Consider the following 56676-nt stretch of genomic DNA (forward strand, 5'->3'; position numbering starts at 1 on the left):
CGATGACGGCGGCCAGAATGACGATCTCGATCATGGTTGCTGCAATCGGTCCAGGTCGATGGTGACGTTGCGGCCGACACCCTCGACGACGATCTGGCCGCCGAGCGCCGACACCTCGGTCGGTGCGACACCGAACGGCAACTCCTTGGTATCGATGGTACGGCTGAATCGATCGAGCACCGCCGCGCGATCGGCCTCGGGGATCTCGGACTTGGTGGTGGTCGTCGCATCGGAGGGGCCGCTGTCGCTGTCGCGATAGAAGCCGGTGGCCTGGATGCGGACCTTGTCGCCGTCGAGCAACAGGTCGGCTTGCACCTGCACGGGCACCCGGGTGCTGCTGCCGGTGGGGACAACGCCCGCGCCGAGGACGCGGCCGTTCGGCGCGGTTGCCAGGGTGCCGGTGAGCACGAGCGCGCCCGCGGTGGTCATCCCGGAGCCGCCCGAACCGCCGGTGCCGTCGGACTTGTCGGCGGGCCGGGTGTGCACCTGCAGGTCGGGGATGCCGAAGAGTTTGCCGAGCTCGGTGGGTTCGATGCGCATCCTGGCGTCGATCCGTTCGACCTGCACATTGCGGGCCGCGCCGTCGAGCAATTGGCTGGCTGGGGCGTGCAGGCCCTCGAGGGTGGCCTCGATACCGATCTCGCCCGGAATATCGGGGCGCATGCCGCGGGCCCGGATGGTCACCTCGTCGTAGCGGCCGCTCATCGCCTGGGCGGTGAACGGGAATCCGTGGAACGTCACTTCCGGGTCGGCCGACAGATCCGCGCCCGCCCGCAGTTGGCGGGAGACGTGGTATTCCGAATAGGCGGCGGCGCCGAAATCGATGACCACCGCCAAACCGGCCAGGCAGAGAAGCCCGATGATCAGCTTGCGCATAGTTGTGACACTAGCGGCTGGTGTCGCGGGTCGCGGGCCCGCGGTCCGACCAGGACGGGTGCCAACGACACAAAACGGACGCCGTGTTGCGAGGTCGTGGCGGTAGAGGCGCTAATGTTGCACACGACTTAACCTGTGTTTCGGCGACGTAGCTACGCGGCTGCTGTCGTCCGCGGAGCAACGAGATAGGAGGAGAGCCCCATGGAGCTGCTCCTACTGACCTCCGACCCCAACCCCGATGCGGTCCTGCCGTCGTTGACGCTACTGGCGCACAACGTCCGGCCCGCGCCGACCGAGGTGTCGTCCCTGCTGGAGGCGAGTAGCGCCGATGTGGCGCTGGTCGACGCCAGAACAGACCTGGCCGCGGCGCGTGGTCTGTGCCGGCTGCTCGGCAGCACCGGGTCCTCGGTGCCGGTGGTCGCGGTACTGACCGAGGGCGGCCTGGTGGCCGTCAACGCGGACTGGGGCCTGGACGACATCCTGCTGCCCGGGACCGGCCCCGCCGAGCTCGACGCGCGCTTGCGGCTGCTGGTCGGACGTAACGGTGGGGTCGCCAGCCCGGAGAACACCGGCAAGATCACCCTGGGTGAGCTGGTGATCGACGAGGGCACCTACACCGCGCGCCTGCGCGGTCGCCCGCTCGACCTCACCTACAAGGAATTCGAGCTGCTCAAGTACCTCGCGCAGCACGCTGGCCGGGTGTTCACCCGGGCCCAGCTGCTGCAAGAGGTCTGGGGCTACGACTTCTTCGGCGGCACCCGCACCGTCGACGTGCACGTGCGGCGCCTGCGCGCCAAGCTCGGCACCGAGTACGAGTCGCTGATCGGCACCGTGCGCAACGTCGGCTACAAGGCCGTGCGCCCGGCCCGGACAGCCGCCGCCAAGGGCGAGGTGGTGAGCTTCGTCGACGAGGACGTCGACGGCGACGACTCCTTCGCCCCACTCAACGGCAGCGCGCAGTAGCCCCTGTCACGCTTCGAGGAGAACGCGATGCCGGATACAGCAACCCTGACCTGGACCGATCAGGTCGAGCCCGGCACCGTGCACCGGGTGCGCGCGCTGCTCGAACGCGCGGCTGACGCCGACGGCGTCGCCCCGGTCTCCGAGCAGGCGGTGCTCTCCCTCGCCGAAGTCGACCCGTCGACAAGGCACCTGCTCGCGATGCGCGCCGGTGAGGTGGTCGGCTACGCGAATCTCGTTGCGGCACATGACGAACACCCCGCGATGGCCGAGGTCGCCGTCGACCCCGCCGCGCGTGGTGCCGGCATCGGCGCGGATCTGGTCCGCGCCGCGCTGGCCGAGGGTGGCGCGGGTGCCAGGGTGTGGGCGCACGGTGACCTGCCCGCGGCCAAGGCGCTGGCGAGCGGGCTCGGACTGAGCACCGCCCGCGAGCTGTGGCAGATGCGCCGCTCACTGGCAATCCCGGAGCTACCGGAACTCGAGCTTCCGGACGATCTCATCTTGCGCACGTACGCGGGCCCCGTCGACGACCTCGAAATCCTGCGGGTGAACAACGCGGCTTTCGCCTGGCATCCCGAACAGGGCGGCTGGACCGAGCGCGATATCGCCGCTCGGCGCGCGGAATCCTGGTTCGAACCGGCCGGTCTTTTCCTGGCCTTCGACGCCGCCGACCCGAGCCGCCTGCTCGGTTTCCACTGGACCAAACAGCATCCCGACGCCGCCCCCGCCGGTGAGGTGTACGTGGTCGGGGTCGACCCGTCCGCGCAGGGGCGTGGCCTCGGCCGACTGCTGACCCTGGCCGGTCTGCGGCACCTGCTCGCGGCCGGATCCACGGAGGTCCTGCTCTACACCGAGGCCGACAACACCGCCGCCGTGCACACCTACACCAAGCTCGGATTCGCCCCCGCCCACATCGACGTCGCGTACGCGCTGCCCTGATGCGAGCTACCTCACATCCGAGGTGAATTCTGGTGTGCGAGGAGAATATTGCGCGGATGACCGGGTACGTGCGAGTAAAACTGGGGCTAACGTCACATTCGCGGCATTGATCGCGCCGGGCTGTTCATTCTCCGTTAACCCACGTCGGGCCAACTGTCAACCGGGCGACCCTAGGTTACTTCTGGGCGGCACAGTCGTCGCCTGGTGCGCGCATTCCTTCGGGACAGCGAGCGTCAGCCAGCCTCACTCGGGCCGGTGAGGGACCGAGTGAGACACCCAGCATTGTCGGAGGAAAAGTGAACTTCAAGCGCACCAGTGCCCTGGTCGGCGTCTTCGCCGTGGGCGCCATGACCCTGGCCGCCTGTGGCAGTGACGAGAACACCACCGGTGGCGAGGCCGGCAACGCCGCCAACACCAGCGTTGCCTGTGGTGGCAAGAAGGCGCTCAAGGCGTCCGGTGCCTCCTCGCAGAAGAACGCCATGGAGCGTTTCGTCGCGGCCTACGAGAACAACTGCGACGGCTTCACCCTGAACTACACCTCGAGTGGCTCGGGCGCCGGCGTCAACGAGTTCATCGGCGGCCAGACCGATTTCGGTGGCTCCGACTCGGCGCTGAGCTCCAAGAAGGAAGAGCCGGCCAAGGCCGCGGAGCGTTGTGGCGCCCCCGCGTGGAACCTGCCGACCGTCTTCGGCCCGATCGCCGTGACCTACAACGTCGACGGCGTCACCGACCTGGTGCTCGACGGCCCGACCGCCGCCAAGGTGTTCAACGGCTCCGTCGCCACCTGGGATGCCCCGGAGATCAAGGCGCTCAACCCGAACGCCAAGCTCCCCGCCGAGAAGATCGCCGTGATCTTCCGCTCCGACGAGTCGGGCACCACCGACAACTTCCAGCTCTACCTCGACGCGGCCTCGGACGGCGCGTGGGGCAAGGGCGGCGGCAAGACCTTCAACGGTGGCGTCGGTGAAGGTGCCAAGGGCAACGAGGGCACCTCGGCCGCCATCAAGAGCACCAAGAACTCGATCACCTACAACGAGTGGTCCTTCGCCAAGGCACAGAACCTGTCCATCTCGCAGATCATCACCTCCGCGAGCAAGGACCCGGTCAAGCTGTCGGCCGAGACCGCCGCCAAGGCCATCGACGGCGTGAAGGTCAAGGGCGAGGGCAACGACCTGGTGCTCGACACCAGCTCGTTCTACAAGCCGACCGTCGCAGGCTCGTACCCGATCGTCATGGCCACCTACGAGGTCGTGTGCTCCAAGTACGCCGACGCCGACACCAGCAAGGCCGTCAAGGCCTTCCTGACCTCGGCCGTCACCAACGGCCAGTCCGGTCTGACCGAGGCGGGCTACGTGCCGCTGCCCGACGCGTTCAAGACCAAGCTGACCACCGCGATCAACGCCATTTCCTGATCGCTTTCTGGCCATGACAATGCACCCTGAGGTGACCGCGGTGGGCTCGTCGGATTCGACGGGCCCACGGGCGGCCGGAGATACTGCGAATATGCCGACCGAACCGAAAATCGACAAGGCCCCTGACGGGGGTCGTACCGGCCGCCTGAACGCCGAGACGATCTTCCGGTGGATGGCCACCGCTGCCGGCGCGACAATCGTCGCCGCTATCGCGTTGATCGCGCTGTTCCTGCTGATCCGCGCGGTCCCCTCGCTCATGGCCGACAATGCCAACTTCTTCACCAGCACCGAGTTCTCGACCGGTGATGCCAACAATCTCCGCTTCGGTATCCGCGACCTGTTCATGGTCACGGTCCTGAGCTCGGTGTTCGCGCTCGTCGTCGCGGTGCCGATCGGTGTCGGTATCGCGCTGTTCCTGACGCACTACGCGCCGTCGCGGCTGGGCAGGCCGTTCACGATGCTGATCGACCTGCTCGCCGCGGTGCCGTCCATCGTGTTCGGTCTGTGGGGTTTCCTGGTGCTGGCGCCGCAGATCGCGCCGGTGCAGGAATTCCTCAACGAGAACCTGGGCTGGTTCTTCCTCTTCTCCGACGGCAACGTCTCGATCGGCGGTGGCGGCACCATCTTCACCGCCGGTGTCGTGCTCGCGGTGATGATCCTGCCGATCATCACCTCGGTCGCCCGCGAAGTGTTCGCGCTCACCCCGCGCGCGCACATCGAGGCCGCGCAGGCCCTCGGCGCCACCAAGTGGGAAGTCGTGCGGATGACGGTGCTGCCCTACGGGCGCAGTGGTGTGATCGCCGGTTCCATGCTCGGCCTCGGCCGCGCGCTCGGTGAGACGATCGCGGTGCTCGTCGTGCTGCGCACCGCCACCGTGCCCGGTGAGTGGTCGCTGTTCGACGGCGGCTACACCTTCGCCTCCAAGATCGCCTCCGCGGCCTCGGAGTTCAGTTCACCGCTGCCTACCGGCGCCTATATCGCCGCCGGCTTCGTTCTCTTCGCGCTGACCTTCATCGTCAACGCGCTGGCCCGCCTGGCCTCCGGCGGAAAGGTGAACGGCTGATGCCTCCGACAACTGTCCTCGACAAACCGGTCAAGGCGCCGACGTTCCGGCACGTCAGCACCGGCAGGCGGATCAAGAACAACATCGCCACCGGCCTGGTCACGCTGTGCTTCGTCATCGCGCTGATCCCGCTGGTGTGGGTGCTCGGCCTGGTGATCACCAAGGGCTTCAGCACCATCATCTCGTCGGACTGGTGGTTCAACTCCCAGAAGGGCATCCTGCCGGATCAGACCGGCGGCGGTGTGTACCACGCGATCTACGGCACCATCGTGCAGTCGGCGGTGGCCTCGATCATCGCGGTACCGCTCGGCATCATGGCCGCGGTCTACCTGGTCGAATACGGTCGCGGCCGGCTCGCCAAGGTCACCACCTTCATGGTCGACATCCTCGCCGGTGTGCCCTCGATCGTGGCCGCGCTGTTCATCTTCGCGCTGTGGATCGCCACCTTCGGTATGCCGCAGAGCTCCTTCGCCGTCTCGCTGGCGCTGGTGCTGCTGATGCTGCCGGTGGTCGTGCGAAGCACCGAGGAAATGCTGAAGCTGGTGCCCGACGAGCTGCGTGAGGCGTCCTACGCGCTCGGTGTGCCGAAGTGGAAGACCATCCTGCGGATCGTCATCCCCACCGCCGCACCCGGCATGATCTCGGGCATCCTGCTCGCGCTCGCTCGTGTGATGGGTGAGACCGCGCCGGTGCTGGTCCTGGTCGGTTACTCGAAGTCGATCAACCAGAACATCTTCGACGGCAACATGGCCTCGCTGCCGCTGTTGATCTACCAAGAGCTGGCGAACCCGGAGCCCGCGGGCCGCGCACGTGTGTGGGGTGCGGCGCTCACGCTGATCCTGCTCATCGCAGTGCTGTACCTGGCGGCCGCCGGCGTCAACAAGCTGCTCACCCGGAACCGATAGAAGCGAACGGAATACTCAGATGGCCAAGCGGATCGACGTCAAAGATCTCAACATCTATTACGGCAGCTTCCACGCCGTGGCGAATGTGGAACTGACCGTGCTGCCGCGCAGCGTCACCGCCTTCATCGGTCCCTCCGGCTGTGGCAAGTCCACCGTGCTGCGCTCGCTCAACCGCATGCACGAGGTGACCCCGAACGCCCGCGTCGAAGGTGCCGTGCTGCTCGACGGCGAGGACATCTACAGCTCGGCGATCGACCCGGTCGGCGTGCGTCGCACCATCGGCATGGTGTTCCAGCGCCCGAACCCGTTCCCCACCATGTCGATTCGCGACAATGTGGTGGCCGGGCTGAAGCTGCAGGGTGTGCGCAACAAGAAGGAACTCGACGAGGTCGCCGAGCGCTCGCTCAAGGGCGCCAACCTCTGGAACGAGGTCAAGGACCGCCTCGACAAGCCCGGTGGCAGCCTCTCCGGTGGTCAGCAGCAGCGTCTGTGCATCGCCCGCGCCATCGCGGTCTCGCCCGACGTCCTGCTGATGGACGAGCCGTGTTCGGCGCTCGACCCGATCTCCACCCTGGCGATCGAGGACCTGATCACCGAGCTCAAGAAAGAGTTCACGATCGTCATCGTCACCCACAACATGCAGCAGGCCGCGCGGGTGAGTGACCAGACCGGTTTCTTCAACCTCGAGGCCCAGGGCAAGCCCGGCCGCCTGATCGAGATCGACGACACCGAGAAGATCTTCTCCAACCCCACCCAGCGCGCCACCGAGGACTACATCTCCGGCCGCTTCGGCTGACGCCGATTATCCCGCCTCCCCGCGACTTCAGGCCAGACCTGGGTGCGGGGAGGTTTGCGTTGGCGGCCAGACGATGGTGGTGGCTGGTGCAGCCCGTACCCGGTGAGTTACCCATGTTCGTGCGAGATCAGTGAGTGGGTTAGCAAAAGGCCCGTGCAATGTGCACGGGCCTTTTTGCGTTCTCTCTCAGCTTGTTTCGATTTCCTCGTCGCCCGGGAGGACGCCCGTGACCAGGAAGATGACGCGGCGGCCGATCTCCACTGCGTGGTCGGCGAAGCGCTCGTAGTAGCGGCCCAGGAGGGTGACGTCGACGGCGGCGGCTACGCCGTACTTCCAGTCACGGTCCATCAGGAGGGTGAACAGGTGGCGGTGGAGGTCGTCCATCGCCTCGTCGTCCTGGTTGAGCTGGGCGGCGCGCTCGGGGTCGCGGGACTCGAGCACCTCTTTGGCGCCCGCGCCCATGTTGACCGCGATGCGGCCCATCTCGGCGAAGTAGCCGTTGACCGACTCCGGGAGGGCGTGGGCCGGGTGGCGGCGGCGGGTCACCTTGGCGACGTGCAGCGCGAGCGCGCCCATCCGGTTGACGTCGCCGACGATCTGGATCGCGCTGACGACCTGGCGCAGGTCGCCCGCGACGGGTGCCTGCAGTGCGAGCAGCGCGAAGGCCTTCTCCTCGGCTTCGGTGATCATCACCGAGATCCGATCCTGCTCGCCGATGACCTGCTCGGCCAGACCCAGGTCGGCCTGCAGCAGCGATTGGGTGGCCTGTTCCATGGCCTGGCCAGCGAGACCGGCCATCTCGCCGAGGAGGTTGGCGAGGTCGGCCATTTGCTCGTTGTAGATGACACGCATGATTGCTGACCCTAGTGGGTACCCGCACCGCTGTCACCCAACACCGGGTTAATGCCGCATGGCAGTGTCGTGGCAGGTCAGCGCGGTCAGTCGCAGCTGGTGTCGGCCGCGTTCATGTGTTCGAGGTCGGACGGCAGGGTTACGGGGGCCGCGGTGATCGGCTTGCCGGTGCCCGCGTCGGGGATTTCGGTGCCGACCGAGACCGGGGTACGGACCTGTCCGGCGAAGTTCGAACCCAGGATGACCTCGATGATTCCGTCGAGATCGTCATCGCGTTCGAGCACCGCGCCGGGAATCGCACTCGCGACGGTGGCGGCCGCGGCCTCGTTGCCGGTCGAGAAGCGGACCACGGTCGAATCGCTGCCCTGGGGGTAGTTGCCGACGTTGTAGATCCCGAAACCCATGTTCGAGAGCTTGTTCGCGGCCTGTTGCGCCACGCCGGTGCGGCCGGTTCCGTTGGATATCCGCAGCGAGACCGAGCCGGGACTCACGGCGAAGACCTTGGGTGCCTGGGTCGGCGGAGCCTCGCTCGAACTCGTCACCGGCGGCGCGGTTTCCTCGCCGGGCAGCGGCTGATCGTCGATGATCGAGCGGAAGATCGCCTTGATGTCGGACTCGCGGGGAATCTCGTTGCCATAGGCGGTGGTACCGGCGGTGGGCGCGGTGATGAAGGTGACAGCACCCGCGTTGACCTTCTGCAGCGACCGGCCGAGCAGCATCAGATCTTGCGTGCCGACACCGTCGACGAAGGTGTGCTGACGGAATGCCTCGACGAAGCCCTGCAACTTCGCCGGGTCGAGCAGCACTTTGCTCGACAACGCGCCGCGCAGCAGTGCTGCCAGGAACTGCTGCTGACGGTGAATACGGTCGTAGTCGCTGCGTTCTTCGCCGACCACATGCCGCGCGCGGACATAGTTGAGCGCGGTCTCACCGTTGATGCGCTGCTTACCCGAGGTCTCGAGCACCGTGCCGAGCACTCCGTCGATGATCGGCTTGGTGGAGCACACCTCGACACCATCGACTTGGTCGACCATGGCTTGGAAGCCGGCGAAGTCGATGCCGATGAAGTGACCGATGGTCAGGCCCGACATCTTGCGGATCACGTCGACCAGACAGCGCGGCCCACCGAGGGCGTACACCGCGTTGAGCTTGCCGCCGAGGGCCGAGGGGAATTTCTCGTCGGTGTAGGTGGCCTTCTCGTTGTCCCAACCGGCGCACTGCGGCCTGGTGACGTCGAGGTCACGCGGGAACGACACGACCACTACCCGCGAGCGGTTCTTCGGGATGTGCACCAGCATCGCCGTGTCGGCGCGGGCGCCTTCGGTGTCCTCGGCCGAGCCCGCGCCCATGTCGGCGTTGACGCCCGCTCTGGTGTCGGTGCCGACGATGAGGTAGTTCTCGTCGCCGAGCTGCATATCGCCGTCGAGCACGTCGCCGGAGGCACCGCCGCCGAGCGCGTCGACCTGGGTGAAGCTGCTGTTGGTGGCCTGCAGGTAGCTCCAGCCGCCGCCGGTGATGACGAGGGCGAGCACCGCGACGAACGTCAGCGTGACCCGGCCCGCCATCCGCGCCTGCTTGCTACGCCGACTGTCGCTGCCCGGACGACGCGGCGGTGCGGCGGCCGCGGTTTTGACCGGCCTGGCGCGCTTGGGCTCGGCGGTGGTGACCGTGGGCAGGATGTCGGTGGGCGGATCGATCGGATCGGCCACGCGCCGCGCGGGGGCGGCTGTGCGTACCGATTCCTTCGCCTGGGCGGGCAGCGCGGTGGTCGCGGTGCGGTCGGCGGGGGATTCGGCGCGATGCGGTGGGGTGCCCGCGATGTCGTCGACGACGGGGGAGCCGTCGGTGCGGGGTGCGATGTCGGGACGTGGGGTGGGACGCGGTGCCTGTTCGCGGGCGCGGCGGCCCGCACGCGAGGCGGGGTCGCCGCTCTCGGCGGGGGGCACCCGTCGGTCGCGCCTGGTGCGTTCGCTGTCGACCCGGTTGACGAGGTCGGCCACCGTCAGCGGCGCGGCGTCCTGCGTCGAGTCCGCGTGCCGGGAACGGCGCGAGCCGGTTTCCGGTTGCTCGGTGGGTTCGGCCGCTGGGTACCGCTCCCAGGGGGCGCGATTTCCGGGCCGGGGCGTACGCCCGCGCCGATCGTCACCCACCAACGAACCTCACTTCTCTATCTGGCGCAGCCTGCGCGTCATCGCACGGCTCCGATTCGAACCAGAGTCGAACGATCCCGCAATGATAACGATTCCGCCACGAGTAGCCACTCCAGTGCACACCGGAATCGCTGACAATCTGGTTGCGAAGTTTCGGCGGGCCTCGGAAAGCCCTGCTCGAGCGGGTGCCATCGGCCGAGACAGCGACGACTTACGAATTGATGTCGGCTCGATATCAGGGGCTGATCAGCCGCCGCTGTGCATCACATCGGCCGCGGCCGGAACAGTGTCGTCCTCCGGGTCGTCGAGCCAGCCCTCCGGCAGCACGACCTTGGTCTGCGGCGAACCCTGACGCCCGCGCGGTCCGAGCGCGTCGGTGGGGAAGGGCACAGTCGGGTCGAGCTGTCCGACCAGATCCTCGATCTGCGACAACTTCGACACGGTGGCGAAGCTGCGCCGCAGCTGCGAGCCGACCGGGAAACCCATCAGGTACCAGGCCATGTGCTTGCGGATATCGCGCATCGCCTTGTCCTCACCGTCGTGCTCGGTGAGCAGGGTGGCGTGGCGCACCAGGATCTCACCGACGCGGCCGAGCGTGGGCCCCTCCGGGATCGGCTCGCCGCGCAGGGCGGCGCTGAGTTCGGCGAACAGCCATGGCCTGCCGAGGCAGCCGCGCCCGACCACCACGCCGTCGCAGCCGGTCTCGTTCATCATCCGCAGCGCGTCGTCGGCGGTGAAGATATCGCCGTTGCCGAGCACCGGGATGGAGGTGACGGTTTCCTTGAGCCGCGCGATGGCCGACCAGTCGGCCGCGCCCGAGTACAGCTGCGCCGCGGTGCGCGCGTGCAGTGCCACGGCGGCGGCGCCCTCGGCCTCGGCGATGCGGCCGGTGTCGAGGTAGGTGTGGTGGTCGTCGTCGATGCCGATCCGGAACTTGAAGGTCACCGGAACGCCCGCCGGTTCGGCCGCGGCCACCATCTCGCGGACGATATTGGCGAACAGCCTGCGCTTGTACGGCAGCGCCGAACCGCCGCCGAGCTTGGTCACCTTGCGGACCGGGCAGCCGAGATTGAGGTCGATGTGGTCGGCCCAGCCCTCGCCGACGATGATCCGCACCGCCTCGCCGAGGGTTTTGGGGTCCACGCCGTAGAGCTGCATCGAGCGTGGATGCTCGTCGGCGTCGAACGACATCATGTGCAGCGTCTTCTCGTTGCGCTCGACCACCGCGCGTGCGGTGATCATCTCGCACACGTAGATCGAGGTCGCGCTACCGAACTCCCGGCACAACCTGCGGAAGGCACGGTTGGTGATGCCCGCCATCGGCGCGAGCACAACCGGCGGATCGACCGGGTAGGGCCCGATCCGCAGCGCCGTCGGCGCCTGGGGCAGCGTGGTAGTCACGCACACGATTGTCTCATCCGCCCTGATGTGATCGATCTCGCGTCCTGCTGCTTATCCGCGGGTCATCGCCGCCACTGCGACCCAGCTGACATCGTTTACCTGCTACGCCGTGTCCGGAGCAGGTCCGAAACCTCAGTAGCCTTACTCTGCTGGCATCGTCGCCTCCGGCGGTGCGCTGTCCCCACGTAATCGGAGAAGACCCCCATGGCCGAAAGCAACGAAGGCGCCACCGACCTGACGAAAACCCCTGCCACGCCTGCCACGGGCACGGTCGCCGTGCGCGTCTCGTCGCTGGTCGGCGGCGCCGTGATCGCCGTCCTCGCGATCATCGCCCTCGTGCTCGGTGTGCTGCTCGGCTCGGCGCGCTCGGAGATCTCCGACACGAAGAACCAGGCGGCCGACAACGCGAAGGCCGAGCAGATCGCCCTCGACTACTCCGTCGGCTCGGCCACCCTGAACTACCAGGACGTCAATGCCTGGGTCGCCAAGCTCAAGGCCGGTACCTCCCCCGAACTGTCGAACAAGTTCGATGCCACCGGCGCGAAGCTCGAGCAGATCATCATCCCGTTGAAGTGGACCTCCACCGCGGCACCGATCACCGCCAAGGTGCTCTCGCAGGAGGGTGAGGTCTACAAGGTCGCCGCCTTCGTCGACGTGAGCACCACCAACGCGCAGAACCCCGACGGCCTGCGCAACACGGTCACTTACAACATCACCGTCGACGCGGGCAAGGACTGGAAGATCACCGACGTCGGCAGTGCCGACGGCGCCCTCCCGATGAAATAACCCCGTCGACCGACGAAAGCGCCGCCCACCGGATTCCGGTGGGCGGCGCTTTCGTTGTGAAACCTAGACGGAGACCATTTCGAGCTTCTTGGCCTCGCGAGCGAGCATCCGGTCGCGCTGCTCCTCGAACTTCAGCACGTCGGAGCCCAGTTTCTCCAGGAAGTCCGCCAGCCGCTCACGGGTGGCCTCACCGCGGGCGGTGAAGTCGGTGCGATCGAAGACGTTCCACTTCTTGAGCACCGGCTGCACGACCTCTTCGAGGTGCTGACGCAGGTCGTAGATGCCGTGCTTGGCCATCAGCACGCCGTTGCGACGGAAGTTCGGCATGCCCGCGCCGGGCATCTGGAAGTTCTCGACGATCATCGAGATGGCCTCGATGGTCTGGTCGGGGCTCAGGTCCATCGCCGCGCCGCAGAGGTTGCGGTAGAAGATCATGTGCAGGTTCTCGTCGGCCGCGACGCGCTGGAGCATGCGATCGGCGATCGGGTCGTCGCACACCCTGCCGGTGTTGCGGTGGCTCACCCGGGTGGCCAGTTCCTGGAAGGTCACATAGGCGACCGAGTGCAGGAAGCCCGCGTCGACCTCGGTGGGGGAGGCGAACCCGTTGGTCATGTGGATCATGCGCGCCTCTTCGAGGGCGACCGGATCCACGCCGCGGGTGACCACCAGGTAGTCGCGCATCACGATGCCGTGGCGGTTCTCCTCGGCGGTCCAGCGACCGACCCAGGTGCCCCAGGCGCCGTCCTGGGAGAAGTTCTCGGCGATCTCACGGTGGTAAGAGGGCAGGTTGTCCTCGGTGAGCAGGTTGGTGATCATGGCCGCCTTGGCGACCTCACTGAGCTTGGACTGCTCAGGATCCCAATCGATGCCGCCCATGGCGGCGAAGTTGCGGCCCTCGTCCCACGGGACGTAGTCGTGCGGATGCCATTCCTTAGCGAGCGCCATGTGGCGGTTGACGTTTTCCTCGGCAACCGGCTCCAACTCCGTGAGCAGTTCGAGTTGAGTCAGATCCCTTGCCATGTAAAAACCCTTCGCTGTCGTGCTTGCGGTCGAACGTCGCGATGCGGCCATACCTTACGGCACCGTAGGTGTGATGCGGAACGCAACAGAGTGGTTTTCCGACGAAGTTGAGCAACGCCACAACTCGACGGTAGGACCGATGGTCGTGCTGACGAGTCTAGGTGCTCGGCCCGCAGCATAGGGTCTATCGCTGCGGGCCTCGCGGTGTTAGCTACGGGTAGATGAACTCTCAGCGCTTCCCACCGAGCAGGCCGCCGAGCACGCTGCCGAGCGCACCGCCCGCGTTCTTCGACAGTGCGTCACCGATCATGCCGCCGAGCCTGCCGGTGTTGCTGCTGCCGCCGAGCAGACCACCCAGCAGATCACCGAGACCACCGCCGGAGGCCTGCGTCTGCTGCGGTGCCGCGGCGCCGCCACCGCCGGTGAGCTGTTTGGCCACGTAGGCGAGCACGATCGGGGCGAGAATCGGCAGCAGCTTGCCGATCAGGTCGTTGCCGCCGGTCCCGCCGCCCGCACCGAGCGCGCTGATCACGGTGTTCTTCTCGTCACCGAAGACGTTGTCGACGATCTTCTCGCCGTCGTCGGTGTCCACCTGCCGCAGATCGACCGCGCCCTCGCCTTCGACGAGGCCGCCGTGGTTGTCGAGCGCGCCGAGCAGTGACGCCGCGCCCTGCGGCTGGGCGGCATTGGCCTGGAGCCCGCCGAGCAGCGTCGGCAGCGCGGCCTGCACGGCCGTGGTCGCGGTCGCCTGGTCGACGCCGAGCTGGTCGGCGATCTGGGCGATGGGGACTTGGGACAGCAAATCGTCGAAGGAAGTCATCTCACTCCGCCTGAGGGTCGAGGGTGCCCGGTAGCCCGGGTCGCGCTCAGGTTAGGTGAATAGATGCACGAAACCGGCGGTTTCGGCGGCGTCTGGGTTTGGCGCGTCGCCACGTGACGATGGTCACCGTGGTAGTGATGGTGCCCCCTGTAGGACTCGAACCTACGACCTAGTGATTAAAAGTCACCAGCTCTACCAACTGAGCTAAAGGGGCGCGCAGCGGAGTCTAGCGGACACTGTGCCGAAGGGCCGAATAGTGGTCCCCGGTGGAGTCGCAGGCGGCTGATCGCCGCTGGTGGCGGCCGGTAACAATGCCGGCGCCCGCGACGATTCCCGGTAAACACCTGGTGCCCTGGGTCGTTCACGCTACGGGTTGCGTATGGTCATCGAATACTGTTGTATCGCAACATCTTTCGACAAGCAGGGGTGCAGCAGCGATGGAGTGGTCCAGGTGGGCGCCGGTCTCGCGACCGTTCGGCGAACGTCGGCGGTGCCGGTGAGTCGTTCAACCGGGCTGCGCGCCTACGGAATTCGTACCCGAAGCAACCATTCCGGTAGCGCCTCGTTTGCTGACGTGGATAACCGGACCGGATGTTCGGATAGCTACTCCAATCGCCGCGTGTCGACTCGGGAATACGGGTACGGTGATCGCCTGGTGAATTTCGAAACAATCACCGGTGCGGCGTTTTCCGTGGCTCCGGTGCAGGGTGCGGCGTTTCGAAATTCACCGAAGGATTGCAGGCCGAGGTGATCGCGATGGGTGCGCGAACTCCCGGCAAAGGGGTAGCCGTTACCGCAGGAGGAGGCGGTTCTCACACGTGGTGGCGCCGCAGTGCGAGACACCGCGAGTTTTTCATACCGAAAGTTTGAATTAAAACCACAATTCGCGCCAACGGTCTGTATTCGACCGCAGGCGTCGAGAAGGTTCGGAGGCGTTTCGAGCATGGCACGGCAGCAAGAGCGGGCGCGCCGGACACGCGCGGCGATAATCAAGTCCGCGGCCGTCGAGTTCGGGAAGAGTGGATATGCCGCGGCATCGCTCAACCGCATTCTGGAAGGTTCGCGCGCCACCAAGGGTGCGATGTACTTCCACTTCGACTCCAAGGAAGACCTGGCGCGCGCGGTGCTCGATACCGCGGTGGAGCGGTACCGGATCTGCGCGGAGCGCTGGCTGGCGCGCGCCGACCTCGGACCGCTCGACGTGCTGCACGGCATGGTCGACGAGATCGCGCTGCGCCTCGAGCACGACACCATCGTGCAAGCCGAGTACCGCCTCGTGATCGAACCCGACTTCCATCGCGACACCGGCAACGGCGGCGGACGCATCGTCGGCCGCGCCACCCGCGTGCTCGCCGTCCGTGCCATCGACGACGGCCACCTGCGCGCCGACGCCGACCCCGACCGCTTCACCCGAACCCTGTCCGCCGCACTGGCGGGCCAGCGCTATCTGGTCGACCCGATCGCCAACGGTTCCGCCGCCGACCTGCGCGCCCGCTTCGCCGAGGTGCTGGAGGTTATCGTGGAGGCAATGGCGACCCCGCTGTGGATCCAGAACTTCCGCACCGAGGGCTGGCGCGAACAGGCACGCCTTGATGACCTCGGTTTGGGCGCCTGACCAGGCGATTTGGAACTCTGCGCACACCTGTCATAAGCTATGCGAGCTCCCAACGGAAACGTTGAAGCCGCCCCGGAGAGATTCGGAACGAGCCCCCTTCGTCTAGCGGCCTAGGACGCCGCCCTTTCAAGGCGGTAGCGCGGGTTCGAATCCCGTAGGGGGTACAGTCTTCGGACTGTGTCTAGTAGTACTGCAGGTATGCATGGCCCTGTAGCGCAGTTGGTTAGCGCGCCGCCCTGTCACGGCGGAGGTCGCGGGTTCGAGTCCCGTCAGGGTCGCACGTAGTACCAGAGCAATCCGGTACTTCCGGCCAGGTAGCTCAGTTGGTACGAGCGACCGCCTGAAAAGCGGTAGGTCGCCGGTTCGATCCCGGCTCTGGCCACCTTCGATCCCCTCACCGAAGTACGCGGTGAGGGGATTTTTTCGTTTTCCGGTGGCGAGCCGGTCAGCTCGTAGTGGGCATCCGCAGGGCATTGGTCCACAGGCGGGTCAGGGTGTGGACAACTTCTTCCATCGGTATCTGCCTGCCGTCGAGCTCGCCGTCGCCGATGACGAAATAGTTGAAGGCCATGCGGCTGACCATGCCCGAGAGGGCGCGCGAGGTGAGCATCGGGTCGAGATCGGGGTCGGCGAGGCCGCGGCGCTGGAGGTCGGCGATGCCGCGGGCGTTGCGGCGGATGAAGGCATCGCCACGGTTCTGGCGCAGCTTGCTGAATTCGGGGTCGATATGGGCGACCTGTTCGAGCAGGCCCATCAGCTCGGCATTGCGCTTGTAGGCCTCGAAGTAGGCCAGGTTGGCGGCTTCGATGATCGAGGCAGGGTCGTCTTCGCCCGTCACATGCGGCATCCCGGGATGCATCATGTCTTCCTGGGCGTGCTCGAGGATCGCGGCGAAGATCTCCTCTTTGCTCGCGAAGTAGGTGTAGAAAGTGCCCGACGAGCAGCTGGCTTCCTGGGTGATGTCGATGAGCCGGGTATCGAGGTATCCCATCCGCTCGAACACCTTGCGGCCCGCCGCGATCAGCGCGTCCCTGGTGCGCAGGCCGCGCGGGGTGGTCGGCAGGTCGCGCAACAGCGAGGTGCGTGCCATCGAAGGCAGCGCGCCCTCGCTGTCGGTGTCGGCGGCTCGTTCCATGGTTGTAGTTATATACCGGCGTTCACGGGTGGAACACGACGCGGCCGACGGTATCGCCGTCGCCGAGGCGGCCGAGTCCGGCGGGGATGTCGGCGAACAAGAGTCGTTCGCTGATCAGTGGTTTCACCTGTCCGGCCGCGGCGAGCCGGGTCAGCTCGGCGTGGCAGTCGTGGATCGCCTGCTGGTTGTACTGCTTGTAGAGACCCCAGTGCAGGCCGATGATCGAATAGTTCTTGATCAGTGCGTGGTTGAGCGCGGGCTGGGGGATGGTGCCGCCGGCGAAGCCGATCACGAGGATGCGGCCTTCGAACGCGATGCATTTGGTGGACCTGGCGTAGGCGTCGCCGCCGACCGGGTCGTAGACCACGTCGGCGCCGCGACCACCGGTGAACTCCTTGACGATCGGCACGAAATCCTCGGTGTGCCGGTCGATCACGAGATCGGCGCCGAGCTCGCGGCAGTAGTCGGCCTTGGCGCGCCCGCCGACGACGCCGATCACCCGTGCGCCCGCGGCCTTGCCCAGCTGCACCGCGGAGCTGCCGACGCCACCCGCGGCGGCGTGCACCAGCAGCGTCTCGCCGGGCTGCAACCGAGTCCGGCGATGCAGGGCGAACCAGCTCGTCTGATAGCCGATGGTGAGTGCCGCCGCCTCGGCGTCGTCGAGGGATTCCGGTGCGGGGAAGGCGTTCTCCGCGTCGAGTACGGCCAGCTCGGCGAACGCGCCGCCGGGCAGGTTCGCGGTGCCGACGATCCGGTCACCGATCGCGAACCGGTCGACCCCCGGACCGACCGCAAGCACCTCACCGCACAGTTCGACGCCAGGGGTGAACGGCAGCGGTGGCTTGACCTGATATTGCCCACGGCACAACAGCACATCGGGGAAGTTGGCCGGCGCCGCGAGAACGCGCACCAGCACCTGCCCCTGACCCGCCACCGGGTCATCGATGTCGTTGAACCGCAGTACATCCCGTGGTTCGCCGAGTTCGGCTACTTGCCAGGCTTTCATCGTGATCAGTCCTCCTGTCTGTGTGTTCGTCAGATACCCGCGGTGTGGCCGGTCAGCGCCATTTGCGTAGTTCCTGACGTGCGATAGCCCGCTTGTGTACTTCGTCGGGGCCGTCGGCGAGCCGGAGCGTGCGCAGTTGCGCCCAGGCGGCGGCGAGCGGGAAGTCGTCGGAAACGCCGCCCGCACCGTGCACCTGAATGGCCCGGTCGACGACCTCGAGCGCGATGTTCGGCGCGGCCACCTTGATGGCGGCGATCTCGGTGCGCGCGGCCTTGTTGCCGACGGTGTCCATCAGGTGGGCGGCCTTGAGCGTGAGCAGCCGGATCATCTCGATATCGATGCGCGACTCGGCGATCCAGTCCTGGATATTGGCGTTGTCGGCCAGCGGCTTGCCGAAGGTGACCCGCGCCTGCGCGCGCTTGCACATCATCTCCAGTGCGCGCTCGGCCATGCCGATGCTGCGCATGCAGTGGTGGATGCGGCCGGGTCCGAGCCGGGCCTGGCTGATCGCGAAACCCTCGCCCTCGCCCGCGAGCACATCGGTGGCGGGCACCCGCACGTCGGCGAAGTCGATCTCGGCGTGGCCTTCGCGTTCCTGGTAGCCGAACACCGGCAGCCCGCGCAGGATCGTGACGCCCGGGGCGTCGATCGGGACCACCATCATGGTCTGCTGACGGTGCGGTGCCGCGGTGGGATCGGTCTTGCCCATCACGATCATCACGCGGCAGTTCTTGTGCAAGGCGTTGGTGGCGAACCACTTTCGGCCGTTGAGTATGTAGTCTTCGCCGTCACGCACCATCGACAGTTCGATATTGGTGGCATCGGAGCTGGCCACCCGTGGTTCGGTCATCGCGAAGGCCGAGGCCATGGTGCCGTCGAGCAGGGGCTTCAGGTACTTCTCTTTGTGCTCGTCGGTGCCGAACAGCTCGAGCACTTCCATGTTGCCGGTGTCGGGGGCGTTGCAGTTGCAGGCCTCGGACGCGAGATGGCTGCGGCCCATGATCTCGGCCAGCGGCGCGTATTCGAGGTTGGTCAGGCCGGGTCCGCGGCCGGGGTGCGGGTGGAAGAGGTTCCACAGCCCGCGCCGTTTGGCCTCGGTTTTGAGCTCTTCCAGGATCGGCGGCTGGAAATGTGGGTCGCCGGATTCGCGCATCTGCGCGTCGTAGACGGACTCGGCCGGGTAGACGTGCGCGTCCATGAAGTCGAGCAGGTCTTCGGAGTACTTCTTCGAGCGCTCGCTCAGATCGAACAGTGACATGATTTCTCTCTCGCTCAGCGGGTTTCGGCCAGCAGCGACGACTGGTAGCGACGCATGCCGCCCAGCCAGCGGTCGTAATCGGCGCCTTTGTGGCGGTACATCTCCAACACCTGCGGATGCGGCAGGATCAGGAATTCCTCGGCGTCGACGGCCGCGAGCACGATGTCGGCCACTTCGGCGGGTTCGAGGACCTCGCCCGCCGAGACGACGGCGCGGGTCGCCGCGATACCGAGCTCCTCGCCCGAATCCCGGCCCGCGTACAGCAGTTTCGTGTTCACGCCCATCGGGCACAGGCAGCTGACGCGAACACCCTGGTCGCCGTAGGTGACACTGAGCCACTCGGCGAACCCGACCGCGGCGTGCTTGCTCACCGAGTAGGTGGCCGAACCGATCTGGGTGAGCAGCCCCGCGGCGGAGGCGGTGCTGACGAAGTAGCCCGCACCGCGTTCGACCCACCGGGGCACCAGCAGCTGCGCGGCACGGATGTGGGCGCGCAGGTTCACCTCGAGCGCGCGGTCCCAGTCGGCGTCGGTGACGTCGAGCCCGGGGGCGCCGACGATGCCCGCATTGGCGAAGTACAGGTCGACCGGTCCGAACTGCTGTTGCGCCACCGCGATCAGGCCGCTGATCGCCTCGGTGTCGGCGGCGTCGGCGCCGATTCCGACGGTGGTGCCGGGGTGATCGGCGTTGATCTGCGCCGACACGGCCAGCGCGGCGGCCTCGTCGAGGTCGGACACCACCACCTTCGCACCGGCGGCGGCGAGCGCGGCGGCCAGTGCGGCGCCGATGCCCGCGCCGCCACCGGTCACGATGGCGACTTTCTCGGCAACTCTCATCAGAAATCCTTTCGCCCGGGCTGTTTCCAGCCCGAGCAGGGTCGAATCGAAGGGGATCGGTCAGTACAGCTGGGTTCCCGGCACCGCTTCCGGGTCGTCGCGGACGGCCGGGGTGTTGGTTTCGCGCAGCTTCCACGCGCTGAACACGGTGATCAGGCCCATGGCCATCAGGAACAGCGAAACCCCGGTGGTCGATCCGGTTTCGGCGATGATCGCGGTCATGATGAACGGGGTGCCGCCGCTGATGGTGATCGCGGCCAGCTGGTAGGCCAGCGAGGCGCCCGAGTACCGCACCCGCGGGGCGAACAGCTCACCCATGAAGGCGGCGAGCGGACCGTAGGTGAGCGCCTGCATGGCCGAACCGATCGTGACGGCGACGAACACGGCGAGCACGTTGGCGGTATTGATCAGCCCGAAGAACGGGAACGCCCACAGCGCCATCCCCGCGCCGCCGATCAGGATCAGCGGTCGCCTGCCGATCCGGTCCGACAGGGCTCCCGCCCACAGGATCACCGCGGTGAGCAAGCCGGAGGAGATCAGTGAGATAGCCAGCAGCGCATTGCGGTTCATGCCGAGTTCGGCGGTGCCGTAGCTGAGCAGGCCCGCGATGCTCACGTAGAACAGTGAGTTGGTGCCCGCCAGCAGGCCGCAGCCGAGCAGGATGGTGCGCCAGTGCTCCTTGATCGCCTCGGCCAGCGGCGCCTGGGCGACGGCGGGCGCCTTCTTCTTCGCGGTCTCGGCCTGCAACTCACGGAATTCGGGGGAGTCCTCGACCTTGGTGTGGATGTAGAGCACCACCGGGAACAGCAGCGCACTGGCCAGGAACGGCACGCGCCAGCCCCAGCTGAGGAACGCGTCGGTGGACAGCGCCGCGGTGGCGGCCAGGAAGACCAGATTGCCCGTGATCAAACCCAGCGGCACACCCATCTGCCCGAAGGTGCCCGCGAATCCGCGCTTCTTGGGGCCCGCGGATTCGGTGAGCAGCAAGACGATCCCGCCCCACTGGCCGCCGCAGGCGATGCCCTGCACGAAGCGCAGCGTTACCAGCAGTACGGGCGCGAGCACGCCGATCGAGCCGGTGCTGGGCAGACAGCCGATCGCGAAGGTGGCGATGCCCATGGCCAGCAGGCAGACGACGACCACGGGCTTGCGGCCGTACCGGTCGCCGAAGTGCCCGGCGAGCACGCCGCCGATCGGGCGTGCGACGAAGCCCGCCCAGAAGGTGCTGAACGAGAGCAGGGTGCCCATCAGCGCCGAGGCATCGGGGAAGAACACGTGCGGGAACACCAGCGCGGCGGCGGTGCCGTAGAGGAAGAAGTCGTACCACTCGATCGAGCTGCCGACCAGGCCTGCGGCGAGCAGCTTGCGATGCGCGCGTTTGCCGTCGGCCGACGACGGTGCTGTGTCGGGCGAGGTCGGCGGTGTTGTGACGGCTGTCCGCTGGCCGGGTTCGATCATCGGTGACTCCTCGGTGAATCCGCAGGGTTGAAACTATTGGAAGTTGACGTCAACTTCAAGTGAGTGAGCGCTTGCTCAGTGTGAGCCCGCAAAGATGTAATGTCAATCACAGGCATAGCGAAGGGGAATCCGTTGACCGGGCTGCTCGATGACGACCCACTGGCCGACCCGGCCGCCACGCTGGGCGACACCGCGCAGCGCTTGCTCGACGCGGCGGTAGTGCTGTTCTCCGACAAGGGTTTCGAGGCCACCCGCACCAGGGACATCACCGCCGCCGCGGGGTTGAGCCCGGCGGCGATGTATGTGTATTTCGCCTCGAAGGAGGATCTGCTCTTCCGGCTGGTCGAGCATGCCGTCGAGAACACCCTGACCATCATCGAAGCCGCCGTCGCGCCCCATACCGAGCCGGTGGACCGCATACGGGCCTTGGTCACCGCGTTCAGCGTCCTGCACGCGCGCAGCTACCGGCGGGCGCGGATCGCCCAGTACGAGAGCAGGCACCTCGCCCCCGGCCACCACGAGATGGTCGCCGCGATCCGCCGCCGGATCCGGCAGGCCGCGGTCGCGGAGGTGCGGGCGGGGATCGAGCGCGGCGTGTTCACCGTCGCCGATCCCCGCGTCGCCGTGCTGGCGATGATGTCGCTGGGGATCGACATCTGCCGGTGGTACCGGCCGGGCGGTGAGTTCACCCCGGAGGAACTCGGCGACATCAACGCCGATCTGGTGCTCAGGATCCTGCGCGCGCCCGGCTACTGACGAGGGTGGCGATCCAGGTGCGGGTGTCGGCGGGGTCGATCACGTCGTCGAGCTCGAAACCCGTCGCGGCGGTGATCGCCTTGCCCTGCTGGTAGGCCAGAGTGAGCAACTGCCCGAACAGCGTCTCGCGCTCGGCCGGATCCGCCACGGCGGCGAGCTCTTTGCTGAAGCCGAGGCGAACGGCGCCCTCCAGCCCCATCGGGCCGATCTCGCCGGTGGGCCAGGCGACGGTGAAGTTCGGCGCGTGGAAATGGCCCGCCGTCATCGCCATCGCACCGAGGCCGTAGCCCTTGCGCAGGATGATCGTGCCGAACGGGACGCTCAGCTGGGCGCCGAGCACGAACAACTTGCTGAACCGGCGCACCGTCGCGGTCTTCTCCGCCTCCGGTCCGACCATGAAACCCGGTGTGTCACACAGGGAGACGACCGGCAGCCCGAAGGATTGGCACAGGGTGAGGAACTCGCCCATCTTGTCGGCGGCCTCGGCGTCGATGGCACCGCCGAGGTGGTGGCTGCTGTTGGCGATCAAGCCGAACGGTTCGCCGTGTACCCGCACCAGCGCGGTGACGACGCCGACTCCGTAGTCGGGCCGCAGCTCGAGCACCGAGCCGATGTCGACGATCGCGTCGATGGCGCGATGGATGTCATAGGCACGCAACCGGTTCTCCGGCACCACATGCCGGGCCAGGCGGGGGTCGGGGGCTTCGAAATCGTCGACCCGGCCCTGGAAATAGCCCAGGTACTGCTTGGCCAGCGCCACCGCGTGCGCCTCGTCGCGGGCGACCAGGTCGACGACGCCGTTGCGGCGCTGCACGTCGATCGGGCCGATGTCCTCCGGGCGGTAGGCGCCGAGCCCGCCGCCTTCGATCATCGCCGGTCCGCCCATGCCGATATTGGCGTCCGGCGTCGCGATGATCACGTCGCAGGCGCCGGCCAGGGCGGCGTTGCCCGCGAAGCAGCGGCCCGACACGATCGTCACCAGCGGTACCTTGCCGCGCAGGGCGCCGAGCGCGCGGAAGGTCGTCACGTCGAGGCCCATGCCGGTCCAGTCGGTGTCGCCCGGCCTGCCGCCGCCGCCCTCGGCGAACAGGACCACCGGAACCCGCTTGCGTTCGGCGAGCTCGAAGGCGCGGTCGGTCTTGGCGTGGTTGTTCTTGCCCTGTGTGCCCGCGAGCACGGTGTAGTCGTAGGAGATCACCACCGCGTCTGCCTTGTCGAAGCGGTCGGCGCCGATGGTCGCCAAGCCGGTGATCAGGCCGTCGGCGGGGGTGTTGGCGATCAGGTCTGCTTCGGTGCGTCGGCTGCGTTGCGCGGCGAAGGTGAGCGCGCCGTATTCGACGAAGCTGCCCGCGTCGACCAGGTCGGCGATGTTCTCCCTTGCTGTGCGTCGACCGAGCTTGTGCCGCTTCGCCACGGCCGCCGGGCGGGATTCGTCGAGTGTTGCCAGGTGCCTGGCGCGGATCTCGTCCACATCGGCGCGGGTACGGCCGGGATCCAGATCGGTGTGCGCGCTGCCGGTTTCACCCGCACCGGTGCGGGTGATGATGACGAGTGGGTCGCCCGGCGCGACGACTCGGCCGGGGCGGACCAGCACCCGGACGGTCCTGGCGGCATCCGGTGCGGTGAGCACATGCTGCATCTTCATCGCCTCGAGCACGACGAGCTGACCACCGGCGCCGATGTCGACACCCTCGTCCGTCACTTCGACCACCGTGCCCGCGAGCTGTGCGCGTACGGCCTCCTGACCCGGATACAGCTCGACGGCGGCGACCGCGACCTCGGGCTGATCGGTCAGGGCCGCCGCGACCAGGTCGGTCAGTCGCTCGGTGAGAAAGCCGGTGGTGGCGACGCCGGACTGGAAGGTGGTATCGGCGAGGATCTCTCGCAGGAACGAGATGTTCGTACCGATGCCGGTCACGGTGAACTCGGCGAGTGCTGTCGCGGCCTTGCGGGCGGCGGCGGGGAAGGACTGGCCGCGGGTACGGGTGATCACCTTGGCCAGGAGCGAGTCGTACCGCGGGCTCGGAGTCAGCCCGGCGCGGCCGAACGTGTCGACTCGTACGCCCGGCCCGGTCGGCGGCGCGAAGGTGGTCAGCGTGCCCGCGGTCGGCGCGGCCGAACCGTCGGCCGCCATCGTCTCCATGTTCACCCTGGCCTGGATCGCGATGCCGTCCGCGGCGGCGGGTTCGCCGGTGGAATCGGTGCCGTCGGAGACGATTCCGCTCGGCAGGCCCAGGCCGTCGAGGGGCGCACCCTGGGCGATCGCGAGCTGCACGGCGACCAGGTCGACACCGGTCACCTCCTCGGTCACGGTGTGCTCCACCTGGATGCGCGGATTGACCTCGAGGAACACGAATTCGGTGCCGGAGACCAGGAATTCGACGGTCGCCAGTCCGCGATACCCGACATGGGCGCACAGCCGCGCTGCCGCCGTGTGAAGTTCCCTGCGCAGGTCCTCCGAAAGACCCTGAGCAGGCGCGATTTCGAGCAGCTTCTGATGCCTGCGCTGCACACTGCAATCGCGATCACCGAGCGCGAGCGCCGTGCCGCCCGTGGCGATGATCTGCACTTCGATATGCCGGGCGTTCTCGAACAGGATCTCGGCGAAGACCGCGGGGTTGCCGAAACCGAGCTGCGCCTCCGCGGCGCACTGGCGGTAGGCGTCGTCGATCTCCCCGGCGGTCCGCACCACCCGCATGCCACGGCCGCCGCCACCGGCCAGCGCCTTGATCATGATCGCGCCGGGGTGCGTGCCGAAGAACGCGTGGACCTGCTCGGCGGTAGTCGGTCCCTCGGTCGCGGGCAACACCGGTACGCCCGCGGCAACGGCGGTCGCGCGGGCCGAGGACTTGTCACCGAACAGGTCGAGCACCGCGGGATCGGGGCCGACGAACGTCACGCCATCGGCCGCGCAGGCACGCGCGAATTCGGCGTTCTCGCTGAGGAATCCGTAGCCGGGATGGAGGTAGTCGGCGCCGGACTCCTTGGCGGCGGCCAGGATCGCGGCGTGGTCGAGATAGGGCGCGGCGCCGGTGCCCGCCAACTCGATCGCCTCGCCCGCCGCGTGCACATCAGGGTTGTCGGCGTCGTCGGTGGCGTAGACAGCGACGGTGTCGATGCCGAGTTCGGTGGCGGTGCGGATCACACGCAGGGCGATCTCGCCGCGATTGGCGATCAGCAGCTTCACTGGATGTCCTCGGATTCGGTGGCGGCGATGCGCTCGGTCATGGTGAACAGCTCGCCCTTGCGGATCTTGCCGGTCGCCGTCATCGGCAACGCGTCGAGGATCTCGATCTGGGGGACCTTGTACCCGGCCATGTTCTGTTTCGCCCAGGTCTGCAATTCGGCTGCCGCGACGGTTGATTCGGGGATCAACTGGACGAAGGCGAGCGGCACCTGCCCGCGTTGTGGATCGGGTTTGGGCACCACACCGGCGGTCTGCACATGCGGGTGCAGCATCAGCAGGGATTCGACCTCGGACGGGAACACGCTCATGCCGTTGACCTTGATCATCTCCTTGTTCCTTGCCAGATAGTGCAGGGCGCCACGCTCGTTCAGCTTGCCGACGTCGCCGGTCTGCAACCAGCCATCGCGCACGGTCGCCGCGGTGGCTTCGGGGTTGCCGTAGTACCGGGTGAGGATCGAGGGGCTGCGCACGATGATCTGGCCTTCGTGGCCCATCGGTACCGGCGCGCCGTCCTCGTCGACGATCAGGATGTCGGTTCCGGGCACCGGCAGGCCGCAGAACACCGGCTCGCTGCGCAGGTCGTAGTCGTCGTCCTGCAGGCCGAGGGTGAAGGTGTCGGCGGTGTGGGTCTCGGTCATCCCGTAGCTGGTCTCGCGCAGGGTGAGTCCGGTGGCGGCGCGCCAGCGAGCCCGGATCTCGGCGTCGAGTTTCACCACGAACGAGACACCGGTCGTGTTCTCCAGCGCGGTGAGTCCGGCGGGGTCGAATGCCGGGTGCTCCATCATCTCCACGTAGTTGTCGATCATGCCGATCATCGAGGTGACCCGGTAGCGGCCGAGCAGGGTCAGTGCCGTCTCGGCGTCCCATCGGTTCATCAGCACCGCGGTGCCGCCGTTGACCAGCGGGAACAGAATGCCGAAGTCCTCGCCCGCGATCCAGAACACCGGCAGGAAGTTCAGCGCGATGAGCGGGCGTTCGCCCACCCGCGAGCCGTTGCCCACGGTGGCGGTCGCCGCGGTGTAGACCATGTGCCGCTGGGTGTGCTCGCAGCCCTTCGGCATGCCGGTGGTTCCGCCGGTGTAGTTCAGCGCGGCGAGTGCGTCCGGATCGGCGGGTTGTGCCGGGGCGCGCGGGCTTTCGATGATCCGGTGCCAGTCGGTCTCGGCCGCGGTGGTCTCGAAGGGGGCGGCGACGGCGGGTTCGTCTGTGAACATGTCGGACAGCGCGGTGCGCGCGATCAGCCGCACGGGGGTGTCCGCGCGCACCTCGTCGACCAGCGGGGCCAGATCGTCTTGGGCGAGAAGGATTGTCACGCCCGCGTCGACGAGCTCGTGGCGCAGTTCGTGGGTGCGGAACAGGGGATTGATCGGCACGTGCACCGCGCCGATCTTCAGGATGCCGAGCATGGCGACGAGGAACTGCGGGCAGTTGCTCAGGTACACCCCGATCCGGTCGCCCGCCTGTGCGCCGTTCGCGAGCAGCCAACCGGCGAAACGGTCGGAGAGTTCGTCGTATTCGGCGTAGCTGATGTCGCGGCCGTAGTAGGCGATCGCGGTGGCTTCGGGTTGTCGCGCCGCCCAGTGGCGCAGGTAGTCGACCAGGGCCATCGATTCGATCGGATACTCCACCGTGCGTGGGACCTGTGCGGGCCAGACAGCGCTCTGCCGTGCGTGGATCTCCGCCAGTGCCGCGGTGAGTGACGGCGGGGCGACGGTGGTTGGTTCGACGGTCATGGGCACTTCCGTTCCGGGTACTCGGTCTGGCTGGTGAAGCCGATCAGTCGTTCGGCGATGGCGATGTGGTCGGTGATGAACTGTTCGCGCCGGTCGCGGTCGGCTCCGGCGAGCCGGGAGGCGCCGATCAGCAGTGCGTCGGCGAGGGTCTCGACGATCCGCGGCAGCGGGGCGCACGGGTCGATCTCGCCGCGCACCTCGTCGCGTTCGAGAAAGGCGGTGAACCGCTTGCGCAGGCGGGTGCGCACCCGCGACCACTGCGCGCCGATCGCCGGATCGATCCCCGCCCGGTGCTCGATCAGCGCCACCAGCGCGCCGTTGGCGAACACGGCTTCCGTGAACGCCCGTGTGGTCGCCCCGATGACCTCGGCCGCCGCGGTGACCTCGACGTCCACCACGAGTTGCGCGTCGAGGAACTGCGCGCAGACCCGCTCGGTGATCGCCCCGAACACCTCGTCTTTGGAGGAGAAGTACGCGTAGAACGTCGCCCGGGAGACCCGCGCGCGCGTCGTGATCGTCTCCACCGAGGTCTGGTCGTACCCGAGCTCGGCGAAGCTTTCCGCCGCCGCGTCGAGCAGCTCGCTCCGCCGCGGCCCCGCGCTGTCCTTGCGCGCCGATCGGGCCCGCTCCTGCGCCTCGCTTGTGGTCACCATCACAAGTGTTGTTGACGTTGACGTCAATGTCAACAAGCGATTTGCCACCTGACCTGTTCGGTTACCGAAACGGGGGTTCACCGGGTAATGTCGCTCCCCGATGTAAGGAAACAAGGCCCTGTAGCGCAGTTGGTTAGCGCGCCGCCCTGTCACGGCGGAGGTCGCGGGTTCGAGTCCCGTCAGGGTCGCAACACGACAAAGTCCCCCACACCGATTCCGGTGTGGGGGACTTTCTCGTATCAGTGGGCTCAGGTGCGGTGGTCGACGTCCGCGGGAATCATGAAGCGGCCACCACTGCGGTGAGGCCGCCGAGGACCAGGCACAGCGGTGCGTACACGCGCCGATTGAGGCGCCGATAGATCGCCGGTGTATCCGCCGACCCGCTGCCCGGGTCGAACAGGCCCGATGCCCCGCGCGCGAGCAGAACGCCCGCGACCGTCCACGCGGCGACCGTGACCATCCAGTCGGGGAACGGCGAGTCCCAGATTCCGGCGCGCAGCACCAGTACGTAGCCCGCGGCGGTCAGCGCCGCGGTGACCGCGAGACAGGCGGGGATGAACCAGCGCCCCGGCGGTTCGTCGCGCGTCCAGCCCATGGCGGCGTGAGCGAGGTCGAGGTGGGTTTTCCATGGCCACGGGGAGACCGTCCACAAGGCGTGGAGCAGGCCGACACAGATCAGCAGGACGGCGGTCGTGGCAGCGATTGCGCTCATGCGTCAACGATCGCCGCTGGATCGACGATGTTCTTCGGCCGCTGGTCTCGATGTTCTCCTCCTCCAGGATGAGATCGGCTCAGCGCCTGGACGGTCCGACCAGACCGGTCTCGTAGGCGAGCACGACAGCCTGAACCCGGTCGCGCAGACCCAATTTGGCGAGCACATGACCGACGTGGGTCTTGACGGTGGCTTCCGAGAGGTGCAGTCGCGAGGCGATGTCCCGGTTGGTGTCACCGGTGGCGAGCTCGAGCAGCGTGTCGAATTCGCGCGGTGTCAGTGCGGCCCGAATCCGCGCCGCGGCCTCGGTATTCGCGCTCGGTGAGTCGGCGACATGGGCGATGAGGCGGCGCGTCGTCGACGGCGCGATGACGCCGTGCCCGGCATGGACCATGCGGATCGCGTCGATGATCTCCTCGCCCCGCGCGTCCTTGAGCAGGAAGCCGCTCGCGCCGGCGCGGATGGCCGGGAAGACGTAGTCGTCGAGGTCGAAGGTGGTCAGCGCGATCACCCGGCAGCGCGGTTGTTCCGCGGTGATGATCGCGGTCGCCTTGATGCCGTCGAGCTTCGGCATGCGCAGGTCCATGAGCACGACGTCGACCCGGCGCGCGCGCACGGCCGCCACCGCCTCGTCCCCGTCCACGGCCTCGCCGACCAAGTCCAGGTCGGGCTGGCTCTGCACCATCATGCGCAGGGCCGATCGCATCAGCTCCTGGTCGTCGACGATCAGCACGCGGACGTGCTCGGTGTCGCTCAGCACGGCACCCGCACCTCGACGATCCAACCGTCGCCGGTCGGCCCGGCGGCAAGGGTGCCACCGACCGCGTCGACTCGTTCCCGCATGCCGATCAGCCCCTTACCCGTCCCCGTCGACTCCGTCGCAGTACCGGAATTCGTTACCCGCACCTCGATCTCGGCGCCGACCGTGGTCAGGCTGACCCGGGCTCGTGGCCGTCGACCGGCATGGCGGGTCACGTTCGTCAGCGCCTCCTGGACGACACGGTAGATCGTGAGGCCGACCGCGGGCGTGGTGCGTAGCCGGTCGTCCATCGACAGCTCCACCTCGACGCCGGTCGCGCGGACGCGCTCGACGAGCGCGGGCAGGTCGACGAGTCCGGGTTGCGGCTCGGTCGACGCCGAGTCGTCGCGGAGCACGCCGAGCAGGCCACGCATCTCGGTGAGCGCTTCGCGGCCCGCGTCGGCGATGGTGGTGAGGATCTCGGTGGCGCGCTCCGGCGAGTTCGGCACCACGAGACGACCGGCCTCAGCGTGGCTGACCATCACCGCCAAGGAATGGGCGACCACATCGTGCATCTCGCGCGCGATCCGGCGGCGTTCGTCGGCGGCGGCCCGTTCGGCGAGTTGCGATGTCCACGCGGCTCGCGTGGCGCGGTAGCGGCCGAGCGCCCACGCGGCGGTGGTGCCACCGAACGCTGTGGTGGACAACAACAGCCACCAGGCCCACGCCTCGATGGGCGCCGCGGTGAATTCCCACAGCCTGGCCAATGTCAGCAGGCTGCCTGCCAGGCCGACACCGAGCGCGGCGGTCGGCCACGGTGGCGTCGTGTGCGCGCTGACCGCGTACAACAGGGCGAAGAAGCACAGCACGCTCGGCAAAAGGACCGGGCTGTAGCGGCTCGATTCCGAGAAGTCGGTGACACCGTCGATATCGGGTGCCACCAGCAGCACCGCGCACCCGAGCGCGCCGATCGCGAACGACGGAATCGGCCAGCGGCGGGCCGTCGCGACGCAGCCGTGCAGCGCGAGCAGAGCGAGGGTCAACGCGAGCACCCACGGGGTCGACACTCCGCTCACCCGAACCGATTGCAGGCTCGCGGGGAGCAGCACCGCTGCCATGACCACCGCCAATGCCAGCTGCGCGCCGTGACCGAACAGCCGGGGCCCGTCCATCTGGATCGACACCGGCTCAATCTACCCAGCGGTCGGCGGACTTCGCGTTTCTCAGATGCGGTGGTCGATGCTGGTGATGCGGTGGCGGCCGGGGGCTACCTCGGTGGTGCGCATGATCTGGTCGATCTTCTCGGTGGTGGCGTCGCCCGGCCATTTCTGGTGGATGGTGACGTTCCAGAGGGTGGGGTCGGCGGCGTCGGCCTTGGTGATGTGGACGCAGTACTTGACGTCGAGGGGGAGCGAGCCGATGCCCGCGGCCAGCGCGGACGCGTCGCCCACGTGGGCGTTGTCGGTGACGAAGGAACGGGCCTTGGCGGCGTCGCGGTCGACGTAGTAGCTGTATTCGAAGCCGAGGATGGCGCCCTCAGGGCTCGCGGTGTCGCCACGTTCGGCACTGATGGTGATCGAGGGGGTGCGGAAGGATTCGCAGCCGGACAGAGCGTGCGCGGGAAGTGGGGGCACCACGGTGGAGGTCGTTGCCCGCGTGCCGGAGACGGCGGCCTGCGTCGTGGTGGTCGGTTTCTCGGCGGGGCCGAGGAAGATGGTGGCGGCAAGGCCGAGCAGGACGACGAATACCACCGCGCCGACAATGCCTTTGATCGCGGCCGCGGCCTTCACCTTGCCACCGCTTTCGTCATAGCGTTCGTCGTCGAAGTTCTTGCGGGGGCGCCGTGCGATCTGGCCGCCGCCGCCGAAGTCCTTGAGGCGCGGCAATACCGGAATCTCGACATGGTCACCGCTCTGCTCGGTGGCGGTGGCGGTGGCCCAGTCGTTCCAGTCGACATCGTCACCGCGTTTCGTCTCGACCGGCAGGTCGCCGTCGTTCCAATCGTTCCAATCGCCGGTGAAACCGTCGTCGTCGGCGGGATTTCGATACACCGGTTCGACGGTCGGCGCGGGCTGGAACGGGCCGTCGTCGAACGGTTCCGGGTCCGGCGGCGGCCAGATCTCCGGGTTCGTGCCGATCGTCTGCGGCTCGGCCTCGCGCCGCCGCCTGCGCCGCCGTTTGCCCTGTGGGCGACGGCGGCCGGACGGCGTGGCGTCCGGCGAGGTGAAGTAGGCACCGAACGGATTTTCCATGCGGGCGTCCTACGCCGGCGCCGGGACGACTCCCGGTTGGCCGTGTCTGGGTGCGGCAGAGGGCTTCTCGGTCTCCTGATCCTGCTGGGGGCGAGCGCCCGGCGGCACCACTCCGCCTTGCATCGGCTGCTGAGCGGGCGCGGGGGTGATCGGAGCCTGTGGGGGCTGTTCGGTTTTCGGCGCCTGATTCGACTGGAAGGGAGCAGCAGGCGCGGGTGCTTCCGGCTTCGCCGAAGCGCCGCTGTCGTTGTTCGCCCCGGCGCCGGTGCTTGTACCGCCGCCGGTGCTTGGGCCGCCACCCAAGCCGCCGAACAGTGTGTTCGTGCCGGTCCCACCGCCATTCGTCGACGGTGCGGCGGGCGAGGTGCCCGCGGGTGCGGTGGCCGTGCCCTCGGTTCCGGCGGCATTCGCGGCGAGCGTGTCGATGCCGGTCGTCGCCAGCTCCGAACCCTTGTCGAGCCCGTGCATCGCGACTTCGGCGATCTTGTCGATCAGATGCGTACCGAAGCTGACACCGGCATCGATCGCCGCGGTCCCCAGTGAGACCCCGCCGTCGATCAGCGCCTCTTGCAACGCGATCTGCGCCGCTGTCGCCGGATCGATGTTGTCGTCGTCGTCATCCCACGACGAGTCGTTCCACGACGACGTGTCGGATCCGCCGGTGCCGAGAACATAGACCCCGGGCGCCACCTCCGTCGCGCCGGTAGGAACGGTCACCCCGTTGGTCCCGCCGAGATCGCTGGTGAGCCCCCTGGTGTTGCGGGTGTACTGATCCATCTCGGTGCTGGCATTACCCACCACCCCGACCGCTTCCGAGATGGCCTCTTCGGCGAGCTCGACGATGGCGTCGAGGTTGTTCCCGTTCACCGCGGGCGCGGCCCTCTTCGCCTTGGCCCGGAAGTCCGCGATGATCGCGTCGACCTTGGCGGCCGCGGTCGACTGGGTCGAATACGCCTGCCCGAGCAGGGAACTCAGTCTGGTCCCACGATCGGCCGCGGCCGAGACCTCGGTGGCGGTCTGCCGCAGGGCGGGTGTCGCTGGCGCCGCTGTCTCGGTCGACTCGAGCGCGTACAGCCCGAGCCGATGCGGGTCCTCGGTAGCCGTAGTGGCGGCGGAAGCCGAAGTGAGCGCGGCCACCACCGCGGCATCGGGATCGGCGGAAGTATTACTGCCCAACGAGCTTCGCAACTCGAGCAGGGGCACTTCGAGCAGCGCGATCACCGGTGCGATGTTGGCCTCGGCCTCGGCGGGTGTGATCGTGCTCAATGTGGTCTCGGAAGCCAGCGACTTGGCACGCATCACGCCACCTCACTCTCGGCCGCACGCAGATCGCCTGCCAGCCCGGTATCGATCCCGGTCACGCTGGCGCCGAAGCGATTCAAGATGTCCTGGTAGGCGGTGACCAGATTGCCCGCGGTGCTCAGCGTCGACGCGTGGTCGCCCGCGGCCTGTGTCCAGGCGGCGGCGAATTCACGCCCGAGCACGCCGAGCCCGGACAGGTCGACCCCGGCCGCGGTCGTCGTATCGTTGGCCGCTGTGCCAAGAAGTTCGGAAACCCGAGCTGCCGCACGCTGATAAGCGTCGAGCGCTGACGGGTCGAATGACATTTCTGCCACGATGTCTGCCCCTTCACGATCGCGGATCCCGGCACGGCCGGTGCTGAAAAGCCTAACCACCCAGCGCCGTTTGCGGGGGAGTCCAGTCCAGATGGACGGATCGATCTCGAGAGTGCGCAGGTCACGGACTTTCACCGCGAAGCTCGGCTGGTGCTGGTGTGACTGACGGGTCGGCGATCGAACATGACCGGCGAGTAGGGTCAGCCACGTTATGTCTGTCCTGCTGCTCGCCCTGCTCGGGTTCGCCCTGCTCGACGCGCTCGACGTGCTGCTGGTGGCGATCACCACGGCCGTGGTCGCCGACGCCAGGCTGACCCGGCGCTCGCCGATGACGGGGGTGCTCAGCTTCCTCGGCGGCGTTTTCGCGGTCTCGGTGGCCTTCGGTGTGTGTGCCGTGCTCGGCATCGACTTCCTGGTCCGGCTCCTCGACTTCGAGCTGACCCCCACTCTGCGCTACTGGGGCGAGCTGGTGATCGGCCTGGTGCTGATCGCGGTCGCCGCGCTTCCGGTCGACACCACCACGTCCACCGGGGGCCGCTGGGTCGAGCCGGTGCGCAAATACCCGTGGCTGATGGGCGTGATCGGATTCACTCTCGGGCTGGCGAAGGTGCCGACCTCGGTGCCGTATCTCGCGGCCCTCGCGCTGCTGTCCGCGCAGCGCCCGCTGCCGGTGGTGTGGCCGCTGATCGTGGCGGGCTACTGCGCGATCGCCCTGGTCCTGCCACTGGTCGTGCTGGCATTGGCGCTGCGGCGAACGCCGCGGGCACGGCGGGTCTACCGGCTGCTCGTGCGGGGCATCACCCGCTTCGGGCCGCCGGCGATCAGAGTGCTCTTCGTCGTGTTCGGCATCGGACTGGTCATCGACGCTCTTGTCCACGCGGGCCGATTGTGGTGAGCGCCCGCACGGCCACTCAGGAAAGCGTCAGGACCATCGAGTACCGTCATAACGAATCGATGACATGCCCCGTGCCCGCATCCTGGGCCGCGGGGCTATCCAGGTGAGCAGGGAGGGCGACCCTTGAGGGTTACCGTTGTTGTGCCGACCTACAACGAGCGGGAAAATCTGCCGGTGGCGGTAGAGCGGCTGACGGCTCTGCCGGTGTCGGATCTGCACGTGCTGGTGGTAGACGACAATTCACCCGACGGCACGGGTGACGTCGCCGACAAACTGGCAGCTGAGCTGCCGAATGTGGTGAGCGTGCTGCACCGCACCGAGAAGGACGGCCTCGGCCGCGCCTACATCGCGGGCATCACCGCGGCGCTCGACGAGGGTGCCGACGTGGTGATCCAGATGGACGCCGATCTGTCGCACCCCGCCGAAGTGATCCCGTCGATGCTCGAGAAGCTGAGCTCCGACGATGTCGGCGTAGCGCTCGGGTCGCGCTACGTGCCCGGTGGTTCGACGGCCGCGGAATGGAAGTGGTACCGCAAGGCGCTGTCGGCCTGGGCCAACTTCTACGTGAACCTGATCCTGCGCCTCGGCGTGAAGGACGCGACCGCCGGTTTCAAGGCCTGGAAGGCCGACACGCTGCGCGCGATCGACGTGGCCTCGATCCGCAGCAACGGCTACTCGTTCCAGGTCGAGATGAACTACCGCGCGATCAAGAAGGGCTACACGATCGCCGAGGTGCCGATCCGCTTCGAGGAGCGCACCATCGGCGCGTCGAAGATGAGTCTGAAGGTGCAGCTCGAGTCGGCGCTCATGCCGTGGAAGCTGCTGTTCGGCCGCTCGGTCTAGAACTCGACACGCGAAAGGCCCCGCCGAAGTTTCGGCGGGGCCTTTCGCTGTTGTTTCGAGTCACTTCGCGGTGATGCTGCGGCGCACACCTTCCAGCGCGATCACCATGACCGGCACCAGCACCACGTGCATCACCGAAAGGGCGACGGTCGAGGCGGCGTCGAAGTCGGCGTCGACGGTCATCGCGATGGTCGCGATCGACAGCAGCGAGCCGACCACCCCGGCGGTCCGCAGCACGCCGGTCCACACGTACGACACCAGCACGGCGACAGTCAGTCCGATCAGCAGCGGCACGGTCGACATCAGGATCACACCGCCGGGCGCGACGGATTCGACCTTGCCTTCCATCGTGACCATGAACGACCCGCCCGCGGCGGCGCCGATGGCCCAGACGATCAGATTCAGGACGACGGCGGCGACCGCGGCGCCCAGCACGGCGACGGGCCGGTTCAGCGCGGGGACGGTGTAGGTGGCGGGGGCGGTGGTGGTGGTCATGATGTTCTCCCTCATTCGGTGGTGAGACAAGCATCAAACCTAAACCATTGTTCATGTCAAGCCCTCGGCCGAATTCGGTTGCGCCGCTTCGTTGAGACGCTGGTCATAGGCCCTGCGCCCGATACCTACGACAGATGGTCGTAGCATGGCGGCGTGGGCTCTCCGACGGATCACACCGCGCGCTTACGTGGCGCGGCAGTGGGTTCCGCGTCCGGAGCCGTCGCCGTGCTGGCGCACGGTCTCGGTGGTGCGAGTGCCGTTCCCACCGGATCCGCCTTGACGCTGCTGTTCGCCGCGTGCGCCCTGATCGGTGTCGTCGTCACCGCGCTGCCGCGAGGCAACAGTGCGGTGTCGACCATGGTGGTGCTGGCCGTCGGACAGGGCATCGGGCACACCGCGCTCACGCTGGGGCATACGCAGCACCACACTGTCTCCGCCGCGATGCTGCTCGCCCACCTGGTGGCGATCCCGGCGGGCGCGACCGCGATCCGCGCCGCCGAAGTCGGTGTGCGCCGGGCGATCACCAGTGTGCGACGGCTGGCCGTGGTGCTCGCGGGGGTACCGGGCCCGGCCGCGCGGCGGGGCAGGCTGCCTCGCGCCGATGAGCGAGCGGTCCTGCGCCAACTGCTGCTTCGACCCGGCATCGGCCTGCGCGGTCCGCCTCGGGTGGGAAGCACCGTCGTTCACCCCGTTCCGGCGTAGCCGCCGAATTCCGCCGTCCCGGCGGATGATTCGCCGATGCCGACCTGCCGGTCCGGGTTTCACCTCACCCGATGATCGGAGTTTCTCCATGTCCGCGTATGCCCGTACCCCTCTGCGTACACCCCGCGCCGCACGCCGTCTCGGCGCCGCGACCGCACTGTCCGTCCTCGCCGTGTTCGCCACCGCCTGCTCGAGTTCGGAAACCACCCCCGCCGCCCCCGCGCCCGCGGGTGACCGGATCAGCATGAGCGACCAGTGGATCAAAGCCGCCGACTCCGGCATGTCCGCGGCCTTCGGCCACCTGCGCAATACCGGCGACGCACCGGTGACCCTGGTCGCCGCGACCAGCCCCGCCTCGGACCGGGTCGAGATCCACGAGGTCGTGCCCGACAGCACTGGAGCCAAGACCATGCGCCCCAAGGAAGGCGGCATCACCATCCCGGCGCACGGCGAAGTGACACTGAAGCCAGGCGCCGAGCATCTGATGTTCATGGACCTGAAGCAGCCATTGCGCACCGGCGCGGAAACCTCGCTCACCTTGACCTTCTCCGACGGCTCCAGCACCGTGGTCAGTGCCCAGGTGCGCGATTTCGCCGGCGGCAACGAGAACTACGCGCCGGGCGCCGAGAACCCCACGCACGGTGGCTGATCCGCATTCCGGGCTCTCCCGCCGCCGGTTGCTCGGCGGGGGAGCCGCGGCGGCGGGTGTCGTCGGTGCGGCCGGAATCGGCTGGGGTGCGGCCGGTCTGCCGGATCGGGAACGCGAACGCGACGCCGCGCTCGACACCGTGCCGTTCTACGGCACGCATCAGGCAGGCATCGAGACGACGCCACCCGGTCATGTCGCCTTCGCCGGTTTCGATCTCGCGCCCGGCGTCGGCCGCGAAGACATCATCGGCCTGCTCCGGATCTGGACCGACGACGCGTCACGGCTCACCCAGGGCCTGCCCGCGCTCGCCGACACCGAACCGGAACTCGCGGCCAGGCCCGCCCGCCTGACGGTCACGGTCGGTTTCGGCCCTGAGCTGTTCACCGTCGCCGGTCTGACCGCGCGACGGCCGAGCTGGTTGCGGCAGCTGCCGCCGTTCCCCGTCGACCGGCTGGAGCCCGCCTACACCGGTGCCGACCTGGTACTCCAGGTCTGTGCCGAGGAGGCGACGACGGTGGCGCACGCGGTGCGGGTGCTGTCCAAGCATGTGAAGTCGCTGGTGACGGTGCGCTGGGTGCAGCGCGGCTTCCGGGACGCGCCACGTGGCCAGACCATGCGCAACCTCATGGGCCAGGTCGACGGCACCGTCAATATCGCCCCGCGCACGGTCGACTTCGATCGTCTGGTGTGGGACGACGGCATGTCGACGCCGTGGCTCAGCGGCGGCACCTCGCTGGTGCTGCGCCGCATCGCCATGGACCTCGACACCTGGGACGAACTCGACGCCGACGGCCGCGAACTGACCGTCGGCAGAAAGGTCACCACCGGTGCGCCGCTCACCGGCACCGCCGAACACGACGAGCCCGATCTGACGGCGGTCGACCGCAACGGCATCCCGGTCATCCCGCCGTCCTCGCACGTCGCCCGCGCCAGGCACACCCACGACGGTGAACGGTTCCTGCGGCGCGGTTTCAACTACGACGAGGCGCCGGCTCCGGGGCAGCTGTCGAATTCGGGCCTGCTGTTCGTCGCCTATCAGCGCGACGTCGACGCCCAGTTCCTGCCGGTGCAGCAGCGACTGGCGGAGTTCGACGCGCTGAACGAATGGACGACACCGGTCGGCTCGGCGGTGTTCGCGATCCCGCCCGGTGTTGCCGGTACCGGGAATTATCTCGGGCAGCAGTTGTTCGAGAGTTGAGGGAGTCCGGCCGGGTGCGTCATCGCGCCCGGCCGGGCTTCAGTCGGGCTCCGGCCAGTTCAGCAGGGTGGTTTCGAACAGCTGCCGGACGCCTTCGACCTCGTCGTCCATGTCGGCGGGGTCCCAGCCGGAGACGTCGATCGGCGGCAGGACCGCGACGTCGACGATGCCGGAGCGGGCGATAGGTGAATCCCGCCAGGCGATTTCGCCCGCGTTGCGCAGCACGATCGGAATCACCGGGACGCCCGCCTGGATGGCGATGTGGAAAGCGCCCTTCTTGAACGGGCCGACGTGCGGGGTGTACGAGCGCGTGCCCTCAGGTGCCACGGCGATGGACAGCCCGTCGCGCAGAGTCGAGACCACTGGCGCGAGTGAGGCTTTCGCTGCCTCGGTGTTGGCGCGGTCGATGAAGGTGACGCCGACGAATCGCATCAGCGGACCGAACAGCGGGTGGTTGGCGAGTTCCTTCTTGCCGATGCCGGTGACCGCGCCGTCGAGGACCTTCGGGACGATGATGACGTCGAACTGGCTCTGATGGTTGAACAGGAACACCGCGGGCCTCGGCGCGCGGGCATTCTCGATGCCGACCACGCGCAGTTGTACGTCGATGGCGCGCAGGGTGGCGGTGGTGGCGTCGTGCATGAGCGCGTCGGCCATCGTTTGCCGCTTGCCGGTGTAGGACTTGCGAAGTACGCCGACCAGCGCGCCGCCGATGAGTCCGGCGAATCCGGCGATGGTGCGCAGGTAGTCGATGGGGCGTGGTGCTCGGCGCAGGCGCAAGGTCAGGGTGGGCCAGCCGTTGCCGGTGGCGATCGCGGCCAGGGCTGGGTCGGGGTCGATCACGGTCGGCCGCTCGGCGAGTTCGAGGAGGGGCAGGTCGGCCACGCTGTCGGCGTAGACGTAGCCGATCTCGCGCCCGGCGGCGAATTCGGTGACCGCCGCGGACTTTCCGGCGCGCCACAGCGGTGCGCCCTCGGTGTGCCCCGTCAGTGCCCCGTCGTCGACGGCGAGCTGGGTGCACACCACGTTGCCGATGCCGAGGCGCTCGGCGGCCGGCTGTACCTGGAATCGCGTCAGCTCACTGACCAATATCACTGTGTGACCGGCCAATTGGTGCGCGCGCACGAGGTGCCATGCTTCGGGAAACAGCCGCCCGTAGATCTCTTTGCGGAATGCCTTGCGGCCCAGCTGCTCGAGCTCGACCTCCGACGCGCCTGCCCAAGTCCGCTCGACGGCTTGGAGGAATCGTCCGTAGTCGCCGTCGCTACCGCCGCGCTGGATGCCGCCGAGCAGGGTGGCCAGGCGATCGTCACCGCGCCGAAACACCTTGCGCGCCAAGCTGCGTCGCGGCAGACCGTCGACAACCGTGCCACCGAAATCGAACACGGCCGCGACCTGCGCGCCTTGTGGGCCCGACCGGATCGCGGCCACGGCTTCGGCGAGTGTGCTCATCAGATCGAGTTCCTGTTCGACGGATCGAGCGAGGCCGCCCGTGCGATACGCTCGCCGAGATCGCGCAGCTGGTCGGCGAATTCCTGCCGCCTGTCCTTCAACTCGGCCTCGGCGCCCTCGGCTGCGGGCGCGATGAGGCCGTGGTTGTCGGCCAGTTTCCATGCGCTGGTGAACAATTCCGACGATACCGATTCCGGGCTGTGCAACCGCTGCTGCAACAGCATCTGCTTGCCGACCGCCACGCATTCGTCGATGAATTCCTTGCGATCGATCGTCGCGTCGGCGGGCCGGGCAACCAGGCGCTCGGCGACCACCAGCTGCGCGTCGAAGAACGATCGCAGCACGCGATGGGCCATCACGAATCCGGATTCGGTGACAGCGCCGAGGAATTGGCGATCCAGTCGATCATCCGGAGTGTGCTCGTCCCATTCGGGCACGATGATGCGCACTTCCTGGATGATCTGCTCGGCGAACTCCTGCCGTTCCGGGAAGAAGAATTCGAACTTGAGCAGGTCGCGCAGCGCGAACGCCGCCTTCCACGCCGCCCGCAGCGGGTCGTCACCCGGTTGCTCCACCGCGGTGAGGGCCGCCAGTTCGAGAATGGCGCGGTTGACGAACCAGTGCACCGCGCTGTTGCGGTAGAACGCCGCCTCGAGATGCGCGCCGGGTTCGATCGCGTACACCGGCTCCAGCCCGCCGCGATACACGGTGACCACGCCCGCCAGCGCGAGCTGTTCGAGCACCACCCGCAGGCCCTGCTCATCGCGCAGCGTGGTGAGTTCGCCGCTGGGCAGTCCGCGACCGACGATATAGCCGAGCACCGGGTCGAGCACAGTACGCACCTGGCCCAGCGTGAGCGCGCGCTCGTGCACGCCGAGCAGGGCCAGGGTGACCAGCGCGTTGACGGTGATCGGGGTGACCTCGTTGATGCCGACCGCGACATCGAAGGCCAAGCGCTGCACGGCTTTGTGCTCGGCGGCGGCGAGCTCGGTCTCGTCGGGAGAGCTGGTCGACCCGGTCTCGGTGTCACGCAGTGGGATGGTCACCGGCCGCAGGTCCAGCGGATCACCGTGTACGCCGAGCCGCTCACGCGCCGAAATCGCCTCGCCGAACCGAACGTACACGCGACCGGCCGAATGCTGCTGCAGACGGACATATTTCGCGAGCCAGCCGATGCCCTCGGCCTTCTTGGTGCCACCGGCCTGTTCGCTGGCGATCGCGCCCAGCTCGTTGAGCCGCTCATAGGTGATCGAGACCGGCACCAGCATCACGTCATCGACGCGACGCGAACGGACCGCGGCGGCAAGATAATTGAGGAGCCCGTAGCGCGGCGGGCGCAGCTTGCCGGTCCTGGTGCGGCCACCCTCGAAGTACCACTCCATATTGAAGCGCTTGGCCAGCAGGTAGGCGAAGTACTCCTCGACGACCGCCTTGTAGACCTCGTCGTCGCCGAAGCTGCGCCGGATGAACACCGTTCCGGTGCGCCGCGCGACCGGTCCCATCGGCCAGAAGTTGAGGTTCGCACCGCCGATCACGTGGTTGGGCGGAAAATCATTGCGCGCCAGCACGTCACCGAGGACGAACGCGTCCACGTAGGAGCGGTGCGAGGGCAGGAACACCAGCGGGTGTTTGCGGTTGAGCTTGCGCAACGCGTCGAGGCCGCGCAGATCGGTATCGACCTTCCAGGTCGAGGCGTGCACCGGTCGCATGGCCTGGGTGAACAGATCCGAGACCAGTCGGCTCTGCGCGGCGACCAGCTCGCGCAGCGCCTTCTCCGCGTTGCGGTACACCTGGTCGGGTTCGGAGCCGATCTCGTCGGCGATGTAGTCGAGCTTGCGCTGGAATTCGGGGGAGTCGAGGATCTCCTCGGCCACCAGCTGAGGCACCTTGTAGCGATCGCCGATCACGGTGCGTTCGGCGCGTTCGAGCGCGACCACCGCCGCGCGCACCACCGCGCGCGCGAACGGGTCGGCCGAGCCCGCCCGCAGCAGTGCCGCGGCCTCGGGATTGTTGGTGCGCAGCGCGCTGAGCCGGGCGGGTGCGCCGACGAGCACGCGGTGGCGGTCGGGTTCGGTGCGCAGCAGCCTGCGCTGGACGAGCCGGTTGGGTTTGCGCGGATTGGTGAGCATCGCCAGGTCGGCGAAGGTCACCCGGCGCACACCGTCGCGTTCGGGCGGCAGCCACAGCACCCGGACCGGGACGACGAGCGGGTCGTCGTGCCTGCCGACAAGGCGTTTGGTGATGGCCTTCGCGTCGAGGTCGAGCTGGGTCACCGGGGCAGTAGAGTCGACCTCCCTGCCGAGACCGCCCTGGGCGATCCAGTCGCCGATCACTTCGCGTTCGACGCCGGAGGCCGCGTCGACCAGGGCGACCACCGAGTCTGCCTGCGGGCCGCGCCGCCCACCTTTGTCGATCATTGCTCCATTCAAGCCGCAGAATTGGCTCGGCGCATCGAACTCGGTCTACAACGCGTTGCCCGGGCGCGTGCGCAGGACCGGCATGCGCTCCCCGGAGTGGCGAAGAATACCCAGCGCGGGTCTGGCTAAACGGCGAGGTAATGCTAACCTAACCACGCAAAGTTAGGTCAGCTTTACCTTGGAGGATCGTTGTCGTCGACGGAACAACCCGTACGGGTGGAGTATGTGACCGACCCGGCGGCAGCGATGTCACGTCTGGCCGTTTCGGATCGGTTCGGCGAGTACGTGATGTACGAACAGCCCGGCGCGTGGGTGTTCGCCGCCGATCCGCTCGGCAGCGTGGAACTCGACGCCGGTGAGCTGCGCACCGTGTGGGGTGATGAGACCACCGCGCGCGCGTGGACCGGCAGCCCGGCCACCGCCATCGACACCGCGCTGGCAAGCCTGCCGCTCGACGGCCGCAACGCCTACGGCTGGATCGGCTTCGAATTCTGCGCCTACTCGCTCGCGGCGACCCACTATCTCAATCCGCTGACCTCGTTGGCGCACCTGATGATTCCGCGGATCGAGGTGCGCATCGACGCCACCGGTGTGCGGATCAGCGGCGCCACCCCGAATGAAGCGTGTGACATCCACGATCTGATCGCCGGCTCGCAGGGTGTCGACCTGCCGGTCGCGACGCCGGTCGATGTGCGACCCGACCCGACCAACTACCAGGATCGGGTCGCCGCGGCTGTCGCCGAAATCCGCTCCGGCAGCTATCAGAAGGTGATTCTGTCGCGCAAGGTCGAGCTGCCGTTCGCGGTGGACGTGCCCGCGACCTATCGCCTCGGCCGGGCCAACAACACGCCCGCGCGCTCGTTCCTGCTGCGGCTGGGTGGGCTCGAAGCGGCCGGGTTCAGCCCCGAGCTGGTGGCCTCGGTCGACGACGACCGCATCGTCACCACCGAACCGCTGGCCGGCACGCGCGCGTTCGGACTCGGTATCGAGGCCGACGGTGCTGCCCGCGCCGAGCTGCTCGCCGACCCGAAGGAGATCGTGGAGCACGCGATTTCGGTGCAGACCTCCTTCGCCGAGATCGCCGAGGTGGCCGTGCCCGGCACGTCCGCGGTCTCCGATTTCATGGCGGTGCGCGAGCGCGGCAGTGTGCAGCACCTGGCATCCACCGTGCGCGGCACCCTCGCCGCCGACCGCACCGCGTGGGACGCCCTCGAGGTGCTGTTCCCGTCGGTGACCGCCTCCGGCATCCCCAAACGCGCGGGCGTCGACTCGGTGTTCCGCAATGATCACGATCCGCGTGGGCTGTACTCCGGCGCGGTGGTGTGCGTTTCGCCGACCGGCGCGCTCGAGGCGACGCTGGTGCTGCGCGCGGTCTACCAGACCGGCGAAGGCGCGTGGCTGCGTGCCGGCGCCGGGATCGTGGGGCAGTCGCGACCTGAGCGTGAGTTCGAGGAGACCTGCGAAAAGCTCGGCAGCGTAGCGCCTTACGTGGTCAAGGCTTTCACCGCCTCTGCGTGACTTCTGCCGGCCGTGGGCGCGCAGGACTTGCGCACCCGGGCCGGCGGTGAGCCGATCTACCCCCTACCTGAGCGGCCTGACCGAGGATCACCAGCGGGTCAGCCGCAGTCAGTCCCCGCCTCCGCCACCGCAACCACCACCACCACCACCGCAGCCGCTGCTACCTCCACCTCGACCGCCGGCATTCCACGTGCGTCGCCGCTGGTATGCCGTGCTCCGCCGGTAGGCCGAGCGCTGCTGGCGCAGGGCTCGCTGGTGTGTGGCTTTCTGGTACCGCCTCAGCCTCTGCGCGGGAGTCAGCCGTCGCTCCATATCGATCGCCGCCCACAGCAGCAAACCGGCCACCGGCAGGCTCACGAAACCCAGGAACGAGACTCCGCTGTACACCCCGACCACCAGGACCAGCACCGCCCCGGGCACCAAGAGAGAACTCGAGACCGACACCGTTGATACCCCCCGACTGGCTCACCGATACCGTCGAGCGTACCGATTCGAAAACAGTGGGGCACAACGTTTTTCGTATAGGAGGGTAGACGGTTCGCCCTGGGCGGAGACAGTCGGCCGCCGCTAGCATCACTGACCGTGAATTCAACTGCCCGATTCCTGCAGATCCTGTTCCTGCTCGCTGGTACAGCTGTCCTACTCATCGGGATGGGGACGGGTATCTCCATCTATCACTCGACCGGTGTACTCACCGACAGCCCCGAAAATCGCAAAGAGATCAAAAGAATGGTTGTCGACGCGAGCTGGAAATGCTCCGACACCACGTACAACGCCGGCAGGGAATGCCAGATCGACCGAGCCGCGGTCTACATGCCCCGCAATACGGACCTTCCCATCGTGCTCGTACTGGGCGGTATCGGCCTGATCGGTGCGGCAGGCGCGGTAGCAGTCGGTGCTCGGCCGAGCATGCCCGCTTCCCGGCCGCCGCTCCCACCTCACACCGGCGCGTGACCAACGCTGCTCGTCTGGACCGGGCCGCAGCGCAAATCCTCGCCAAGGCTAGTGCTGGCAGTGCAAGCTGGTCGGCCTGGCCCCGGCCGCGTACCGGGCAGCCTTGTTCGATGTCCGTTTTGTGAGGGGTCACGAAGGCGCTCCGGTACCTTTCGGTCGGCGGTTTCGACGGAAGGATATGTGATGGCCAAGGACGGTTTTTCGCCGCAGATGTTGTCGAGTTCGATGCGTAGTTTGGCAAGCGGAGTCCCAGCCGCGCCGCTGGGCACGATCTTCGTGCTGGGGGCCGACGGCGGTTTCGCCGTCCCGCCAGGGGAATTCAGACTGTACTTCGGCAGATCCCGAGACGATGTCCATGTACCGGTCGGGGTCGATGACGAGGGTGTCAGCCGCAGACACGGAGTCTTCGAGTACGACGGACAACAGTGGCGGGTCAGCAACTGGGGACATCTGCCGATCGAGCTGCCCGACGAACCACTGCTGTTGAACGGCGGGCAGAGGGCCTTCGAACCCGGCTACACGCCGATGTTCATCGGATCCAGGAAGGACCGGCGACATCTTCTGGAAGTTCATGTGGTCGGTGTCCCCGCCGAGAAGCCCGCCGAGCAACAGCACAGCCGCACCGTACCGCCGAAAACCTATCCCTTGAGCCCGGACGAGAAATTGGTGCTGACCGCACTCGCTCAACGATATCTGCGCCAGGAACGCTATCCGCAGCCCCTGTCGTGGAGGCAGGTCGCCGAAGAGTTGAACGGCCGCCCAGACGAGCGGATGTGGTCCCCCAGGACTGTGGCCTACATAGTCGGTGTGGTGCGTGAGCGGCTGTCGATGGCCGCTGACCCTGTTGCCGGGATCCGGATCGAGGACGGAATCGGTGATCCCGTCGGTAATGCCTTGAACCACAATCTCATACAAGCATTGCTACGATCTGCGACGTTGGCACCGGTAGACCTCCGGATGCTCGACAGCACTCTCGACGACGACCGGGCTGAGGCAGTGTGACGGAGTTCCGTCAAGATCCAAGGGTTTCGTTAGATGACATTGCAGCCAGGGGACGAATTCGCCGAATACACCATCGAAGGCATTCTCGGCGTAGGCGGGATGGGCGTCGTCTATCTGGCCCGGCACCCACGGATCAAAGAGCGCCGTGTCGCATTGAAGGTTCTCGCCGACGTGCTCGCCGGCAACGCCGCTGCCCGTGAGGCTTTCGACCGAGAGGTCGCTTTGGCGGCCAAGCTCGAACACCCCAATATTGTCACCATCCACGACCGGAACAAGACCGGCGATCCAGCATTGTGGCTGTCGATGCGCCATATCCGTGGCGGCGATGCCAAGGCGTTACTCGCTGATTCGCCACAGGGATTGTCACCGGAATTGGTGATGCGACTGCTGTCCGATGCCGCCGACGCACTGGACTACGCCCATCACAGAGGCATCCTGCATCGCGACGTCAAACCGGCGAATCTGCTGATCGAACACGCATCCGATGGTGGGCTGCGGGCTGTGCTGGGCGATTTCGGTATCGCACGCGCCCTCGACGAGACGGCAACGGCCTCGGCGATCGCGGTGACTTTCGCCTATGCGGCGCCGGAAAGGTTCTTGGGCGGTCCTGTCGATCACCGGGCGGATATCTATTCCCTTGGCTGCAGTCTTCATGAACTTCTCACCGGACAAACTCCGTACCCGCTCAGCGCCCAAGCCGCGGTCATGGGTGCGCACCTTACGGCCGACCCTCCGTCACCACACAGCATCCGACCGGACCTTCCCACAGCACTCGATGACGTCATCGCGAAAGTCCTGGCCAAAAGCCCCGATGATCGATATGCGAGCTGCACCGAACTCATCGAGGCGGCGCGACGATCACTCGCGGGCGTGGCCGATCGGCCCGGATCCGGCGGCGATACCGACTCCCCCAAGGCTGCGCCAGCTGCCGTTGAACCGAAGCCTTGCGTTGCGGGTACGACGCGGGTGCCCACAGATGCCGCGGCAGGCAGTCCGGTTTACGCTCTCCGACTAGACGTTGATGATCACCACCGGCCACTGCGGGCACGGGCTCAGCCGATCGCGACCGCTAGCGTAAGTGAGCAGGCCGCAGCGCTCCCTCCGACCTCGGCAGGCGGCGACAGCATGAGATTTCGTCGGGGCATGCATTCGGCGAAATTTCCGGTAGCCCACCGAGATCTGGGCCCGATGCTGACACAGGCCCCGGGCGAGCGGCAGTTCGACGTCGGATGGGCGGCGTTGATCTTTGTGGCCGCCTTGATTGTCGTTGTCGTGGTCGCGGTCATTCTCGAACACGCGAACGACACGAACGCCTCCGGTGGCAGGATGCCCAGTACTTCCAGCACGAACCAGGCGCCCACTTCCACTCGAACTGCGGTGCCGAGTGCGAAATCGCCGGATCGCAGCAGCTCGGATGCAACGACTACCCGCCGAACCACGACATCGGCGTCGGCAACTTCGGTCATCAGCCGGAGTGAGCCGGTGACAACAACCAGACCGGCGGAGAGGCAGAGGCCGCCTGCGTGGGTGGGTGAATGCATAGCCTTGAACGCCGATGGGAATCTGAATAACGTTGTTCCCGACTGCGAGCGCGGGGGCGGTCCTTATCAGGTGAGCGCGAGGATATATCCAGATGACCCCGATCAGGAGTGCCCGGATTCGAGTTCCGCCACCCTTGCCGAGGATGGTGTCGTGTTGTGTCTCAACATCTTTCTGCTTACTAAATATTGTTACAGTATGCCCAGCTCGAGCGATATTCTTATCATCGCAGTCTCGTGCCCGAGCGGAGATTTCGTAGTCCTGCGCACCACGCGGTCGGTTTCTGGGTGCGGTGCAGATGCCTCCATGTCATTCCGCAATAGCTCGGTCATCTATTGCATCCGGAATCTCTGACCGTGTGAAATCAGTGGTCACTCACCCGTGTAGAGCGCGCAAGGCCTTCTTGTCGATCTTGCCGACCGCGGTGATCGGCAGTGAATCCGCTTGTCGGACAAGGTCGGGGAGCTTGTAGGTGGCCAGGCCGCGTTCGGTGAGGAAGGTTTTGATCTCGCCGAGGGTCGGCAGCTCTCCGGTGACAACCAGCACGACACAGGCCTTTTCGCCGAGCGAGGCATCGGGCAGGCCGACCGCGGCGGCGTGCCGGACGGCGGGGTGGGCGAGCAGGTGCTCCTCGAGTTCATCGCAGGAGATGTTCTCGCCGCCGCGGTTGATCACGTCCTTGATCCGGCCGCTCACGACCAGGTGGCCGCTGGGCAGCCGGCGGACGAGGTCGCCGCTGCGGTAGAAGCCGTCGGGGGTGAAGGCGCGCGCATTGTGCTCGGCCGCACGGTAATACCCGCGCAGCGTGTAGGGGCCGCGGGTGAGCAGTTCGCCCTCTTCGCCCGGAGCGACATCGTTGCCGTCGGCGTCGACGACGCGCAGTTCGTCGGCGGGCGACAGCGGCCTGCCCTGGGTGGTGCACACCAGTTCTTTGTCATCGTCGAGACGGGTGTAGTTGAGCAGCCCCTCGGCCATCCCGAAGACCTGCTGCAAGGTGCACTGCAACGCGGGCTCGACTTCGCGGGCGTTCACCTCGGCCAGTCGCGCCCCGCCCACCTGCAACAGGCGCAGCGAACTCAGATCGGCGTCTTCCCAATCCACTGCCGCACTCCACAATTGGGCCAGCGGCGGGACGACACCGGTGACGCTCACCCGGTGCTTCTCGATCGCGGCGAAGGCGGCCTCGGGGCTCGGGTCGAGGGTGAAGGTGACGGCGCCGCCGGTCGCGACGGTGCCGAGGATGCCGGGGCAGGCCAGCGGAAAGTTGTGTGCGGCAGGCAGCGTCGCGAGATAGACATCATCGGGGGTGAGCTCGCAGACCTGCGCGCTCGCCGTCGCGTTGTAGACGTAGTCGTCGTGGGTGCGCGCGATCAGCTTCGGCAGGCCGGTGGTGCCGCCGGAGACCAGCATCACCGCGATATCGGACGGGTCGACCTCTGGCAGCGAATCACCGTCGCGGGCAACCGAATCAAGGGCGACGAATCCGGCTCGATTTCCCTCGATCAGGTCGTGCGGCTGAGCAGCACCTTCCGGCGTCCCCGGATCGTCGGCGACCAACACGTGCCGCAAGCTCGGCACCGCCTGTTGCACGGTGGCGGCGAGCTCGAGGTAGTCGAAATCGCCGAGCCGTTCCGGAATGAGATAGGCCACGGCCTCCGAGAGTGCGGCCAGGTGCTCGATCTCGACACGGCGATGCGCGGGCAGGGTGAGCACGGGGATGATGCCGGCTCGCAGCAGGCCGAACAGCGCCGTCGCGAACTCGGGGATGTTCGGCAACTGCACGATCACCCGGTCGCCGGGCTCGATGCCGAGCGCCAGCAGCCCGTGCGCCATCCGGTCGGCGGCGGCGTCGAGTTCGGCGTAGGTCTGCGCACCGGCGTCACTGAGAATCGCCGGACGCTGAGGTTGGACGCGGGCGGTGTCGCGCAGCAGATCGCCGAGCGTGCGCCCGGTCCAGTAGCCCGCGGCTCGGTATTCCTGCGCGGCGGCTTCGGGAAATGGGACGTAGCCCTCGCGGTGGCCGGTTGCCGATGTCACGTACTGCCTCACTCGAGTCTCGCTACACTTGCAAAGGTTAGGCAACCCTATCTCAATGGAGTAGGCTGCCGCCGGGCAGTACCGAATCCGTCCGGTAATCGGTCGGCGAGCAAGGAGTGATCGGCAGATGGAGACAGCACCCGCAGGTGGCGCCGGGATCGACCGCGCCGAGATCCGCGCCGCGATCGCCCGTCACCTCGACATCACCGCCGACGCCGTCGCCGAGGCCGATGACCTGATCCAGCTCGGCCTCGACTCCATCCGCACGATGAAGCTCGCGGGCGGCTGGCGCAAACGCGGCATCGCCGTGAACTTCGCCCTCCTGGCCGCCCACCCCACCGTCGACGCCTGGCACGCGCTCCTCAACGGCGCCGACCCCGATGACCTCGCGGCAGGTAGCGCCGCTGAGCCGGACACGGCACCGGCCGACGGCTCGGCAGGACGCGACGGCGTCGATTCCGCCGCAGCCGAATCCGTGCTCGTCCCGGATGACGGCACCCCCTTCGCGCTCGCGCCCATGCAGCACGCGTACTGGATCGGGCGCTCCGACGCGCAGGAACTCGGCGGCGTCGCGGCGCATCTCTACGTCGAATTCGACGGCGCCGATGTATATCCCGAGCGGCTCGAGCAGGCGGTCGAGCAACTGCTGTCGCGCCATCCCATGCTGCGCACCCGATTCCTGCCCGACGGCACCCAGCAGACCCTCGACCGGCCCGGCCGTGCCGTGTTCGGCGTGACCGATCTGCGCGAGGCCTCCGCCGACGAGGCCGAGCAGCGGCTCGCGGAACTGCGGAGCGCGCGGACGCATCAGCGGATGGCGGTGCAGGACGGGCAGGTGATCGATATCGCGCTCACCCGCCTCGCCGACGGCCGCACCCGCCTGCACCTCGATGTCGACATGCTCGCCGCCGACGCGATGAGCTACCGCATCCTCATCACCGACCTCGCCCGGCTCTACCACGGCGAACAGCTGCCGCCGCAGGACTACACCTTCCGTCAGTACCTGGCCGAGCACCGGCCGGACGAGGCCGCGACCGACCAGCGACCCGGCACGGTTCCCGCCATCGCCGAGGAGCGGGCCCGCGACCGCGTCTGGTGGCAGGATCGCCTGAGCGAGCTGCCCGGTGCACCGGAACTTCCACTCGCCCAGCACATCTCGGACCCGAACCGCACGATCCGCCTGCACCGCTGGCTCTCCCCGCAGGCCAAAGCGCAGGTCTTCGACGCCGCCCACGCCCGCGGTATCACCCCGGCGATGGCGCTGGCCTCGGTGTTCGCCGAAACGATCGGCGGTTGGTCGGCCCAGCGCCGCTTCCTGCTGAATCTGCCGCTGTTCCACCGTGAACCGGTGCACCCGCAGGTCGACGGTGTCGTCGGTGACTTCACCTCCTCGGTCCTGCTGGAAGTCGACGTCACCGAGCCCGCCACCGTCGCCGATCGGGCGCGTGCGCTCCAGCAACGGCTGCACGAAGCAGGCGCCCACTCCGCGTACTCGGGCCTGGAAGTCCTGCGCGACCTGGGCCGGCACCGCGGCGAACCGGTGCTGGCTCCCATCGTCTACACCAGCGCCCTCAACCTCGGCGAACTCTTCCCCGACGTCGTCACCGACACCTTCGGCGACCCGGTCTGGATCATCTCCCAGGGCCCGCAGGTCCTGCTCGACGCCCAGATCACCGAGGTCCGCGGTGGCCTGCTGCTGAACTGGGACATCCGCGAATCCGCCTTCCCCGCTGGCATGGTCGACGCCATGTTCGCCCGCTACATCGAAGCGATCGAACGCCTCGGCGGCCAGCGTTCCGAGCCCGCTGAGGCATTGCCCGATTCTGCCGAGTCCGGCAGTTCGCTGCCTACGGCGGTCGAGCTCGCGTCGGCCCAGGTGTCTTCGAGCGGCGCGGTCGCCAACGGCTCCCACCAGCCGCAGGTGGCGGACGGCGTGACCTCGTGGACGCTGCCGGTCGTACCCGCCGAAGCAGCGGAAGTTCCGGTCGGCTCGATCGAACGCACTCGGTTCGCCGGGGGAGCGGGGTGGCAGGCCGAGGCGGGAGTGCGAATTCCGGTGGAGCAGGCCGCTACCCGGGCCCGCGTCAACGCCACCGCGGGACCGGTGAGCGGCGGGCTGCTGCACACCGGGTTCTTCGCGAACGCGGCCACGAATCCGTCCGCGCCCGCGGTGCTCTGGGAGCCCGCCGGGCAGCTGACCTATGGCGAGCTGGCCGCCGACGCGCTGGCCGTGGCCGGTGCGTTGCGGGAAGCCGGTGTGGCGCCCGGTGATTCGGTCGCGGTGCAGCTCCCGAAGGGCCCCGACCAGATCGTGGCGGTGCTCGGTGTGCTCGCGGCAGGCGCGGTCTACGTGCCGATCGGGTTCGATCAGCCCGCCGCCCGTCGCGCTGAAATCCTCAGCACGGCGGACGCTGTCGCGGTACTCACCGTCGGCGGTGCGCAGATCCCGGATACGCGGGCGATCGACCTGGCGGAGGCGCGCACACACACCGAACCGCTGGCGCGCCCGATCTTCGGCGACCCGGAGAACATCGCCTACGTGCTGTTCACCTCCGGCTCCACCGGCAAGCCCAAGGGCGTCGAGGTGCCGCACCGCGCCGCCATGAACACCATCGACGACCTCAACGAACGCTTCGACCTCGGCCCGGCCGACCGCGCACTCGCCCTGTCGGCCCTCGAGTTCGACCTCTCCGTCTACGACATCTTCGGCCTGCTCGCGGCAGGTGGTGCGGTGGTCACCGTCGACGAAGCGCAGCGCACCGACCCCGCCGTGTGGGTCGAACTCATTCGCCGCCACCGGATTTCGCTGGTCAACTGCGTCCCGAGCCTGCTGGACATGCTGCTCACCGCCGCGCCGGGTACCGCGCCGGTGACCTCGCTGCGTACGGTGATTCTCGGCGGTGACTGGGTCGACGTCGCGCTGCCCGCGCGTCTCGCCTCGGTAGCCCCGAACAGCCGTTTCGCCGGGGGGGGGGGGGGCGCGGGGGCCGCCCGGCACCGCCCCCACTCCGGCCTCGTGGACGCGCGGGGCCCCGCCCCGGCGGCCCCCCGCCCCTATGGCACCCCCCTGCGCAATGTGCGGTGCCGCGTCGTCGGCCCGGCGGGCAACGACTGCCCCGACTGGGTGAGCGGCGAACTCTGGATCGGCGGTGACGGTGTGGCCGCCGGTTACCGCAACGATCCCGAGCGCACCGCCGACCGTTTCGTCACCCACGAGGGCCTGCGCTGGTACCGCACCGGCGACCTGGCCCGCTACCTGCCCGACGGCGGCCTGGAATTCCTCGGCCGCGCCGACCACCAGGTCAAGATCCGGGGCTATCGTGTCGAACTCGGCGAGGTGGAGAGCGCCCTGCGCGCGATCCCCGGTGTCCGCCATGCCGTGGCCGCGGTGGTCGGAGCGGCGGCGCCGAAGCTGGTGGCCCTGGTGGTACCGACCCCCGGCACCACCTTGCACGTCGACGCCGTGCTCACCGCGACCGCCGACCTCGTCCCGTCCTACATGGTGCCGACCCGCCTCGAACTGCTCGCCGAACTCCCGCTCACCTCGAATTCCAAGCCGGACCGCAAGGCCATCCGCGCGGTGCTCGAAAAAAACGAGGGCGCAGACGAATTCGTCGAGCCGCGGACCGATCTCGAACGGGCGCTCGTGGCGGTGATCGCCGAGGTACTCGCCGCCGAGCGGATCGGTGTCACCGACGACTTCTTCGCCCTCGGCGGCGATTCGGTGCTCGCCACCACCGCCGTCGCCCGCATCCGGGACTGGCTCGACGCCCCCGACACCGTCGTCGCCGACCTGTTCACCGCCCGGAGCGTCGCAGCGCTGGCTGCGCGAATGCTGGAGCGGGAGCAGGGCTCCGGCGATGCGGGCCGACTCGAGCTGGTCGCCGCGATGTACCTGGAAGTCGCCGCGATGTCCGACGAAGAGGTCATGGCGCAGTCGTGACGGTGGGGTCGATCGAGGCATCGGCAAGTGCGAACTACGCACCCGCTCTTGCCGATTCGCGCATTTCCCCGGCGTCATTAGACTTCCGCCGGTGAGTAAGTGGACTATCGCTGACCTGCCCGACCAGACCGGCCGCACGATCATCGTCACCGGTGCCAACAGTGGTCTCGGCGCCGCCACCGCGCGGGCGCTGTCGGAGGCGGGTGCGCGAGTGGTCCTGGCCTGTCGCGATGTCGCCAAGGCCGAGCGGGTTGCCGCGGGGATGCGCGGCGCGACCGAAGTCCGCGAACTCGACCTGGCGAATCTGAATTCGGTGCGCGCCTTCACCGAGTCGATCGAGCGCGTCGACGTGCTGATCAACAACGCGGGCGTGATGGCCTTACCGTTGCGGCGCACCGCCGACGGCTTCGAAATGCAGTTCGGCACCAATCATCTCGGTCACTTCGCGCTCACCAACCTGCTGCTCGACCGCATCACCGATCGCGTGGTCACGGTGTCGAGCGTGGCGCACCGCATCGGCAGGATCAATCTGGCCGACCCCAACTGGGAGCAGCGCCGCTACGACCGCTGGCTCGCCTACGGACAGTCCAAGCTGGCCAACCTGATGTTCGCCCATGAGCTGCAGCGCCGCCTCGCCGGTGAGGGTGCCGCGGTGATCTCGGTGGCCGCGCACCCCGGCTACGCCGCCACCGAACTCATGTCGCACACCGAGTCCATCCAGGACGCGTTCATGTGGCTGGGCAACCGCACGCTCGCTCCGACCGCCGAACAGGGCGCGCTGCCCACCCTGTTCGCCGCCACCGCCGATGTGGTGCCCGGCGCGTTCTACGGCCCCGACGGCTTCCTCGGCCTGCGCGGCAACCCCGCCCGGGCGGGCAGCGCGCCCGCGGCCAGGAACCGCAAGGTCGCGGCGCAACTGTGGGAGCTCTCCGAGAAGCTCTGCGGCCTGATCTGAATTCGTGATCGGCGTCACATGACGTCACACCGCGAACGGCTACTTCGTCGTCTCTGTGAACCCCCACGACGAAGGAGCCATCATGGAAGCGCGCTTCAACCTCTACGCCAACGCCATCACCGCGAGCTTCAGCAAGCGATTGGTCATGGCGGGCAAGGTCATCGACGATTCGCCGCTGCCCAAGTCCACCTACGAACTGGTGAAGATCCGGGCCTCGCAGATCAACGGGTGCAGCTACTGCGTCGACATGCACACCAAGGACGCCGCCCACGCGGGCGAAACCCCGGTGCGGATCAACCTGGTCGCCGCCTGGCGGGAGACCGATGTCTTCACCGAGGCGGAACGGGCCGCCCTCGCCCTCACCGAGGAAGCGACCCGCACCGCCGACGGCGGCCATGTCAGCGACGACACCTTCGCCCAGGTCCGCAAGCACTACGACGACGACCAGATCGCCGCGTTGATCGCCGCCATCGCGATGATCAACGCCTGGAACCGCCTCAACGCCATCGCCCACACCCCCGCCGGGGACTACGTGCCCGGCCAGTGGGGCTGACGGTTCAGCGGAACCGGTGCCCGTGCTCGGCCGCCCACTGCGCGAAGGTGCGCGCGGGCCGGCCGAGTACCTGCTCCACCGTCGGGTCGACCGTGTACGACTCGGGACTCGACTCGGCGTACCAGCCGATCACGTAGTCGGCGTCGGCCTTCGAGACCCCGGTCGCGATCAGCCGGTCGACCGCCTGCTGGTGGGTGATCGTGGTGAAGGTGATCTCGCGGCCCGCCGCCTGCCCGAGGATCGCCAGCCGTTGCGGCGGAGTGTGCGCCTGCGGGCCGGTGAGGTTGTACGCGCGGCCGGAGTGGCCGTCCTCCAGCAGCGCGACGGCGGCGACCGCGCCGATATCGGCCTCGTGCACCAGCGCGCTCGGATGGGCGTACGGCTCGCGCACGACACCGTCGGCCAGGATCGGATCGATCCAGGTCAGCGCATTCGACATGAACTCCTGCGGCTCGAGCCGGGTCCACTCCACCCCCGACTCCGCGATCGCCTGCTCGACCGGGCCGACCCCGCCACCCCAGACGACGGTGATGCGCCGCACGCCCGCGTCGACGGCCTTGCCGATCAGTTCGGGCCCGACGTCGGCGAGCCCGTTGGTCACCGTCACGTGCAGCCGGTCGACGCCGTGCCAGGCGTCGTCGAGCGTCGACGGCACGTTGTGCGTGCCGGTGAACAGTTCCACCTCGGGGCCGAGGAGTGCGCGCGCCGCGTGAGCATCGCGGGTCACTGCTCTGACCTTCTCGCCACGGCTGACGAGTTCCCGTACTACCTGGCGACCGGTATTGCCGGTCGCGCCCGTAACCAGTGTTGTCACAGTCGATTTCCTTTCCTCGACCACCGACGCTAGAAGCTCTAGCAAGGTTGAGGTCAAGGACTTTCCCGGCGGCGCGGGCCAGCAACGCGATGTGACGGTCCACACTCCGGGCAACCATGGCCGACCATTCGGCGTTTTACCGGTGGTACAGTCCACGGCATGCAGCGCGCATATTTTTGGTTTAGCTATCCGGCCCTGGGTGGGCCGGTCTGCGACCCTGCGCGCTGACTTCCTCCACCTCGAGCCGGATAACGCCCGGCTCGACGGTAGCGATTTCCGTGGGTCGGCCTCCTAACGCAAAGGACCCACATCTCATGACCACCGCAGCCGATGTCGACTCGCGGCATTCCGATCTCGACGACCAGCGCACGCTCAGTGTGAGCCCGCTGCGCTCGCCCGCCGAGGTCCGCATGGTTCACCAGATCACCGATGAGCTCGCCGACGTCGTGCGTTCGGGCCGTAAGGCCACCGTCGACGTGCTCAACGGCGACGACGACCGCCTCATGGTGATCGTCGGCCCGTGCTCGGTGCACGACCCCGCCGCCGCGCTGGAATACGCCCGCAAGCTGGCCGAGAAGGCCGCCGAGCTGAGCGACCGGCTCCACATCGTGATGCGCGTGTACTTCGAGAAGCCGCGCACCACGCTGGGCTGGAAGGGTCTGATCAACGATCCGCACCTGGACGGCTCGTTCGACGTGAACACCGGCCTCGGCATCGGCCGCAAGGTGCTCGTCGACATCACCGCCCTCGGCCTACCGGTGGCGTGCGAGTTCCTCGACCCGATCACCCCGCAGTACATCGCCGACCTGGTCTCCTACGGCGCGATCGGTGCCCGCACCGCCGCCAGCCAGGTGCACCGGCAGCTGTCCTCGGCGCTGTCGATGCCGGTGGGCATCAAGAACGGCACCGACGGTGACGTGCAGGTCGCGGTCGACGGTGTGCGCGCCGCCGCCGCCAGCCACGTCTTCCCCGGCACCGACCTCGACGGCCGCTCCGCGCTGATCCGCACCTCGGGCAACCCCGACTGCCACGTCATCCTGCGCGGCGGCAGCAACGGCACCAACTTCGACGCAACCTCCTGCGCCGAGGCCAAGCTGCGTCTGGAGAAGTCCTCGCTGGCCCAGCGCCTGGTCGTCGACGCCAGCCACGGCAACAGCAACAAGGACCACAACAAGCAGGTCGACGTCGTCACCGACATCGCCGACCGGATCGCCGCGGGCGAGCAGGGCGTGGTCGGCGTGATGCTGGAGTCGTTCCTCGTCGCGGGTCGCCAGGACCTCACCCTCGGCAAGGCCGACGACCTGACCTACGGCCAGTCCATCACCGACGCGTGCATCGACTGGAACACCACCGCCACCCAGCTCGACCGCCTGGCCGACGCGGTGGCCGCGCGCCGCGCGTAACCTTTCGATCGACAGTGCGGGCCTCGGATTCGGGGCCCGCACTGCTGTGTCTACTGGTTCTGAACCGCGAGGCGTCCCGCGAGGGCCACGAACGAGACGCCGAACACCCGCCGCATCCACTGGACCACCACCGGGCGCGACAGCACATAGGTGCGCATCGCGGCGGCGACTGCCCCGTAACCCGCGAACACCACGAACGTGACCAGCATGAACAACCCGCTGAGCTCGAGCATGCGGCCCAGTGCGTTCGGCGCGCCGGTCGGGACGAACTGGGGCAGGAACGCGAAGAAGAAGATCGTCACCTTCGGGTTCAGGATGTTCAGCAGCACGGCCGAGGTGATGACCTGCCGCGCCGAAGGTCGCGCCTCGGC

49 protein-coding genes and 5 tRNA genes (2 of these 54 cut by a window edge) are annotated in these 56676 nt (G+C 67.8%); 26 read left to right on the forward strand and 28 right to left on the reverse strand.

What is annotated here, in order from left to right; translation table 11 throughout:
* Both ACFWPK_RS08385 and ACFWPK_RS08390 read right to left on the reverse strand, forming a co-directional pair.
* Positions 1 to 34 carry the start of a thioredoxin family protein gene (locus ACFWPK_RS08385; RefSeq protein ID WP_378913925.1) on the reverse strand. The gene continues 401 nt to the left of window position 1, outside the view, so the window shows 34 of its 435 coding nt (coding positions 1-34); the start codon lies at positions 32 to 34; its stop codon lies beyond the left edge, outside the window.
* The gene (locus tag ACFWPK_RS08390; RefSeq protein ID WP_378913926.1) at positions 31 to 876 is read right to left on the reverse strand and encodes an LmeA family phospholipid-binding protein; all 846 of its coding nucleotides are present in this window, start codon (positions 874 to 876) and stop codon (positions 31 to 33) included. Before ACFWPK_RS08390 ends, ACFWPK_RS08385 begins: the two co-directional genes overlap by 4 nt.
* Positions 877 to 1077: 201 nt before the next feature.
* Between ACFWPK_RS08390 and ACFWPK_RS08395 the strand changes: the two genes are divergently transcribed.
* From ACFWPK_RS08395 to pstB, 6 genes are all read left to right on the forward strand, one after another.
* A complete protein-coding gene (locus ACFWPK_RS08395) occupies positions 1078 to 1839 on the forward strand; it encodes a winged-helix domain-containing protein (RefSeq protein ID WP_378913928.1) in 762 nt (253 codons plus the stop codon).
* 27 nt (positions 1840 to 1866) lie between these two features.
* A complete protein-coding gene (mshD, locus tag ACFWPK_RS08400; protein ID WP_378913929.1) occupies positions 1867 to 2775 on the forward strand; it encodes a mycothiol synthase in 909 nt (302 codons plus the stop codon).
* Between the two features lie 296 nt (positions 2776 to 3071).
* Positions 3072 to 4187 carry a phosphate ABC transporter substrate-binding protein PstS gene (gene pstS / locus ACFWPK_RS08405; RefSeq protein ID WP_378913930.1) on the forward strand — a complete coding sequence of 372 codons (1116 nt, stop codon included), beginning with the start codon at positions 3072 to 3074 and terminating at the stop codon, positions 4185 to 4187.
* A gap of 91 nt (positions 4188 to 4278) precedes the next feature.
* A complete protein-coding gene (gene pstC, locus ACFWPK_RS08410; protein WP_378913932.1) occupies positions 4279 to 5250 on the forward strand; it encodes a phosphate ABC transporter permease subunit PstC in 972 nt (323 codons plus the stop codon).
* Positions 5250 to 6155 carry a phosphate ABC transporter permease PstA gene (pstA, locus tag ACFWPK_RS08415; RefSeq protein WP_378913934.1) on the forward strand — a complete coding sequence of 302 codons (906 nt, stop codon included), beginning with the start codon at positions 5250 to 5252 and terminating at the stop codon, positions 6153 to 6155. Before pstC ends, pstA begins: the two co-directional genes overlap by 1 nt.
* 19 nt (positions 6156 to 6174) lie before the next feature.
* Complete coding sequence (pstB, locus tag ACFWPK_RS08420) at positions 6175 to 6951, forward strand: phosphate ABC transporter ATP-binding protein PstB (protein WP_378913935.1); 777 nt, start codon at positions 6175 to 6177, stop codon at positions 6949 to 6951.
* Between the two features lie 186 nt (positions 6952 to 7137).
* On the opposite strand, the gene phoU is transcribed toward pstB, so the two are convergent.
* From phoU to dusB, 3 genes are all read right to left on the reverse strand, one after another.
* Entirely contained in the window at positions 7138 to 7803 is a 666-nt protein-coding gene (gene phoU / locus ACFWPK_RS08425; protein WP_378913936.1) for a phosphate signaling complex protein PhoU, read from the reverse strand.
* 86 nt (positions 7804 to 7889) lie between these two features.
* A complete protein-coding gene (locus ACFWPK_RS08430; protein ID WP_378913937.1) occupies positions 7890 to 9953 on the reverse strand; it encodes an LCP family protein in 2064 nt (687 codons plus the stop codon).
* Positions 9954 to 10199: 246 nt separating this feature from the next.
* Complete coding sequence (gene dusB, locus ACFWPK_RS08435) at positions 10200 to 11354, reverse strand: tRNA dihydrouridine synthase DusB (RefSeq protein ID WP_378913938.1); 1155 nt, start codon at positions 11352 to 11354, stop codon at positions 10200 to 10202.
* A gap of 204 nt (positions 11355 to 11558) precedes the next feature.
* Between dusB and ACFWPK_RS08440 the strand changes: the two genes are divergently transcribed.
* Positions 11559 to 12140 carry a hypothetical protein gene (locus tag ACFWPK_RS08440; RefSeq protein WP_378913939.1) on the forward strand — a complete coding sequence of 194 codons (582 nt, stop codon included), beginning with the start codon at positions 11559 to 11561 and terminating at the stop codon, positions 12138 to 12140.
* A gap of 63 nt (positions 12141 to 12203) precedes the next feature.
* On the opposite strand, the gene ACFWPK_RS08445 is transcribed toward ACFWPK_RS08440, so the two are convergent.
* The 3 genes from ACFWPK_RS08445 to ACFWPK_RS08455 form a co-directional block, all read right to left on the reverse strand.
* Positions 12204 to 13160: an acyl-ACP desaturase gene (locus ACFWPK_RS08445; protein WP_378913940.1), complete on the reverse strand. Its 957-nt coding sequence runs from the start codon at positions 13158 to 13160 to the stop codon at positions 12204 to 12206.
* A 229-nt stretch (positions 13161 to 13389) separates the two neighbouring features.
* A complete protein-coding gene (locus ACFWPK_RS08450; RefSeq protein WP_378913941.1) occupies positions 13390 to 13980 on the reverse strand; it encodes a DUF937 domain-containing protein in 591 nt (196 codons plus the stop codon).
* Positions 13981 to 14118: 138 nt separating this feature from the next.
* Positions 14119 to 14194 (reverse strand) — tRNA-Lys (locus ACFWPK_RS08455).
* Between the two features lie 729 nt (positions 14195 to 14923).
* Between ACFWPK_RS08455 and ACFWPK_RS08460 the strand changes: the two genes are divergently transcribed.
* The 4 genes from ACFWPK_RS08460 to ACFWPK_RS08475 all read left to right on the forward strand — a co-directional run bounded on the left by ACFWPK_RS08460 (position 14924) and on the right by ACFWPK_RS08475 (position 15977).
* Positions 14924 to 15595 carry a TetR family transcriptional regulator gene (locus tag ACFWPK_RS08460; protein ID WP_378913942.1) on the forward strand — a complete coding sequence of 224 codons (672 nt, stop codon included), beginning with the start codon at positions 14924 to 14926 and terminating at the stop codon, positions 15593 to 15595.
* Positions 15596 to 15686: 91 nt separating this feature from the next.
* A tRNA-Glu gene (locus ACFWPK_RS08465) sits at positions 15687 to 15759 on the forward strand.
* A gap of 40 nt (positions 15760 to 15799) precedes the next feature.
* Positions 15800 to 15873: transfer RNA gene (locus tag ACFWPK_RS08470), tRNA-Asp, on the forward strand.
* Between the two features lie 30 nt (positions 15874 to 15903).
* Positions 15904 to 15977: transfer RNA gene (locus tag ACFWPK_RS08475), tRNA-Phe, on the forward strand.
* Positions 15978 to 16040: 63 nt separating this feature from the next.
* Here the strand turns inward: ACFWPK_RS08475 and ACFWPK_RS08480 are convergent.
* The 5 genes from ACFWPK_RS08480 to ACFWPK_RS08500 are packed head-to-tail and all read right to left on the reverse strand — an operon-like array spanning position 16041 to position 21288.
* Positions 16041 to 16730: a TetR/AcrR family transcriptional regulator gene (locus ACFWPK_RS08480; protein ID WP_378913943.1), complete on the reverse strand. Its 690-nt coding sequence runs from the start codon at positions 16728 to 16730 to the stop codon at positions 16041 to 16043.
* Between the two features lie 22 nt (positions 16731 to 16752).
* Complete coding sequence (locus ACFWPK_RS08485) at positions 16753 to 17736, reverse strand: NADPH:quinone oxidoreductase family protein (RefSeq protein ID WP_378913944.1); 984 nt, start codon at positions 17734 to 17736, stop codon at positions 16753 to 16755.
* Between the two features lie 52 nt (positions 17737 to 17788).
* Positions 17789 to 18994: an acyl-CoA dehydrogenase family protein gene (locus tag ACFWPK_RS08490; RefSeq protein ID WP_378913945.1), complete on the reverse strand. Its 1206-nt coding sequence runs from the start codon at positions 18992 to 18994 to the stop codon at positions 17789 to 17791.
* Between the two features lie 14 nt (positions 18995 to 19008).
* On the reverse strand, positions 19009 to 19830 hold the full coding sequence (locus ACFWPK_RS08495) for an SDR family oxidoreductase (protein WP_378913946.1): 822 nt from the start codon (positions 19828 to 19830) through the stop codon (positions 19009 to 19011).
* Between the two features lie 60 nt (positions 19831 to 19890).
* Positions 19891 to 21288 (reverse strand): MFS transporter, encoded by a 1398-nt coding sequence (locus ACFWPK_RS08500; protein WP_378913947.1) that lies wholly within the window; start codon positions 21286 to 21288, stop codon positions 19891 to 19893.
* A gap of 132 nt (positions 21289 to 21420) precedes the next feature.
* Between ACFWPK_RS08500 and ACFWPK_RS08505 the strand changes: the two genes are divergently transcribed.
* On the forward strand, positions 21421 to 22044 hold the full coding sequence (locus tag ACFWPK_RS08505; protein ID WP_378913948.1) for a TetR/AcrR family transcriptional regulator: 624 nt from the start codon (positions 21421 to 21423) through the stop codon (positions 22042 to 22044).
* Here the strand turns inward: ACFWPK_RS08505 and ACFWPK_RS08510 are convergent.
* From ACFWPK_RS08510 to ACFWPK_RS08520, 3 genes are read right to left on the reverse strand one after another with little or no spacing between them, the layout of a single operon-like run.
* Positions 22016 to 25231, reverse strand: a complete 3216-nt coding sequence (locus ACFWPK_RS08510; protein ID WP_378913949.1) for a carboxyl transferase domain-containing protein — start codon at positions 25229 to 25231, stop codon at positions 22016 to 22018. The genes ACFWPK_RS08505 and ACFWPK_RS08510 overlap by 29 nt on opposite strands.
* On the reverse strand, positions 25228 to 26964 hold the full coding sequence (locus ACFWPK_RS08515; RefSeq protein WP_378913950.1) for an AMP-binding protein: 1737 nt from the start codon (positions 26962 to 26964) through the stop codon (positions 25228 to 25230). The genes ACFWPK_RS08510 and ACFWPK_RS08515 overlap by 4 nt, the downstream gene beginning before the upstream one ends.
* Positions 26961 to 27614, reverse strand: coding sequence for a TetR/AcrR family transcriptional regulator (locus ACFWPK_RS08520; RefSeq protein ID WP_378913951.1), 654 nt, complete (start codon positions 27612 to 27614; stop codon positions 26961 to 26963). The genes ACFWPK_RS08515 and ACFWPK_RS08520 overlap by 4 nt, the downstream gene beginning before the upstream one ends.
* 117 nt (positions 27615 to 27731) lie before the next feature.
* Between ACFWPK_RS08520 and ACFWPK_RS08525 the strand changes: the two genes are divergently transcribed.
* Positions 27732 to 27805 (forward strand) — tRNA-Asp (locus ACFWPK_RS08525).
* Between the two features lie 89 nt (positions 27806 to 27894).
* Here ACFWPK_RS08525 and ACFWPK_RS08530 read toward each other — a convergent pair.
* From ACFWPK_RS08530 to ACFWPK_RS08555, 6 genes are all read right to left on the reverse strand, one after another.
* Positions 27895 to 28329, reverse strand: a complete 435-nt coding sequence (locus ACFWPK_RS08530) for a DUF3995 domain-containing protein (RefSeq protein WP_378913952.1) — start codon at positions 28327 to 28329, stop codon at positions 27895 to 27897.
* Between the two features lie 79 nt (positions 28330 to 28408).
* Positions 28409 to 29089: a response regulator gene (locus tag ACFWPK_RS08535; protein ID WP_378913953.1), complete on the reverse strand. Its 681-nt coding sequence runs from the start codon at positions 29087 to 29089 to the stop codon at positions 28409 to 28411.
* Positions 29083 to 30252, reverse strand: coding sequence for a sensor histidine kinase (locus ACFWPK_RS08540; RefSeq protein WP_378913954.1), 1170 nt, complete (start codon positions 30250 to 30252; stop codon positions 29083 to 29085). The genes ACFWPK_RS08535 and ACFWPK_RS08540 overlap by 7 nt, the downstream gene beginning before the upstream one ends.
* A 39-nt stretch (positions 30253 to 30291) precedes the next feature.
* Positions 30292 to 31320, reverse strand: coding sequence for a hypothetical protein (locus ACFWPK_RS08545; protein WP_378913955.1), 1029 nt, complete (start codon positions 31318 to 31320; stop codon positions 30292 to 30294).
* Positions 31321 to 31329: 9 nt separating this feature from the next.
* On the reverse strand, positions 31330 to 32619 hold the full coding sequence (locus tag ACFWPK_RS08550; protein WP_378913956.1) for a hypothetical protein: 1290 nt from the start codon (positions 32617 to 32619) through the stop codon (positions 31330 to 31332).
* Positions 32619 to 32936 carry a hypothetical protein gene (locus tag ACFWPK_RS08555; RefSeq protein ID WP_378913957.1) on the reverse strand — a complete coding sequence of 106 codons (318 nt, stop codon included), beginning with the start codon at positions 32934 to 32936 and terminating at the stop codon, positions 32619 to 32621. Before ACFWPK_RS08555 ends, ACFWPK_RS08550 begins: the two co-directional genes overlap by 1 nt.
* A 211-nt stretch (positions 32937 to 33147) precedes the next feature.
* Here ACFWPK_RS08555 and ACFWPK_RS08560 point away from each other — a divergent pair, with 211 nt between their 5' ends.
* On the forward strand, positions 33148 to 33831 hold the full coding sequence (locus ACFWPK_RS08560) for a GAP family protein (RefSeq protein WP_378913958.1): 684 nt from the start codon (positions 33148 to 33150) through the stop codon (positions 33829 to 33831).
* A 123-nt stretch (positions 33832 to 33954) separates the two neighbouring features.
* The gene (locus tag ACFWPK_RS08565) at positions 33955 to 34674 is read left to right on the forward strand and encodes a polyprenol monophosphomannose synthase (protein ID WP_378913959.1); all 720 of its coding nucleotides are present in this window, start codon (positions 33955 to 33957) and stop codon (positions 34672 to 34674) included.
* A gap of 60 nt (positions 34675 to 34734) precedes the next feature.
* Here the strand turns inward: ACFWPK_RS08565 and ACFWPK_RS08570 are convergent, their stop codons facing one another.
* A complete protein-coding gene (locus ACFWPK_RS08570) occupies positions 34735 to 35169 on the reverse strand; it encodes a DUF6069 family protein (protein ID WP_378913960.1) in 435 nt (144 codons plus the stop codon).
* 153 nt (positions 35170 to 35322) lie between these two features.
* Between ACFWPK_RS08570 and ACFWPK_RS08575 the strand changes: the two genes are divergently transcribed.
* The 3 genes from ACFWPK_RS08575 to ACFWPK_RS08585 all read left to right on the forward strand — a co-directional run bounded on the left by ACFWPK_RS08575 (position 35323) and on the right by ACFWPK_RS08585 (position 37718).
* The gene (locus ACFWPK_RS08575; protein ID WP_378913961.1) at positions 35323 to 35871 is read left to right on the forward strand and encodes a hypothetical protein; all 549 of its coding nucleotides are present in this window, start codon (positions 35323 to 35325) and stop codon (positions 35869 to 35871) included.
* Positions 35872 to 35959: 88 nt separating this feature from the next.
* The gene (locus ACFWPK_RS08580) at positions 35960 to 36520 is read left to right on the forward strand and encodes a copper chaperone PCu(A)C (protein ID WP_378913962.1); all 561 of its coding nucleotides are present in this window, start codon (positions 35960 to 35962) and stop codon (positions 36518 to 36520) included.
* Positions 36513 to 37718, forward strand: a complete 1206-nt coding sequence (locus ACFWPK_RS08585; RefSeq protein ID WP_378913963.1) for a Dyp-type peroxidase — start codon at positions 36513 to 36515, stop codon at positions 37716 to 37718. Before ACFWPK_RS08580 ends, ACFWPK_RS08585 begins: the two co-directional genes overlap by 8 nt.
* 39 nt (positions 37719 to 37757) lie before the next feature.
* On the opposite strand, the gene ACFWPK_RS08590 is transcribed toward ACFWPK_RS08585, so the two are convergent.
* Positions 37758 to 39170, reverse strand: a complete 1413-nt coding sequence (locus ACFWPK_RS08590) for a 1-acylglycerol-3-phosphate O-acyltransferase (protein ID WP_378913964.1) — start codon at positions 39168 to 39170, stop codon at positions 37758 to 37760.
* On the reverse strand, positions 39170 to 41587 hold the full coding sequence (locus tag ACFWPK_RS08595; protein ID WP_378913965.1) for a glycerol-3-phosphate 1-O-acyltransferase: 2418 nt from the start codon (positions 41585 to 41587) through the stop codon (positions 39170 to 39172). Before ACFWPK_RS08595 ends, ACFWPK_RS08590 begins: the two co-directional genes overlap by 1 nt.
* A gap of 216 nt (positions 41588 to 41803) precedes the next feature.
* Here ACFWPK_RS08595 and ACFWPK_RS08600 point away from each other — a divergent pair, with 216 nt between their 5' ends.
* The 4 genes from ACFWPK_RS08600 to ACFWPK_RS08615 all read left to right on the forward strand — a co-directional run bounded on the left by ACFWPK_RS08600 (position 41804) and on the right by ACFWPK_RS08615 (position 46954).
* Complete coding sequence (locus ACFWPK_RS08600) at positions 41804 to 43105, forward strand: salicylate synthase (protein ID WP_378913966.1); 1302 nt, start codon at positions 41804 to 41806, stop codon at positions 43103 to 43105.
* A 582-nt stretch (positions 43106 to 43687) separates the two neighbouring features.
* Positions 43688 to 44059 (forward strand): hypothetical protein, encoded by a 372-nt coding sequence (locus ACFWPK_RS08605; RefSeq protein WP_378913967.1) that lies wholly within the window; start codon positions 43688 to 43690, stop codon positions 44057 to 44059.
* 183 nt (positions 44060 to 44242) lie between these two features.
* Positions 44243 to 45061, forward strand: coding sequence for an FHA domain-containing protein (locus ACFWPK_RS08610; RefSeq protein ID WP_378913968.1), 819 nt, complete (start codon positions 44243 to 44245; stop codon positions 45059 to 45061).
* A gap of 33 nt (positions 45062 to 45094) precedes the next feature.
* Positions 45095 to 46954: a serine/threonine protein kinase gene (locus ACFWPK_RS08615; protein WP_378913969.1), complete on the forward strand. Its 1860-nt coding sequence runs from the start codon at positions 45095 to 45097 to the stop codon at positions 46952 to 46954.
* Between the two features lie 21 nt (positions 46955 to 46975).
* Here the strand turns inward: ACFWPK_RS08615 and ACFWPK_RS08620 are convergent, their stop codons facing one another.
* The gene (locus ACFWPK_RS08620) at positions 46976 to 48637 is read right to left on the reverse strand and encodes a (2,3-dihydroxybenzoyl)adenylate synthase (RefSeq protein WP_378913970.1); all 1662 of its coding nucleotides are present in this window, start codon (positions 48635 to 48637) and stop codon (positions 46976 to 46978) included.
* Positions 48638 to 48764: 127 nt separating this feature from the next.
* Between ACFWPK_RS08620 and ACFWPK_RS08625 the strand changes: the two genes are divergently transcribed.
* From ACFWPK_RS08625 to ACFWPK_RS08635, 3 genes are all read left to right on the forward strand, one after another.
* Positions 48765 to 52580 (forward strand): amino acid adenylation domain-containing protein, encoded by a 3816-nt coding sequence (locus ACFWPK_RS08625; protein WP_378913971.1) that lies wholly within the window; start codon positions 48765 to 48767, stop codon positions 52578 to 52580.
* A 91-nt stretch (positions 52581 to 52671) separates the two neighbouring features.
* Complete coding sequence (locus ACFWPK_RS08630) at positions 52672 to 53535, forward strand: oxidoreductase (RefSeq protein WP_378913972.1); 864 nt, start codon at positions 52672 to 52674, stop codon at positions 53533 to 53535.
* 82 nt (positions 53536 to 53617) lie between these two features.
* Positions 53618 to 54088 (forward strand): carboxymuconolactone decarboxylase family protein, encoded by a 471-nt coding sequence (locus tag ACFWPK_RS08635; RefSeq protein ID WP_378913973.1) that lies wholly within the window; start codon positions 53618 to 53620, stop codon positions 54086 to 54088.
* 4 nt (positions 54089 to 54092) lie between these two features.
* Here the strand turns inward: ACFWPK_RS08635 and ACFWPK_RS08640 are convergent, their stop codons facing one another.
* The gene (locus ACFWPK_RS08640) at positions 54093 to 54902 is read right to left on the reverse strand and encodes an NAD(P)H-binding protein (protein ID WP_378913974.1); all 810 of its coding nucleotides are present in this window, start codon (positions 54900 to 54902) and stop codon (positions 54093 to 54095) included.
* 314 nt (positions 54903 to 55216) lie between these two features.
* Between ACFWPK_RS08640 and ACFWPK_RS08645 the strand changes: the two genes are divergently transcribed.
* Complete coding sequence (locus ACFWPK_RS08645; RefSeq protein WP_378913975.1) at positions 55217 to 56305, forward strand: 3-deoxy-7-phosphoheptulonate synthase; 1089 nt, start codon at positions 55217 to 55219, stop codon at positions 56303 to 56305.
* A gap of 50 nt (positions 56306 to 56355) precedes the next feature.
* On the opposite strand, the gene ACFWPK_RS08650 is transcribed toward ACFWPK_RS08645, so the two are convergent.
* A protein-coding gene (locus tag ACFWPK_RS08650; RefSeq protein WP_378913976.1) for a LysE family translocator crosses the window boundary here: on the reverse strand, positions 56356 to 56676 show its 3' portion. 297 nt of this gene lie beyond the right edge of the window; the window shows 321 of its 618 coding nt (coding positions 298-618); its start codon lies off the right edge, out of view; the stop codon is at positions 56356 to 56358.

The sequence above is a fragment of the Nocardia sp. NPDC058519 genome (genome assembly GCF_042719755.1).
Taxonomy (GTDB): Bacteria; Actinomycetota; Actinomycetes; order Mycobacteriales; family Mycobacteriaceae; genus Nocardia.

What these genes read in the sequence shown, in the direction of transcription:
- ACFWPK_RS08490 (WP_378913945.1), bottom strand. Translation starts at nt 18,994, where the DNA reads ATGTCACTGTTCGATCTGAGCGAGCGCTCGAAGAAGTACTCCGAAGAC.
- ACFWPK_RS08445 (WP_378913940.1), bottom strand. Translation starts at nt 13,160, where the DNA reads ATGGCAAGGGATCTGACTCAACTCGAACTGCTCACGGAGTTGGAGCCG.
- pstA (WP_378913934.1), top strand. Translation starts at nt 5,250, where the DNA reads ATGCCTCCGACAACTGTCCTCGACAAACCGGTCAAGGCGCCGACGTTC.
- ACFWPK_RS08610 (WP_378913968.1), top strand. Translation starts at nt 44,243, where the DNA reads ATGGCCAAGGACGGTTTTTCGCCGCAGATGTTGTCGAGTTCGATGCGT.
- phoU (WP_378913936.1), bottom strand. Translation starts at nt 7,803, where the DNA reads ATGCGTGTCATCTACAACGAGCAAATGGCCGACCTCGCCAACCTCCTC.
- ACFWPK_RS08460 (WP_378913942.1), top strand. Translation starts at nt 14,924, where the DNA reads ATGGCACGGCAGCAAGAGCGGGCGCGCCGGACACGCGCGGCGATAATC.
- ACFWPK_RS08570 (WP_378913960.1), bottom strand. Translation starts at nt 35,169, where the DNA reads ATGACCACCACCACCGCCCCCGCCACCTACACCGTCCCCGCGCTGAAC.
- pstC (WP_378913932.1), top strand. Translation starts at nt 4,279, where the DNA reads ATGCCGACCGAACCGAAAATCGACAAGGCCCCTGACGGGGGTCGTACC.
- ACFWPK_RS08550 (WP_378913956.1), bottom strand. Translation starts at nt 32,619, where the DNA reads ATGCGTGCCAAGTCGCTGGCTTCCGAGACCACATTGAGCACGATCACA.
- ACFWPK_RS08480 (WP_378913943.1), bottom strand. Translation starts at nt 16,730, where the DNA reads ATGGAACGAGCCGCCGACACCGACAGCGAGGGCGCGCTGCCTTCGATG.
- ACFWPK_RS08580 (WP_378913962.1), top strand. Translation starts at nt 35,960, where the DNA reads ATGTCCGCGTATGCCCGTACCCCTCTGCGTACACCCCGCGCCGCACGC.
- ACFWPK_RS08515 (WP_378913950.1), bottom strand. Translation starts at nt 26,964, where the DNA reads ATGACCGTCGAACCAACCACCGTCGCCCCGCCGTCACTCACCGCGGCA.
- ACFWPK_RS08560 (WP_378913958.1), top strand. Translation starts at nt 33,148, where the DNA reads ATGTCTGTCCTGCTGCTCGCCCTGCTCGGGTTCGCCCTGCTCGACGCG.
- ACFWPK_RS08450 (WP_378913941.1), bottom strand. Translation starts at nt 13,980, where the DNA reads ATGACTTCCTTCGACGATTTGCTGTCCCAAGTCCCCATCGCCCAGATC.
- ACFWPK_RS08615 (WP_378913969.1), top strand. Translation starts at nt 45,095, where the DNA reads ATGACATTGCAGCCAGGGGACGAATTCGCCGAATACACCATCGAAGGC.
- ACFWPK_RS08495 (WP_378913946.1), bottom strand. Translation starts at nt 19,830, where the DNA reads ATGAGAGTTGCCGAGAAAGTCGCCATCGTGACCGGTGGCGGCGCGGGC.
- ACFWPK_RS08645 (WP_378913975.1), top strand. Translation starts at nt 55,217, where the DNA reads ATGACCACCGCAGCCGATGTCGACTCGCGGCATTCCGATCTCGACGAC.
- pstB (WP_378913935.1), top strand. Translation starts at nt 6,175, where the DNA reads ATGGCCAAGCGGATCGACGTCAAAGATCTCAACATCTATTACGGCAGC.
- ACFWPK_RS08485 (WP_378913944.1), bottom strand. Translation starts at nt 17,736, where the DNA reads ATGAAAGCCTGGCAAGTAGCCGAACTCGGCGAACCACGGGATGTACTG.
- ACFWPK_RS08595 (WP_378913965.1), bottom strand. Translation starts at nt 41,587, where the DNA reads ATGATCGACAAAGGTGGGCGGCGCGGCCCGCAGGCAGACTCGGTGGTC.
- ACFWPK_RS08545 (WP_378913955.1), bottom strand. Translation starts at nt 31,320, where the DNA reads ATGGAAAATCCGTTCGGTGCCTACTTCACCTCGCCGGACGCCACGCCG.
- ACFWPK_RS08395 (WP_378913928.1), top strand. Translation starts at nt 1,078, where the DNA reads ATGGAGCTGCTCCTACTGACCTCCGACCCCAACCCCGATGCGGTCCTG.
- ACFWPK_RS08590 (WP_378913964.1), bottom strand. Translation starts at nt 39,170, where the DNA reads ATGAGCACACTCGCCGAAGCCGTGGCCGCGATCCGGTCGGGCCCACAA.
- ACFWPK_RS08440 (WP_378913939.1), top strand. Translation starts at nt 11,559, where the DNA reads ATGGCCGAAAGCAACGAAGGCGCCACCGACCTGACGAAAACCCCTGCC.
- ACFWPK_RS08390 (WP_378913926.1), bottom strand. Translation starts at nt 876, where the DNA reads ATGCGCAAGCTGATCATCGGGCTTCTCTGCCTGGCCGGTTTGGCGGTG.
- ACFWPK_RS08625 (WP_378913971.1), top strand. Translation starts at nt 48,765, where the DNA reads ATGGAGACAGCACCCGCAGGTGGCGCCGGGATCGACCGCGCCGAGATC.
- ACFWPK_RS08500 (WP_378913947.1), bottom strand. Translation starts at nt 21,288, where the DNA reads ATGATCGAACCCGGCCAGCGGACAGCCGTCACAACACCGCCGACCTCG.
- ACFWPK_RS08530 (WP_378913952.1), bottom strand. Translation starts at nt 28,329, where the DNA reads ATGAGCGCAATCGCTGCCACGACCGCCGTCCTGCTGATCTGTGTCGGC.
- mshD (WP_378913929.1), top strand. Translation starts at nt 1,867, where the DNA reads ATGCCGGATACAGCAACCCTGACCTGGACCGATCAGGTCGAGCCCGGC.
- ACFWPK_RS08635 (WP_378913973.1), top strand. Translation starts at nt 53,618, where the DNA reads ATGGAAGCGCGCTTCAACCTCTACGCCAACGCCATCACCGCGAGCTTC.